Raw genomic sequence first — 57671 nt, 5'->3', positions numbered from 1 at the left:
TCGTAATGCCATTCACCCGGTTTTCTCCCCGGAAGATCACCCCGGCTCCTAAAAACCCGATCCCGGTGACGATATTAGCGGCTATACGATCAGGGTTGGCGCCCCCTAACGTGGAAGAGATAAGGGTGAAGAAACAGGAGCCAATGGAGATCATGATCATTGTCCTGAAACCGGCAGATTTACTCCGGTACTCCCTTTCAATACCCACCAATCCACCCCATACTGCTGCCAGCAGAAAGCGTAAAAAAATCTCTTCGTTCATAACCTATCTGATATCTGTTATTCTGCAGGGTATATCAAAATCTTCTGAAAGGTAGTAGATGGAGCAAACACGGTGGTAACCGTCAGCCACGATCAGTCTTTCATTTCGGACCAGTAGTACTGGCGACAGCTTCTTTCCGGATCTTACCTTTTCGATATTTTCTTTCACATGGACATTATCAGCAGGCAATAAGGGCAGCTGACTGGCACGTAAAATATCTTTTGCCTTCTTTAATACGGTCTTTTCTTTTTTCAGTTCGGACACGATCTTCTGTACCCTGTTTTTGGGCAACAGGAGGTCAAGGTAGTCTGCTGCTGCAGGATAATTACTGTCTCGCGGATTCCTGAGCCAGATTTTAGTATCTAATTTTCTGTCTGCCATGGATATTAGCAATTAAAGCAGGAATTTAAGGAGTTTAACAGACTAAATGCAGGAATAGTTTGGGCAAGGGATAAAAAAGGCGCCACAAATGTGACGCCTCTTCCTAAAAACGGGCATTTTCAAACAAACATGGATTTATTTCGCTACTAATTGATGAATCTTTTCAAGGATCACCGCCTCATATGTTTCTAACCGCTCCTGGCTTTTTCTTCCTCCACCGAAATGTTCACTGATCACATAGTTTTTTATGAACTGGCTTTTTCTTGCACCGATGGCATACCGCCAGCTACCGCTTTCACTACTGGTAAAGATGACAACCTCATCAAGGGGGATAATCTTCTTTCCTTTTTCAAAGCGTGTGTTTTTAAAGACAGCTTTAGCCCGTGCATCGAAGGTATAACTGGTATCCGCCTTTATAAATATTTCGTACAGGCTATACACAACACCATAAGCCATGATAACATACAGTGACGCCCATATTTCCTTCGCTATAAGATCGCGGAAAAAGAACAGGATAATTGCAGCCGGAATAATACCGGCAATAACCAGCCGTGCGGTGCGAACTGCAGGTTTGTATGGATATATCACCAGCGAATCACTGGTTTCTTCTATTTGATATCTTTCCCGGATGTCCATATTTCTTCAATCTCGTTGAGTACATTTTGCATAGCACGGATCGTAAAGCCTTGTGCAATGGTCAGGGTCTTCTCCTTGCCATTTTTTGTGAAACAGATATTTAAGGAAGTGTTGGTGATGATAAAAGAATGCCTCACACTTGCCAGTTCAAAACTTACAAAATCGGCAAACGGGATAGTGGTAGCAGCACTGAGCAAACCGCTTTTTAAAAAGAACGCCTGCTGGTCCAGATCGATCACTACACGTTTCAGAAAAATGGCGGCGATAAAAAGGATGGTAAGGATACCGCAGATCCAGGTCAGCCCCGGGAGGTGAGCATACACACCGCCGACGGCGGCTGCCGCCAGTAATATGATGACGACCAGGCTAAATCCATGCTGTCCCTTCATGATATACTGACTTCCGTTTTTGGTAAAGTATTTCAGTTCTTTCATAAATCCATTTTTAAGCCGTCAATAATCAGTTCTGTGCATCTCATGGTAAGATACATGGTTGAATAGTCGTTGGTGATCTGATCGGTCAATCCATCCATGACAGCGGACTTAAACTCCATTTTCCGGGTGGGCAATTTACCGTAAGTATCGGTGGTAACGATCTGACCATCCAGTCCGTTTTTATTTTTTATAAAAGCGCGGATAATTTGAATTGCAGGTTTATCAAAATTAATCGCCAGGTTAAAGTTCCTTACCGGCAGATCTGAAGAATCAACTGCATAGCTCTGCCTGGAGTAGGCCATAGAAGCAGACGTTAGCGTCGACACGATTGTTTCACTTCCCTGCTTTACGATTAATTCAATCTTCATACGTCTATCATCCTGCTGGGCGCTGGCTACTTGTCCGAACAATACAAAAAGAGGTAACAACCAGAGTAATCGCCTATTTTTCATAAAGATATATTTCCTGCAAGGTTAGCATTTGAAGGCTGAATGCTGCGGGTACAATTGGCAATTGGTCAGATTAAATTTGTGTTTGGCAGCATGTGGCTGGCAGCAGAAAATCTAATATTTTCATTAAAAACTAGTTGTATTTTAGTCTCTATGTTATTAGATCGTATTGTGCTGTTTTTTTGTTGTCTGCTTTTATCGACTCCCGGGGTAATGGCACAGCAAAGATCTATCTCCGAAGAAATGGCCAATGAGGGCTATGACCTGCGTTTTGCTGATACGGCCCGTAGTATCAGGTTGGAGCGGGCTGCACTTGAAAAAGCAGTGAATAAGGCCGATGAAGCTATCTGTCATGCATATATTGCATTGACGTATCGGCGTTTACTGAACCTGGATAGTTTTTCTCTACATGCAAATGTGGCATATTCTTTAGCGGAGCAAGGTAAAAGCAACAGGGCAAAAGCATACACATCGTGGACGATGGGTGTACTGAAGACGTATATAGAAGATAACGAGAGTGCAATCACCTATTTACTGAAAGCATATGACTTATTTTCACAGTCAAAAGATTATGATCAGTGTGCAAAAATTGGAGCTGATATTTCTTACCTGTTTTTCCCGGCGTCTCCTGTCAAAGTAAGGAAGTATGCGAACGAGGCGCTTGATTATGCTATGAAGGCAGGTGATGCGGAAAGCCTTTTGCATGCAAGATTAGCGGTGGGCGGCTATATGAGGGATGAGATGCCGGGGAATGATACGCAGCGTTGGAAATCGGTACTGGATTTTCTCATCTCAACAGTAGTACTGGCAGAAAAAGACTCCGCGAAAATTGTAAGCAAGAGTAATATAGGTGTGGCCTATATCAACCTGGCGGATGTAATTTATGCGGGGCCTCCACCAATAGATGAAAGTGAGTTTCTCTCAAATCTGAACAAGGCAAATACTATTGCAAAGCGATATGGGTTGAAAAATATATACCGGAATTCCATCGGGCTGAAAGGACAGTATTTTATGAGGAAGGGGGATTTTCATACCGCAGAAAAGCTCTTTAAGGAAGGCATCGCCTATCAGGCCACCATACCGTACAAAGATAATTACCTGATGTCCAGCTTTTACAACAGCTTGAAGGAACTGGCGATCAGGCAGGGGGATTACAAAGCTTATTTTGGATATGATACTTTCTATACGAAGTATAACCAGCTGCGCACAGAAGAGTCTACACAGAAGATGCTGCAGTATGCAGATGCCCGGTTTGAATCGGAAAAAAAGCTGACACGGATCCGGCAACTGGAAGACGATTACAAATTGCAGCAGAAGAATAAATTTCTTGGGTATGGCATAGCAGGCATCTTATTTATCGGGCTTGTGTTTATGTATCGATCCTATTATTTCCGGCAGCGGTATTATCAGAACAGGGAAGATTTCCTGCGACAGGAACAATTAAATACCGCGTTGAAGATGGAATTGATGGAAAAAGAAACGATGGAGAATTTAGCAAAGCGATTATCACTGGAAAGGCGGTTGCTGGGATCGCAAATGGATCCGCATTTCATATTCAATGCACTGGGCAATATCCAGAGTATGATCCTGCAAAAAGAAACAGGGCCGGCGGTGAGTTATCTTGGAAAATTTGCGAAATTGACAAGGGAGGTCCTGGAACATTCACGTATGGAAAGTATTTCGCTGGAAGATGAGATCATTACATTACGGCACTATATTGAGTTACAGCAGCTACGCCTGAACAATTCGTTTACATACAGGATAGAATGTAACGAAGAGGTAGACCGGAGTACGTTAATACCTCCCCTATTGATACAGCCTTTTGTAGAAAACGCAGTGGAGCATGGATTAAAACCGGTTATGTATAAGGCGGAAGGTGTATTGATCATTCACTTCAAAGAGGACAGCGAGCAGCAATACCTGATCTGCACCGTTACAGATAATGGCATAGGATTAGCAGCATCCAAACAACGCAAAACAGTGAATGATACACATCGTTCGATGTCTACGATCATCACAGGTGAACGCCTGGCACTGATGCAACAAGGGCATCCGGATGCAGGTTTTGAGATATCTGACCGTACGGATGGTAGCGGTTGTATCGTAAAATTAAGAATACCAATAAACTGATATGTACAAAACCATTATTATTGAAGACGAACATCGCATAAGAGAGGCATTGTCCATTATGCTGGAAATGGTAGCGCCCGAAGAGGTGCAGCTCATTGGTTATGCGGAGAATGTGGACAATGCGAAGAAGTTGATCGACAGGCTGAAGCCTGATCTTGTCTTTATGGATATTATGCTGACTGATGGTACGGCTTTCGATGTATTGCAGGGTTTGACACATCGTTCATTCCATTTGATATTTACGACGGCTTATGAGCAGCATGCCGTTCGTGCCTTTAAGTACAGTGCGATCGATTACCTGTTAAAGCCGATAGACCCTGCGGATCTTAAACTGGCAATAGAGCGCATTGGAGAATTGAAGGAACGGGTCATGGCGGAGAATCAGATCAGTGAATTGCAGCAGAACATGGCAAAGACACCGGATAAGATTGTATTGCCTACCCAGGAGGCAATGTACGTGGTGAAACTGGATCAGATCGTTCGGTGTGAGACGTCGGGATCTTACACCCGGTTCTACATTGCAGATGGCAGGGAGATTATTGTATCGAAGCCGATGAAAAGTTATGAGGAGATACTGGTGGCGCCAGACTTTTTCAGAATCCATCATTCGCACCTGATTAACATTAATTGTATAGAAAGTTATTCCAGAGAAGGGATGGTCAGGATGAATGACAAGACGGAGGTACCGATCGCGAGGGCCAAAAAAGATCCTTTCTTCAAACTGATGAAGGAAGGATTGTAAAGGGAAAGTGACCAAATACCAATCAAAATACACAGGTAGTAAAGTGGAGGTTTTAGTTGGAGATTGCCTGCTTATTTTTGAGCAATCAATATACTAATATGAATCAGAAAACACTTTCTATCTTAAGTTATGTAACGATCATTGGTTGGATTATTGCTTATGTAAAAGGTAAGGAACTGCAACCTAAAAATGATCTTGTCACCTATCACCTGGAGCAGGGTTTAGGATTTTTCATTCTGAGTATCCTTGTAAATGTAATTCTTTCAGTAGTAGTGTTTATGGTACCTGCGCTTGGCATACTCAACTATTTGTCTTTAGTGCTGTTGGTATTGTGGGTATTCGGGATTATTAATGCGGTAAATGAGCAGAAGAAACCTATACCATTAGTAGGTGCGATGTTTGAAAATAAGTTTGGTTTTTTAGCGTAAGTATTATTCAGTTTTTAGTCTGATAGCCGTTAGCCCCAATGAAAAGAGTCTGTATCTTTCAATTGATACAGACTCTTTTTTATTGGGGCTTTATAAAATTCCAGGCGGGCAGTTTCACCTATGATTTATCTGTTTTTTTGTGTACTTTGATTGGCATATAAAATTATAGTAATGAGAGTATTTTTAATAGTATTCCACGTTTTGTTCTGTACAACGTCTTTAGCCCAGGTTGCCAAGTTACCCACTCAATGGACAAAAGCTGCGATGGCAGCTACGGTGCCTTTTCCTGAATACCCGAGACCACAGCTGGAGCGGCGGGAATGGATGTGTTTGAACGGGAAGTGGGATTATATAGGTGGCAGGCAGGTGGCGAGTGCATTGAACCCGGTTAAGCCGATTGATTTTAGTGGTAAAGTAGCGCAGATCCTGGTGCCTTATTGTCCGGAGTCGGTACTTTCAGGCATTCAGCGGGACCAGGAGATGAATATGTGGTACCGGAGGACGTTTGAGATTCCGGCGGCATGGAAAGGGAGGCAGGTAATAGTGAATTTTGAAGCGGTGGACCATGATGCGACGGTATTTGTGAATGGAGAGAGAGCGGGCACGCATGCGGGTGGGTATAGTTCATTTCATTTTAACATTACGAAGTTTTTGAAAGCCGGGGTTAATACGATTGTGGTGGCGGCCCATGATCTGAATGACGGGCGGACGCCTGCGGGAAAGAATGGGCCGCGCGGGGATTATACTTTTACGTCGGGGATATGGCAGAGTGTGTGGTTAGAGCCGGTGAGTGAAAGCTATATCAGGGGAGTGAAGTTATTGCCTGATGTGGCGAATGGTAGATTGGAGGTAGTGGTGGATGCCGGGGGAGATATGAGTAAAGGTGCTGGCGTGGGTGTTGGTGCAGGAAAACTAGCTGGTGGAGCAGCGGTGAAGGTAATGGTATTGGATGGCGGAAAAGAAGTGGTGTCAACTGCTGGCGATGCAGGTATGAAATTATATGTGCCGATAAAGGATGCGAAGTTATGGGCACCGGATCATCCGTTTTTATATGACTTAAAGATAACATTGCGTGATGATAAGGGAAAGGTAGTAGATGAAGCAGGTAGTTACTTTGGGATGAGGGATATTAAATTGGGAAACGTGAATGGGGTGGTAAGGCCCTTGTTGAATAATCAGTTTGTAATGCAGGTGGGGCTATTGGACCAGGGGTATTGGCCGGATGGGATTCTAACCGCCCCGACGGAAGAAGCCTTGAAATATGATATAGCATTTACAAAGAAAGCGGGTTTTAATCTGATCAGGAAGCATATGAAAACAGAACCCAAGCGCTTCTATTACTGGGCAGATAAGATGGGACTGCTGGTTTGGCAGGATATGCCGGCTATCTGGTACCAGGATGAGGATACAGCAAGAACAAGGAGTAATTTCAGAAGGGAGTTGACGGAGATGATAAGTGAGCTGTATAATGCCCCATCGATTGTGACATGGGTACCGTTCAATGAAAACTGGGGAGCGTTTGATGTAAAGGAGATAACGGCGTGGGTGAAAGCGTTGGACCCCTCAAGGTTGGTAAATGGGAATTCTGGTTTCAATAATAACCCGGAGTATCAGAAGGCAGCAGGCGATCCTGGGAATGGAGATTTTGTGGATACCCATATATATGTCGGCCCGTACGGCGCTTCGGTACCGGATGATAAGAGAGCCGCGTCACTGGGTGAATTTGGAGGTGTTGGATTGTTTGTGAGGGGACATATGTGGCCGGTAGAAAATAATGCCTATGCCTATGAGGCAACAAAGGAGCAACTAACGGACAGGTATATTCTTTTGATGGACGAGGTAGAGCAGTTGATGCGGTATAAGGGTTTGAGCGTAGCGATTTACACGCAGACGACAGATGTGGAACACGAGGTGAATGGGATGATGACATATGACAGGGCGGTGGAGAAGATGGATACAAAGAAAGTGAAGGAGGTGAACGAGGCCGTGATCCAGGCGGGACATACGTTGAAATAACCGGTTTCCATTGAAATGGCCCCTGTGAAACCGGGATTATTTTGCAGTTGGATTGGTAACTGGTTCTCCCAGCTTGGCGTTTGGTACATTTGATTTTTTGCCCGCTTTATAATAAAATAATTTCAGTGAAATCTTAAAACGGTATTGGGTAAACACCTACATTTATTCAATACCCTAAACGATTACACTAGTTATGACCAATTCAGAGAAAGCATTACAGGCATTTAAAGATAGCAATTTCAAAGAGGCCGCAAACATATGGATAAATGGTTATTGTTTGCCGGAAGACAATGCCACCCTTCGTTATATTTTCAATATTTGTCAGGGTAAAGCAGATGCAGATATATATGCCCTGTTAGGATTTATTTATCTCGATCACAGTGAGGTTTTTACCATTGACAGGCAGGCTGCACTGCTACAGGTAGTCAGCTGGAGCAAACAGGGGCTGGCGCTAGACCCACAGCATTATCTATGTTCGCGTCATGCGGGTTCTGCATTGTACTGGCTGGAAGATTATGAAGGGGCCAGGAAATATTATGAACAGGCAATAGCCATCTCCCCTGCTCCGACATTGCAGGTCCGCTTGTTTAAAATCTCTGGCAGCGATGATTATAACAAGTTGCAGATTGATATGAATGGCATTATTGCGATGGAATATTATAATGCCGGGGTGGAGATAAATCGCATTACCTGCATGATTGAGAATGCATATCTGAATGAGTTGAAGTTCCAGTTATATGAAAGAGCATATACATTATATGAAGATTGCCTGGTGAAGGGGACCGGCCATCCGTTGAATCATGATGAGCATACATTTGCCATGTGTTGTAATAACCTGGCTATAGAACTAACGGCAAGGGATGAATATGCACGTGCTATCAGCTGTTTGAATACGGGCATGCAATTCAGTTATTTCCAGGCATTGCTTGAAAACAGGTTTTATGCATATGAAGCAAATGGTCAGGTAGAAGAAGCGTTTGGAGATGCGATGAAGCTGTTTGACGACTTTGAAGATGGGATCTATAGTTTGTTGTATTTCCGGCTGGTACAGACGATCTGTAAATATTATAAGCAGACTGGCAATGATGAGGAACTGATTGAATGGGCCAATGCTGCATTAGAAGGCTTTATGGAGCTGCCGGCAGACGAACAGGGTGATCCTTTTATTTTGCGGTATTACAGCAATATTATGATGTATAAGGCCAATGCTGAGGTGGCAGCGGGTACTTATGACGGGGAGCAATATGAGGAAGCCCAGGATCAGACACTGATGAATAATCCAACAGACCCTACATTGATTATCAACAGGGCCATGCTTTTTAATAATGAGGGCAATCCGGAGAAGGCATTGGCCTGTTATGATCAGGCAATACATTATGCTACACAACAAGATAATCCTCATTCATTACGCGTCGCTCATTATAATAAAGGGCACCTGTTATTGACGAAATTCAACGATGCCGCTGCTGCACTGGGACATTTTGTGCAGATAGATGAGATCGGGCTGGCAGATTTCTGGTCATTGTATTGGTGTGCGCATTGTTGTTATGAATTGCAGGAGAATGAGGCATGCCTGATATTTACAGACCGCGCTATTGGATTGTTGGAGGCTACTGAGGGAGTACATGAGGAGGTAGTGTCTCTTTTGTATGGCTATAAGGGTACTTCACTATTTGACCTGGAAGATTATGCGGGCGCGCTGGAGAGTTATAGGAAAAGCCTGGAATACGCCGAAAATCAGATGGTAAGGGAGAATATGAATAGGATATTGGCGATGTGATGACATTTCAGGGGGATGTATCAATAATCAGGCAATGTTCTGCGCATTTGATAAAACGATACATTCCCGGCAGATAGGCTGAATAAAAAGGAGCCTGTGTCTCTTATATCTGAAATGCCCCCAAAGGTGTACAAAACCCTTTGGGGGCATTTTTATGGAAACACCCACTTAGATTAATTGTTCATGCAATATACGTTCCTGTTATAATTACAGGCTCCAGTCTACTGGTTCGATGCCTGCTTTGACCAGTAGTTCGTTGGTTTTGGAAAAGTGGCGACAGCCGAAGAAGCCTTTATCTGCACTGAAAGGCGATGGGTGGGCTGCTTTCAGGATGTGATGTTTGGTGGCATCGATCAGGACTTGCTTGTCCTGTGCAAAACGTCCCCAAAGAATAAAGACAACGTCTTTTTTAAGATCAGACACTTTTCTGATAACAGCATCGGTGAAATTTTCCCAGCCGGCTTTGGAGTGGGAAGCGGGTTCATTGGCACGAACGGTGAGGAATGCGTTGAGGAGGAGAACACCATGTTCAGCCCACTTGGTGAGGTTCCCTCCCTTCGGGATTGGAAGTCCCAGGTCGGCATGTAGCTCTTTAAAGATGTTCACGAGGGATGGAGGCGGTTTTACGCCGTCCTGTACCGAAAAGCATAAACCATGTGCTTGTCCGGGGCCGTGATAAGGGTCTTGTCCTAATAAAACTACTTTCACTTTATCGAACGGCGTTTTTTCGAACGCATTGAAAATCAAGTTACCGGGAGGGTAAATAGTGCGGTTAAGTGCCTTTTCCTGTTTGAGGTGGAGGGCGATTTGCTCAAAGTAAGATTTTTGGAATTCATCCTTTAAAATGTCTTTCCAACTTGCTTCAATTTTAACGTCCATAATTTTTTTTAAATTTTGAATGGCAAAAATTTGTTTTATCAAGGGAATTTTCACTAGATTTGCACTCCCAAATGAAACGGTAAATATACGGGAAATTTGGAAAACGGATCGGTAGCTCAGCTGGATAGAGCAGCTGCCTTCTAAGCAGCAGGTCATTGGTTCGAATCCAATCCGGTTCACGAAAGAAAAAGTTAAAAGCCGCCATAGTGGCGGCTTTTCCTTTTTGGTAGCTATTCTATATACCTTCAATAACACGAGTTAACCTTGTCCAACCCCTTCCATCCCACTCATTACATTTACAATACATTTACAACGCACATTTACAATTTTACAATTATGGCCATAGCCTGGGTTATGCTCAAAACGCATCTAAAGAAAAAAAATGGCACCTACCCGATATGTATCAGACTGGCTGAAAAAACAAAAGCTGGTCAGGTACCGGCTTACTATCCACTAATCTTTACAGCATTGTTCAATCTATCTGCTACGTTATCCCAATTAATAATATTAAAAAGGGTATCCACGAAATCCTGGCGCTTATTTTTGTATTTCAGGTAATAAGCATGCTCCCATACATCAATTACCAGTAGCGGTATCGCTCCCCATTGTAGCAGCTTTTCATGGTTTTCACATTGAATTACTGTTAGCCCGCCTGTATATGGCTGGTAAGCCAACACACCCCATCCATTGCCGTCTATATTTTTGGCGGTGGCAGCGATATAACTTTTTAAGCGGTCATAACTGCCAAAACTTGTTTCGACTTTTTTCAATAACTGCCCGCCCGGTTCGGTCTTCTTGTTCGTAAGGTTTGTCCAGAAGATTGTATGCAACAAATGACTGCTGAAATGATAGGACAGCTTTTTTGTCCAGAAATCTACTGTTTCCAGACTATTGTCAGCAATTGCTTTATTAATCATCTGTATGTCCTTATTAGCTCCCTTAACAGCACCTCCGTGGTGAAAATCATGATGCAGGTGCAGGGTTTCTGCGTCCATATGGGGCTCCAGAAAGTTTTCATTATATGGAAGCGTGTTTAGAATAAACTGGCCATTCGCATCGACCAGCTTATCTGGCACCACGTCTGCCATCGTCGCTGAAGCAAATGCATTTCCTGGCTGTAGCAAACTGGCTCCGCCTGCTATTACAGCACCTGTTAGGAATTGTTTTCTGTTCATCGTAAAAGTTTGTGTTGATTATATAACTGATTTCAATAATAACCCGATTACAGCAGCCACAAGTATCAGTAACGGTTCCGGTATTCTTTTATAACGCCACAGTACCAATAAAGTTAAAATAGCTATACATACCGTCGGAATATCAGTAAGAGATCGTTTGCCAAGTACGATTACAGCGCCGGATATAGCCCCGACAGCGGCGGCAGTAACTCCATCTACAAACGCTTTGATACCGGGATTTTTACCGTATTTCCTGAAATAAGGTGCGGGTAGGACTGTGAAAATGTAGCAGGGGAAAAAGGTCGCAAATGCAGCGACGGCAGCCCCCGGAAAACCAGCTACCAGAAAGCCGATAAAGCCTACCGTAATTACTACAGGGCCGGGGGTTATCATAGCAACCGCTACGGCATCCATAAATTGCTGTTCATTTAACCAGCCGTATTCTTTCACCGCACCACTATATAAAAATGGCACAATAGCAAGGCCGCTCCCAAATACAAAAGCACCCGCTTTGGTAAAATACAGGAATAATTGCCCGAGTGTTTTACTGGAAACAGGAATAGAAATATTCATTAGAACAGGAAAAATGATGGCATTGGACGTAGGAGTATTACCCCGGAAAAAACGCCAGGATTTTGGCGGCGATTTCAAAAACCAGTAAAATATGCCTGCACCCAAAAACAGTAGCACGTTTTCCTGCTCACGCCATACTGTATAGGATACAAGAAGAAGATATATACCCCATAATAGTTTATCAGTACCGATGCTTTTACGGGTGAGCTTATAGGAACTCATTCCAATAATCCCTATTACCGCAGCCCCAACACCATAGAATACTGCCTGCATTTGAGGAATGCCCTGCCATTGGGTATATACAAAACCAAGTATCACCACCATGACAAAAGACGGCAACACAAATGCCAGGCCTGCCAGTGTTGCACCCAGCAACCGGTAATGCACATACCCCATATAAATACCTAATTGCGCTGCTAAGGGGCCGGGAGCCAGTTGTGCCAGTGCCAGCCCTTCCCGGTAATCTTCTTCGCTAATCCAGTTTTTCTTTTCTACAAGATCACGGTGCATATAGCCTGCCAGCGCAACTGGGCCACCAAAGCCACATGCACCCAGTTTCAGGAAGTATACGGCCAGTTCCCTGAGGCTATATGTTGCTTTATTGTTACTTTCCATTGCTTGCATATTTAAAAAGATATACCAAACTGAAACCCTACACCAACAATGGCTGGCTGATTATTACCAAAACGGGCAGGGACAGGAAGCGCAATAAAATAGCTGTAGTCTTTCTTCTTTATGATGACCTTGTTTAGTACAGGAGTAACACCATACCTGCCGGATGTTTCAAAAGCTAACCGGTTGGCAAGCACAAAACCATGTCCGAGCGACACCAGTAAGCCGGGATGAAATAAGAGGTTATTCATTTTACTGGTACCATCAGCTGCACGTATAAAAGGGACGACCTCAAAGGAAAAACCGATTTTCGGACTTTTCCAGATATTGATACCGGTGGGCATGCCGCCAACGTACGCCCCGTCAAAATTGGTATGCGTACCCTCCTTGCTAAAAGAAACTATGGGATGAATTACCCCTATATAACCAGTTATTTTAGGATATACGGCAGCAGGCGCTTGTGCTTTGGCGCTACCGGTAAAGACAATCGCAGATAAAACGGTAAAGAGATAATGGTAATTTCCCATTCTCATATAACATAGCATTAGTAAAAGCTTATAATATGCAATGCTATTAAGATGTAACTACCTGAAATAGAACAGAATTAACTTTTGGTATCCTTTTTACCTTTTTGCAACTTTTTTTTGTATCCGGACGGTGTTTCGCCTGTTTGCTGCTTAAAAATGCGTGTAAAATGGCTCTGGTCAGAAAATCCAGTGAGATAAGCTATTTCAGTAAGAGAGTAAGTGGAATCGGTAAGCAGTTCAATAGCCCGTTCTATTCTAATTTTACGGATATACTCCCCATAAGAAAGGTTATCGAAGTATTTTGAAAACTCCCTTGACAAATAAGAAGGGTTTATATCAAGATCTTTGGATACCTCTTTCAGACTAAGGCTAACATTGGTGTCTATCTGGTCCTGAATCAGGTTTTTCAGCTCCTTTGCCCAACCAGGTACTTTATGGCCGCTTTTGTTGATGTATTTATTAAACACTTCCAATAACATCTGTTCCACAGGCCCGCCCTGTGCATGTTTTAGGTGAAACAAGTGTTTTGCCCAGCTATATAAGCCATCATAGATGGTCATACCCAAGGCCAGCAGTTCCTGATCGTCTTTAATATTATAGGCCAACCCTGAAAATATAGCTTCCAGACCCGCGGATTGTGGCGAAAAATCGTGTCTGTCTGTATCAGCCCCACGAACAATAGCAGCAATACGGTCTAATGCAGGGTCATTTAGCTGGTGTTTTTTCAGAAAGTAGTCAAAGGTACATTGATCGTTATAATGGGTGTATTCAATATCTGGCAAATCAAATGGCGTAGCGTTTAACAGTTCAGCTTGTATTAATACCTCTGAATAGGGTACATAAATGATCTCAGCTTCCGCATCAATAAAGCGTTTGATTAGCCATGGGCAGGCTATCCGGTCTATTTTAGGACGTTCGCGTGTAATCCATTTCATTTAATATCATGTTTACGACACATTCCGTTATCGTACAGAGAGAAATAGAATAATACCCTGCAATTAATTTACTACGTCAATGTGTTGCTACAAGATATGCACAATCAGAGACAGTTTTATTTCTTTTTGACTGCAGAAAAGCAGAAAACAACCGTTCAAAACAACATTTTAATTAATGAACCTGGTGAAGGTAACTTATTAGCCGCTTTAGAAGAAACCCTTGTTTTGCTCCCTATGCTACTATCTCAATCAGCAAAAATCAATAGGGCGACCTTAAAAATGCTATATAAATCAAAAAAAGAGGGTATCTCATTTTACTATGAGACACCCTCCTTTAGCACACCAACCGACAATATGTCCTGGTAGTTCATCTAACTATATTTCTTTGTTAATTTATATGAACAGATCTATATATAACCAGTAAACAATAAATAACCGCTTTTTATTTGCTTATAGCAGTCAACTGGCTGATCTCTCCAATCACAGGAAATAAAGCCAACAGGAAAGATTCTGCCGTCAAAGTCCCATTTACTGTGAGCGGCAATGGAATGTATGGCCAGATAATCTTTAATTCGTTCAAACCCTTCTGCAAACGCTCTTTTTCAACAACAAACCTTACTGGCTCCCAATCCCGGGATGGTGTTAAACCAGCAACAGGCGTTTCCTGATCATTGAGCATCACCTTCACTTCAGAAGATCCTTTTGTGGCAACGGACCTGTAAACAAAATCAAAAGTAAGATCCTGTTCTGCATTGCTTACAAAGTAAAAGCTACTTTCCTTTTGACGAGCCTCAAAGAAGAATGGTTTATTCTTTACAAAGAAATTATGATAGGAACGTTGGCAATAGTAAGAAGCTAAAAGGTCAACTGGCCGATCCTGGATCGCATGCTCTTTCAAACGAAGCACATTTACCTCCTGGTCAATATCTATCCCGCCTGCCCTCAATGTATTGGAAATAGCATCAATTAACGGAATATCCATCAATTTCGTATTCCTGGGGTGACGCAATGTATATCCCCCCATGTATTGCTTCAAATCCTCTTCTACGATCAGTTCTTCAAATGATCTACACAGTAGTGTACTGGCCATTCTGGTTGCAAAGTCAATATATTTTCTCATTATATTGCTGATCTCAGGGGAAAATATATAAGCCCGTTTACAGTGGTATTCAATAATTTCCCTGGACTGCCCATAATGTGCATTATAAATAGCGGCCCCGAAATGTGCATGGGCGATGATCTCATCATCGGGTGCTAATGTCGATACAACGAGTGTTTCCACATCGCATTTTTCACCTGTAAGTATTTCCACTATTGAGGCAGAAGTATACCTTGCAATTAATTTGACCCCATCGATAGTCAGGTGACAATTGTCCAGAAATAATTGCCGCCCGGGTAGCAGACTTCCATATCCGGTCTTAAATATATCTTCCATATCCAGGGTGCGGATCCCATGTTCTACCGCTGCATCAAGGATCGTATCCCTGATTACCTTCAATCTTCGGGGCATGCTCTTGCTGCTACGGTTAAACAGAATAGCATCTCTGGCAATTTCGAGACATCTCCTTGCCTCTTCCAGATTACCTGTGCCGATATAATAATCCGCGAGTAGCTCCAGCCCATATGGATTGGATGGATCTGCGTGAATCATCTTTTGAGCCGCGGCCCCCAGCCCTTCCAGATCTTCCTCCAGAAGGGTCTTCTCTGCCTCTTCTCTGGCACTCAACCATTCCAGGCCCTGATTGCCCGGCAAAGCAGGTAATATGCGCTCAAGCTCATTACTCTTCCAATCTAATAAATTAAATTCTGGAATAATAAAAAGTACTGGTACCTGCCGATCTGTAAATGCCTGCTTTATTTCGCCCAGTGCAGACAACACTATCTTTTTCATTTCCTCTTCCATAAAAGACTTCATACCCTGAAGACCTTTCTCTTTGCAAATATTCAGCAATTGGTGATAATCATATTCCTGCTCATGCAACTGAAATACCCAGTTATTACCTGCAAAGATGATAACGGCATCTGGTTCCAGTGCAACTGATGAATGCATCAGCGGTATGAGATCCCGCAATAACATACTGGTCCGTGCCAGATCAACTATTTCAATTTCTCCTAACTGTACGTTAGCAGACAGCATATGCTCCATTTCCATAGAAAGATTATATCCGGGATCATAAAACACTGTCCTTGCTGCGGATTCTCCAAATAATAGTACCCGCTGTTTATTACTTTTGGGAGGTATCTCATGTACATTAGCCCAAAGCCCCCATTCCAGTTGTTTTTTTACATCCCTGCTATAAAGGGTCTTACCATCCTGCTCCACCTGTTTCCATATCCCTATATTCATCCCGGGAGAAAGTTCAATATCGTGTTCTGTCGGTGCGGCAATAGCTGGAGCTGCAACTTCATCCACTGCCAGTTGTTCCAACACATTTGCAATAGCAATATTGTCTTTGTTTTTGTTACTTAAAAGTCCTGCCAGCGCATTGGCCAGGGGCTTTAACTTTTCTGAAGGTCTGTATGACATACAAATTATAATAGGAGATCAAACAAATGTATATACTTCATGGGTGATACCGCTTTGTCTTACAACGTCGTGTAATAGCAGCAATTTCAACAGATCAAAGTTATTTTCTTCCCTGTCTATGATGTAATCGCCAAGTATAAGACAATCGATATCGGTCGTTATAAAACATCTCAATGCATCTTCGGGAGTACAAACGATAGGCTCACCTTTTATGTTAAAAGAGGTATTCAACAGAATAGGACAACCCGTCAATCTGTCGAACGCCCGCAATAATTCATAGAACCGTTCATTCGTGTCCCGATGCACCGTCTGGACCCGCGCTGATCCATCCACATGTGTAATAGCAGGAAGGTCAAGCTCAGAGATCACCTGACAGGTTTCAAGCATAAATGGCGAAGCATGATCAAGATCAAAATGAGATTCAGCACGTTTGTCAAGTACTGCGGGAGCAAACGGACGAAATCCCTCTCTCTTTTTTACCATGGCATTAATGCGATCCCGCATGACGGGGCTCCTGGGGTCAGCCAGAATCGACCGTGCACCCAGCGAACGGGGCCCAAACTCCATGCGTCCCTGAAACCATCCTATCACTTTTCCTTCATTTATCCTGGCAGCTGTGGCTTCCACTAAAGCACCTGTTTGCGGGAAAGCAGTATAACGGATAGAAGTCGCTTCCAACAACTGCTGCGTTTCTTTGGATGAATAACCAGGCCCCAGGTAAACATGCTGGAGCCTTCCCCCTTTCGGCCGGCTTCCTGTCAGCTCTACGTAAGCCAACGCCGCTGCGCCTATTGCGCCACCCGCATCGTTCGCAGCTGGCTGTACAAACAGATTTTTAAAAGGGGTATGCCTAAGTACCTGTCCATTAGCCACACAGTTCAGTGCTACACCTCCTGCCATACAGAGGTTCTCACTTCCTGTTCTTTCGTACAAGTAGTTGGCTTTCGCTATGAGGATTTCTTCCAACACTTTCTGCATACTACGGGCAATATCTTTATGTACCTGCTCCATCTCCAGATCCTCTTCCCTTGGTGGCAGGCCGAATAACTCACCCAGTGCATCTGAGTACATCCGATTGCCCGCAATGAAATCAAAATATTTCATATTCAGACGAAACTGTCCACCATCTTCTTCCTGTATGAGTTTGCGGATTTCATTTGTGTATAATGGCCGCCCATATGGCGCCAGGCCCATCACCTTATACTCACCATCATTTACCCCAAAACCCAGAAAGCTCGTAATGGTGCTGTATAACAGCCCTATCGAATCAGGGAACTCTACCTGTTCAAAAATTTCCAGCTTATTCCCCGATCCGGTTGCATACGTGGTGGTCGCCCATTCTCCCACACCATCAACCGTTAATACGGCAGCATTCTCAAACCCGGAAAAGTAAAAACTACTCGCACCATGAGACAAGTGATGATCATAATATTTTATAGCGCCGTTAAAGCCCAGCTTTGACCTGATCTGCTCATCTACCATATTGGGATTAATACGCTGTAACCATCCCTCATCATTTTTCAGGATACCGCTCCATAACTGCCTTGCTAATTTCTTCTGCGGGTCTTCATAATAAGCAATACAATCAACATCTGCCAGTGTGATCCCTCCTTGTTCAAGACAAAACTTAAAGGCTTGCTTGGGAAGAGAAGGATCTGCTTTAATACGGGTAAAACGTTCCTCTTCTGCAGCAGCGGTTAATACACCGTCTTTTATCAAACAACAGGCGGCATCATGAAAGAATGCGGAGATACCAATAATATTCATAAGTTAGTTTTAGAAGGTTAACTGTTTTAAATACCTGTTACAATGTTCTTGCTGACGATCATCCGATAGGATAGCATCTTTTTTGCCAACGCTGCCGCATTCGAAAAGATAAAAAAGTGTCCGCCAGGGAATATGGCAGTTTCAAATGCACCACTGGTAAATTGCTGCCAGTTATCCAACTGATCCACATCTTCTTCTTCAGCCCCCATCATCGCCAGTAAGGGTGTGCTTACTTTGGAAAATCGCTCCGCGCTGCAGCCTTCCACGACTTCAAAATCAGCCCGCAGTATGGGTTCGTAATATGCATAGAGTTCCTCATTTGTCAGTACCTCTTCCGGAATCCCACCTAATAGCCTTAATTCTTCTTTGAAAGCTTCATCATCTAATAAATGACGCATCTTTCCATTGTGCACTCCCGGTCCTGCATTGCCGGATACGATCAGCAATTGCGGACGATATCCCCGCCGTTCCAGCATAGATGTTACCTTAAGGGCAAGATAAGCGCCCATACTATGCCCGTAGATGTAAAACTGCATACTAATCAGACTATGCACGATCTGCCTATATATATCTTCAGCAGCAGCATCGAGGTCTCTGATCAGTAGATCATTCGCCCGTTTCCCCCTTCCGGGGAGCTCTAAGGGAGTTAACTCAAATCCGGTCAGCTCTTCTCTGAGGAAATCAAAGGAATACCTGCTTCCACCCGCAAAGTGTAATAAAAATAATTGAGGTCTATTCATGATCCGATTGCTGTAGTTTGAAAATTATGTGTTGGGTTGATAATTGACAATTGGCCTTCTTCCATCTTATATAGCTTATCCGCACAATAGTAATATTGATCGTCGTGGGTAATAGCTATTATTGTAATGCCATTCTCTTTCAGGAAGGGTAATACCTCTGTGTAAAATTTCCGCTTAAAATAAGGGTCCTGGTCAGCTGCAAATTCATCAAGTACCAATATGGGTTTCTTTTCTAATACCGCACAAATAAGCGCCAGGCGTTTTCTCTGCCCTGCAGATAGATGTATGGTCGAAAATTTTCCATCACTAAAAGAAACTTTGTGTTCCAGGTCCATCAACTGCAAAAGTTCCATCACCATCACAGGATCTTTTTCGGCTACCCCATATAACTCTTCAAACAGATGGAAATCATTAAATACAGTAGCGAACAGTGAATGATAATCCTGCAGAGCAGCCGGGTCTATTAGTTGTTCATCTACCAGGATTTCTCCGCCAGAGGGGCTACATAATCCAATCAGGATATTCATGAATGTTGTCTTCCCGCTTCCGTTACCACCAGAAATAAATATCACTTCTCCTGGTAACAAACGAAAGTTAACGGGGCCGATTTCAAATGGCGCCTCATCCGCATTGTTTAGTTCCTGTCCATAATGATAAACAATATTGCTCATCACGATCTCAGAAAACCCCGTATACAGATATTGCTGAGGGGCCTCTGTTTCAAAAGTACGGATGCGGGTTTCAAGATCATTTATACGCTGCATGGAAATCCTTGCCTGAGATAGATTGGGTATCAACAATACCACTGTTTCAATAGGGCTCCAAATGTATAGAATAAGAAATATAAAGCTGACGATAACACTCTTCTCAACTTCCAGCCATGAACCAAGGAACAGGAGTAATGTGCCGATAAAAAAGTAAAATGCCATCTGCCCGATAATACGGTTGGTAAGAAAACGCAGCTGCGCCTGCTGGTTCGTAGCCGAATTCCCATTTATTGCAGGCCTTACATGCCTTTCCATAATTTCTATCCCTTTTCTTCTTTCCATTGATATCTCCTTAAAACCTGCCAGGATCTCATTTATATTTCGCACAAATACATCATAAAATCCCATGGCAGTAACAAAAAGTTTACGTGCTTTTCTCTCACTATAGAAATAAATACCCAGCGTAAAACACAGGATGATCAGCATACCACATAGAAGCTTCCAGGAAAGCAGCCCCATATAAATAAAGCAAATAAGGATCACAATACTATTCGTAAAAATATCCACGATACTGACTGATGCCGCCACCACATTATCAGCGTCCCTTGTAAGAGCACTGAAAATCCTGGCTTTGTCTTTAATAACGGCACCATGAGCGGAGCGGATCACCATTTCAAGCATTTCCTCCCTGGTTTTCCGAAGCACCTGCTGTGTAAAGCGGATAATCCCCCTCGCGGCTACAGTCCTGCATGCAAAGAATAACAGCAATGCCATTATAAATAAGAAGAGATAATCACCAGGTATTTCCAGCGCATTCCTGAAATAACCATCAACTACCCTGTTGATCATATAAACGATGCCCATATTACCGCCCGCGGCTAAAATGCTTAAAAACGAAAATAGCACATACTTTCCGGCATACTCTTTCTTTAAGATCATAGACTTAATATTTTGGATAGTTCAATCAAATTCTTTCCCGGTGATTCAATAAGGGCTGATAACACTTCCTTCATCCTGTCACAATATGCTATATCTTCCGGTTGGGCAACCCTCCATTCCAATACAATGCCATCCTGATATTCCAGGCAACGTAGGTAACGACCATATTTAAACTGCCCCTCCAACCAATGGGGAGTTACATTCTCTGTTTCAGGGCAGGCTGCATCAATGTCCAGGTGGCTAAAAGAAATAAAGTAGCAGTCATCAGGATCTGTTACCTGACGGAGGTACTCCATAGGAATTTGTTCGAAGGTTCTTGCTTCGAGGTAATTGTATTGTATCTGTTCTGCTATCTGACCAATAGTCTGCTCCTGGTTGCATTCGCCTGCCACAGCAATACTGTTCACGTAAACGCCAGCCACACGGGATGCATCAAAACCAGGAACAGGCTCTTCCATGCCGCCAATGGTCACTTTGGCCAGCCTGTACATAGCTGCAGCATGGGAAAGCCAGTCATTTATAAAACAAGCTCCTAACAGCAGGCCGCTCACAAAATAGCCATGCTCTTTGTTGTATACTTTGAGCCCGTTAACGTTAAGCGGTAGCCGATACCGATAGTGTAATCTACGCGAGGTATCGGCAGGCCCCGGCACCGGTAAAATCGCGGGAAGAAGACTGGTCATCCGGCTTTGCCATAGTAATATTTTTTCTTTTGCTGAAGCAGATGCCAGATAGGTTTGCTGCAGGGAAATAAAATCAAGGTAAGTATCAGTTGAAGGTTTAACATGTCCCTGGAGTGATTTCTTCAGCAAACCGTTGGAAAAATGGTCTGTTACAATATGGTGTATCGCAAAGAAAATAAAAGCATCCTGCCGGTCATGCAATACAGCACACCTGATCACCTCTCCCTCCCGCAGCGCGAACGGAGTATTGATCATTTTTTCCCTTACAGCGATAACCTCCTGATCCGTCAGGTCAATTTCATCTCTGCTGATAAACGTGATAGCAGGTGTTGTGGACAGTGGTAATACCGATTGATAAACCTGGCCATCCTTACAACTAAATTTCATCCGTAACATGATGTGGTCCGCCAGCAATTGCCGGTAAGCACTAATGATAGCTGCTCTGTCAGTAAACTGGATTTGAACAAAAAAGGTTCCGACTGCATTAACAAACTCACTGTCATTCCAGTATATCCGCTGGTTGTAGGAGAGTGGGAACTGTATACCGGTATAATCTTTTGGAACAACAGGCGATGAGGTATCGGCTACATCCACTTCTTCTATTTTTAGCGCCAGCATACTAATTACAGGGTATTTCAGTACATCCGTTACGGCCAACCGATATCCCTTTTTCTTCAGCTGGTTAACCAGCCAGATAGCTTTTAAGGAATTTCCACCTGCCATAAAGAAGTTTTCATTGGCACCGATCCCCTTTTTGCCAAATAACTGTTCATATAATTCCACCAGCATGGCTTCCTTTTCTGAGGCAGGTAACTGAAATTCGTCGTCCTCCTGATCATTTGTTTCCCTTAAGGAAGATAATGCGCGGCGATCCACTTTTCCACTTCCGGTCATAGGAAATCCAGAAACGGAAATGAAGTACTGGGGCACCATAAAGCCCGGTAACAATTGTATTAACTTTTCGCGTAAAGTTGCAGGAGTAATATCGCCGGAATAATATGCCTTCAGACATTTGTTGCCTGTATTATCCTCCCCCACCATTACAACAGCTGCACTGATACCCTGTTGTTGTTGAATGGCATACTCCACTTCCGCTACCTCTATCCTATACCCTCTTATCTTTACCTGATTATCTCTTCTCCCTGCATAGATAATGTTGCCATCATCCTGCCACCGGCCGATATCTCCCGTTCTATACAGATAATTTTCAGCTTCCTGATGAAATATATCCGGGAGGAAACTATGTGCTGTCAATTCTCTACGGTTGAGATAACCACGGCCTACCTGTATCCCGCCAATGAAGATCTCTCCATTCACGCCTACAGGCACCGGTTGCAAATGCTCATCCAGTATATATATGCTGGTATTGGCTACAGGCTTGCCAATAGGGATTACATCCGGATCAGGTTGGGTATCGTAATAAGTAACATCCACAGAAGCCTCTGTAGGCCCATAAAGATTGGCTATAGGTACTGACAACTTATCATACCAGGATTTAACAGTAGAAGGACTCAGCGCCTCACCGCTGGTCACCATTATCCTGAGCCCGGAAAGTATCTCCAGATTAACTACATCATCAAATAAAGTAGCCATAAAAGTCTGTAACATCCCTGGCACAAAATGCAAACAGGTTACCTGATGCCGATTGATCAGGCTGACAATTCGCTCCGGCGCATACACATCTTCATCCTCACACAATACCATGCCGGCTCCCCAGCATAACGGCATAAATATTTCCCATACGGATACATCGAAAGTAAAAGTCGTTTTCTGAAGGATCTTGTCTTCATTGCCAAATCTATAATGCCTGTACATCCACTCTATTCTGTTCACTACACCACGGTGTTCCAGCATACAGCCCTTCGGTGTGCCAGTAGAACCAGATGTATAGATCACATAGGCAAGATCCCGCTCTGTAATCTGGCAATCTGGTATAGTGGGTTTAAAATGGTGAGCCTGCGTCCTAAACGTGTCGATCAATTCATTATTTACGATCACTCTTGAACCACAATCTTCCTTTATCCACGCTATTCGTTCAGCCGGATAATCTGCCCCGATCGGAACATATGCGCATCCTGTCCTTATAATAGCTAATATGGATATTACCAGCCATTCACTCCTCTGAAGGTTCAGCGCAATCAGTTCACCCTTTTTAATATCATATTCTTTCAATAAAAAGTTGGCGAGTCGCGCAGACCATTCATCCAGCTCTTTCCAGGTGAATACACTGTCCTTAAAATAAAGCACTTTCTCATCTCCCCTGCGTGCAACCTGATCATAAAAGAGAGAAACCAATGTACGTCCAACAGGATAAAGCGTCGCTGACTGGTTAAATCCGGATAGTATGCATGTCTTCTCCTCTGGCGACAGGTAATCAACTTTATCAGTCCTGGTATCAGGTGTGTTGGACAATGCATGTAAAAGATAGCAGAAATGTTGTAATAAACCGGTCATCCTTTGCTCATCAAAGAGGTCAGTATTGTACCCTAATTTCAGGAAAAGGCCTCCGTCTGTGGATGCGGTGGCGTCCAGTTGCAGATCAAATTTTACAGGCATTTCTCCCATATTCTGCAGAGTAGCGTCTCCTGTAGTGCCATTTATATTTTCCCTTTCATTATGCAGCACAAACATGACATCAAATAATGGGGAACGGCTTACATCCCGCGTTAATTTTATTTCATCCACCAAACGATCGAAAGGATACCACTGATGAGAGAATGCCTGTGAAATGTATGTTTTTGAATGCTCAAGCAGTTGATTAAAGCTATTTTCCCTGCTGAATGGGAGACGCAAAGCGAGCGTATTGACATAAAAACCTATCTGGTTTTCCAGGTCAGCATGATCTCTGCCGGCCACAGGTGTACCGATAATGATATCCTCCTGTCCCGAATACCGGTAAAGCAATACCCTGAAAACGGAAATCAGGCCCATAAAAATAGTGGCCCCTGCGGCCAGACACCTTTCGCGTAAAAGAGATAAAGTATGAGCAGGTACTTGTATGGTCAGGGCTTTTCCATTGAATGTTTTCAAAACAGGGCGCTGATGCGAAAAAGGGAGAGATAATACAGGAATTTCATCCCGGAACTGTTCCAGCCAGAATTGACGGGCGCTATTTGATTCATTACTGTTAAGTCTTTGCTGCAGCCAATAGGTGTAATCTTTATATTGTATCGCCAATGGCGTTTCGTCTATGTTTTCACCTTTTGCCAGTAATACGTAATAATGCAGGATTTCCTTCTTAAATATCTCTACAGACCATCCATCGCTAATAATATGATGTATGCAAAACCATGCAGTGCAGCCGCCATCCGATCTTACTATACCGCCTCTCAACAGCGGCCAGGTACCGGTATCGAAGGGTAATAGTGCAGCTTTTCTTAAATGGACAGCTGCGAATACGGGATCTGCTATGTCATTGATCTCAATAATAAATTTTACAGCCGACGCAGGCAATACAATCTGCGACAGCTGACCTTCACTGGTTTCACGGAATACAGTCCGCAGGATCTCGTGCTTTGCGATCACGGTATTAACAGCTTCTTCCAGCAATGCAGGCAGTATACTATCATCCAGTACGAAATAACTACTCAGGTTATATGCTCCCTTCAGATCTCCCATTTTATCAATTACCCACATCCTCCGTTGCCCGTCTGACACCGGATAATGAGCAGCTTCTGCAACAGGAACGATCTTTGACCAGGGAGATGCGGCCATGCCGGTGATTAGCGCAGCCTGTTCTGCAATAGTAGTATGCCGGAACAATTCCCGCATCGAAACAGTTACACCCAGGTTTCTGCTATAAGCATTACTGATCTGCATCAGGTTCAGACTGTGCCCGCCCAGGCTAAAGAAATCATGATGAACCCCTATAGGTACTTTCTTTTTTAATACCTCCTGCCAGATAGCCGCCATGTCCTTCTCCAATTTGGTAGCAGGCAATACAATTTCCTGATCACCGATATTTTCTGCCGCAACAGGTAATGGCAAGGCTTTTTTGTTGATCTTGCCCGTTACTGTAAGCGGGAATTCCTCCAATTGTACAAAATAAGAAGGAATCATATAATCAGCCAGGAAACCTGACAATTGTTTTCTTATCGAATTAATCTCCAGGCGGCCAACAGTTTTTAAATAAGCGATCAATACAGGATCTGTTCCCTGCTCTTTATGGGCGATTACTACCGCATCCACTACGCCGGCCAACCTGCGTAACGCCTGTTCAATCTCACCGGGCTCAATACGGATACCTCTGATCTTCAGCTGATCATCCATACGACCTGTACACACGAAATTGCCATCGGGCAATAAGCGCCCCTGGTCGCCGGTACGAAATAGCAGTTCTCCGGGGATAAAAGGATGTGGGATAAATTTTTCTTTAGTCAGGTGTTCGTGTGCAAAATAGCCAGCTGCGAGACCGATACCACTTACACAAATTTCACCAGGATAACCAGGTGGAACGAGTTGTAAAGCCGTGTCCAGTATATAAACCCGGAAGTTGTACAAAGGCTTTCCAATAGGGACACTTCTACTAAACTGTGCTGCATTTATACTCGTATCAAAACACGTCACATCTGCAGTGACCTCTGTTGAACCATAAATATTCAGCAAAGTACTCTCCGGCAGTAATGTTTTAAAAGTGGTTACCAGTTCCAATGGTAAAGGCTCTCCACTCGATACCCAAAAATCCGGCAAAGGGATTGTTACCTGCCTGTCCTTTATTGTTTCCAGCAATAACCTTAGCAGGGACGGTACCAATACGATCCGTGTGATCTGCCTGGCGGATAGCCTTTCAATAAACGCAGCATCGATGACTTCCTCTTTTCTGAATAGCACACTACTTATACCCTTTAAAAGGGGGCCAAAAACCTCACAAATATGATCAGCAAAGCTACCTGAGGTTTTCCATGCGTTCCGCTCCCCTTCTCTGTAAGGGAAAGAAGTCCACATCCAGTATAATCTGTTGATGATGCCCGTTTCCTTTAACATCACCCCCTTGGGATTTCCTGTAGAACCGGAGGTATATATTATGCAGGTTAAGTGGTCTTCTTTGGCAGGGATAACCGGAAGTGTATCATATGGGATATTGACGGTGTCAGCAAGCAGCTGAGCCACATCGATAATTTTCCTTTGTGGTTGAGGAGGAAGTGTGTCTTTACCTACGGTAAGAACAATAGCGGCAGCCGTCTCGTCGAGAACAAAACGAATCCTGCCAGGCCCGTTAGCCGGATCAACAGGTACATATACTCCTCCTGCTTTTAATATGCCCAGTGTAGCGATCAACATCTCCGGGCACCTGTCCATTACCACAGGGATTAATTGCTGCATATCAACGCCTTCCTTTAACAGATATGCAGCAATACGATCACTACTGTCATCCAGCTCCTGATAGGTTAAATAATGGTCATCGTAGAACAAAGCAGGAAAAGCGGGACTTTTCTTTGCCTGTTCCCTGAAAAGCATGACAAGCGTCTTGTCGGCAGGATAGGCGACTGTAGTATCATTGATCCTGTTTAAGAAACTGATCTCTGTGGGCGTCAGGAAAGACACGCTATCTAACGGTTGATGGATATTTTCTGCCAGTTGATGCAACAGTACCATAAAATGCTGCATCAAAGACTCCATGGAGGAGCGGGAATAAATATCACTATTATAAGCAAGGCGCATAAACAACGCATCTCCTACTTCCGTAAAGTCGAAGTTCAGGTCAAATTTTACCGCACAATTACCTCCATAACTGATCTCATTTCCTGCTGCAGAAGGCGTAGCATAGTCATTCTCCCTCTCATTATGAAGCACAAACATGATATCAAACAACGGAGACCGGCTCAGATCGCGCTGAATATTGAGATCATCCAGAAGCTGATCAAAAGGATAAGACTGGTGTTCGTAGCTTTCCAAAGTAATCTTTCTGATTTGCTGAAGGACTGCGCTAAAGTGATCACCCTTGTCAATTTTGGTACGAAGCCCTAAAGTATTTACATACAAGCCAATCTGGTCCTGGAGAGTACCATGATCTCTTCCAGCTACTGGTGTGCCAATGATCAGATCTCCCTGCCCTGTATACCTATATAATAGTACCCGTAATACACCAAGCAGTCCCATAAATAAAGTCACCTGCTGCTGGCCACAGATATACCTGAATTTACTTACATCATTTTTGCCGATGAACAACTGTAATATTTCACCACGATGGGTGAACACTGCCGGCCTTTTTCCTGCAACAGGCAGTTCAAATACGGGCAATTCACCACTGAAATGCGATAACCAGTAGTTGCGATGCCGGTCTAATGCCCCTGATAATAACTGTTGTTGTTGCCAGACGGCGAAATCCTTATATTGAATAGCCAGCGGGGGTAATGCAATATCTTTCCCTGCTGCCAGTGCTGCATAGGCAGCGTTAAATTCCCTTGAGAAAACATTTACCGACCAGCCATCACTGATAATATGATGCATATTACAATACAGCAGATAATGTCTTTCAGCTATTTTAAAAACGGCCACCCTGAACAAGGGTCCTTTATCCAGTGCAATGGGCAATTCCCTGTCTGCAGCAATTATTCTATGGGCCTCAGTTATTGCATGATTATAATTTGACAGGTCATGGTAAATGATCCTGAAATCAACATCCTTCTCTGTCAACAGAAACTGCCTCACCCCCTGGGTATTATCTTTTGCAAAAACAGTCCTTAATATTTCATGTCTGCCGATGAGATATAAAAAGGCTTTTTCTGCCAGATCCGGATCAAAATCGGTGTTAATTTCAAGTACCTTGGGGATATTATAGGCTGTAAATCCATTATTGATCTGCTCTAATAACCACAGCCTTAACTGACCGGAGGACAGAGGATAGGAATCTGCAGAAGGCGCCGGAGGAATACGCTCATTCCCGCCTCTTGCCTCCAGCAGATAATCCAGTATCTCCTGCTTGCTGCTCTTAACAAGAGTTAGCATATCATCTGTCATCACACCTTTACGGAATTTTATGTCCAGGTTCCCTTTTTCATTTATGTCTAAGCTGACATCCCTCTCTCGTAAGGTATCCAGCAGATCTTTTACATTCATAATGATAAATTTTATCAGATTTCTACTGCTTCATACTCACTTTCATCACGGGATGTCTGAGTTCCTTCTGCAATCCATCTAAATTGTTGTATTCCCCTGGCCAGGCCCTCAATAGTTGACTCTTTAAAAATGGTCTGTATACTAAGCGTAACGCCAAATTCTTTAGAGATCCGGGATAACAGCTTGATCACTTTGATACTATGACCGCCAAGGTCAAAGAAACTGTCATGAACGCCAATTGGCCCGCTCACACCCAACACTTCCTCCCACAGCGATACCAGACGCGCCTCCATCTCATTGCGTGGCGCTGTATACTTATCCTTCACCCCTTCGGTTGACCATTCGCTCAGCAGCTGCTGACGATCGATCTTCCCATTACCCGTCAGTGGTAATACTGCCAGATGTTCTATATGCGTAGGTATCATATAACCGGGAAGGTGAGAGGACAAATAAGATCGAACAACATCCACTGTAGCTGTACCACTTACAAAACAGCCAAGCTCCATGTCACCGCTGCCGGTTTCCTTCACTAATACCGCACTTTGTAAAACACCTTCACATCCGCTTAATACACTACCTATCTCTTCCAGCTCTACACGATAACCCCGTATCTTCACCTGGTGATCCTGACGACCCTGGAACTGGATACTCCCATCTGCAAGATATCTTGCCTGGTCACCAGTACGGTATAACACAAATGGCCAACGGCTCAGCTCATTCTTTACAAAACGGATCGCTGTCTGTTCTGCATTATTCAGGTAACCGACAGATACCCCATCACCTCCTATATAAAGCTCGCCGGATATGCCGATCCCGCAGGGAAGGCCATTACTATCCAGAATATACACCTGCGTATTCCCAAATGGACGACCTACAGGAACTACTCCGCCAACATCTTCACCTGAAGATGCTTCATGTAATAACTTCCCTACTGTCGTCTCTGTAGGCCCATAGTGGTTGACTACCTTACATCCACTGATCTGAGCAGGAATTGATCCAGGCAGCGCTTCACCCCCAAATATCAACAACCCCTTCGGCAGCACTAACTCACGACCAGCTGATAAGGCCTTCCAGTGGGAAGGGGTGATCTTTACACAATCAATCTCTTTTATTGCTTGCCCCAGAAGATCACCGCTACTTAGTATTTCCCTGGAAAAAAGGTGAAGACTACCGCCAAAGGCTAGCGAACCGTATACCACCGTATTCCCAAGATCCGTAAACAGACCTGATACAAGGGCATGACTTCGACAGGACGATATCCCGATACGGCTTTCAAGACCATACAGATAGTCAGCCATATTACCATGTGTAATCTGGACACCTTTCGGACGACCCGTAGAACCGGAGGTATAAATCACATACAACAGATCTGATGCAGAGACAGAGACTGACGGTGACCCGCCATCGCCTTCCAATACATCCGCTACGATTATCCTGCCTACATCAGCTGGTAAACTTTTAGCTACATCACTATCTGTAATAAGAATATCAGCGCTGCAATCTGCCAGAATATGACGGATACGAGATACAGGATAGGTAGGATCTATAGGCACATAACATCCTCCCGCTTTCAGAATACCCAGCAGGCTGGCAATAGCGTACCCTGATGGGTCCATACATAATAACACCTTGCTACCTTTCACTACTCCCTGCGATATCAGGTATTGTGCAATCTGGTTAGCCTTTTCATCTAACTGTTGATAGCTCCATGTTTCACCTCCATAATGAACTGCTGCTGCTTCAGGATGCGCCTTTACCATTCCTTCAAAAAGACCAGTAAAAGTCGTTCCGGCGGGTACATCCACATTCGAACGTCCGAAAGCAATCAATTCGGCAAGTTCTGCCTCGGATAAATAACTCACTTTACTAATCTCCAAAGTAGTATCTGTTGCAAATCCAGTAATCACATTTTTAAAATGACTGGCAATCTTCTGAACAGCTTCCCGCTCATAGACTTCACTTCGGTACATAAAAGTGACACGCATATCTTCCCGTACAGGTACGACCTGCACAGTAAAGTCAAAACTTGACTCTACAGATGCCTCAGAAGCAGTCAGACTCAATTCATCCAATCCACCGCTGCCGGTAGTTGCATTTCCGGCAATCATTTCCTGTACAGGGAAATTCTCATACACAAATACATGATCAAACAGCTCACTACGCAGCTGGCATTCAGATTGTACATCCGGCAGCCGCAGGTAATGATGTGGCAAGCTCTGAATAGCGCCGTCCTGAATTAATCTGAGGAATGCTTCAACAGTAAAATCTTTCTGACAGGATATACGGACGGGAATGGTGTTTATGAACAATCCCACCATCTTATCCACCCCTTCCACTTCGTGAGGTCTGCCAGACACCACAGCACCAAAAACAACATCCTCCGAATTATTATAACGACCTAATAACCAGGCCCAGCAAGCCTGCATAAAAGTATTCTCTGTAACTCCGATTGTACGGCAAATATTCCTGATAGTATGTACAATGGTACTATCTAACTCAAATCTAACCTTGCTCATTACGCCGGAGCCATTCTTCAGATCTTTATTTCTAAATGGTACCCTGGCTGTTTGCGCATACCCTTCCAGGTAATTGTTCCAGTATTGTTTGCTTACAGCTGTATCCAGCCTGGTTAACCAACTGATATAATCTGCATATGGATACACTTTTTCAAGAGAAGGCTGGCGGCCTTCCAGGTAAGCCTGATAAATAGCATAGAATTCCCGTATCAATACTCCACTACACCAGCCATCCATCAGTATATGATGATAGCTCCATATAAAAACATATTCATTATTACTACAATCCAGTACTGTCAACCGTACCTGTGATCCACTGCCCAGGTCAAACCCTTCCCGGGTATCAGCTTCTTTCCTGGATGCAATTACTTCGGCAAGCCCGGTTGTTTCGGAAAGCACCTCATAACGAAATCCTTCTGTAACAGACTTTTGAACTATTTGCAGGTTCACGCCACTGTACAGATGGGTAAATGCAGTGCGGGTAACGGCGTGGCGCGCAATCAGATACTCAAAGCTTTGCTTTAATATTTCTACCGATAATTTTCCTTTTACATGGTAAGACACCTGATTAACGTAGGAAGTAGTAGTAGGATCAGATAACCAGTGATAATAAATCCCTTCCTGCAAAGGGGATAGTTCGTATATATCTTCTATATTACCTGCCTGATTCAACCGCTGCACCTCATCGATCGACAGACCTCTGAAAGTAAGGTCACTGGGTGTTACATACTGATATGTTTCTTCCGATAGCAAACGGATCAGCTGTACCAACTTATGCTTATAGTTTTCAAGCCAGGCAGCAATCGTCTCTTCACTGAAACTGGCAGCGATATATCTCACCGCTATGCTCAGGCAACCATCTGCAATCATGCCAGTGATAGTAAGACCTGTTTCGGGAGTATAGGTTTCAGACACCTCCATGCCTTTATACTCCTGTGCATAACTGAACAACGAAGATTTATTATTATCCGCCAACTCACTAAATTCCCCCATGTAATTGAACGTGATATCAGCAGGAAGTATAGGATGTGGGAATACAGGTGCTTCGTCACGGAGATACCTTAGTAACCCATATCCTATCCCTTTGCGTGGAATAGCCCTTAAAGCTTCTTTTACCCGGATAAGATACTGCTTTGGATCCTGGATATCCGTAGTATCCAAAAGGAACGGATAAATCGCAGTAAACCATCCAATAGTACGGGATACATTCAGAGAAGATAAAACATCTTCTCTGCCATGACCTTCCTGTAATATCATTACATTACTACTGCCAAAGCATTCATGTATAGACATCCCCAGCGCAGCCAGCAGCAAATCTTTTATATCTGTATTATAGACTTTATTTACCTCTGTCAATAGTGCCCCGGTCAGCGTATTGTCCAGCAGGAATCCATCTGCCTGGGTGATGGTAGCCGTAACCCTGCCGTCGGGGAAATCTACAGACAATGGTGCCCTATCAGCATATACAATCTGTTTCCAGTATGGAATTTCTTCTTCTAACAGTTCTGTATGCACCAACTGCTGCAAACCGGCTGCCCACTGCATGAAACTATCCGTTTTTGATGGCAGGTCTGCCTTCTGCCCACTTATCAGCTGGCCATACGATAAGGCAAGGTCTTCCAACAGGATACGCCAGCTTATACCATCGACCACCAGGTGATGCACAACCAATAGCAACCTGTCTCCATCCTGCATATGGAAAAGCCCTACATGCAGTAAAGGCCCGTCAGCCAAATCGATAGTTGCCTGTAAACGATCGGCAATGCCAGCCAACTGCACTATGGCATCCGGGCTATCATTCAGATCATGTACTTCCAACTTGTAGGATTTGGCAGTACGGCTGCGATTAAACTGACGCCAGGTACCATCTTCTTCCCAACAGATCATCCGAAGGGCATCGTGATGTGTACAAATAGTTTGAAGACATTCTTCCAATACCGCCTTATCAATTAGGTCCTGAGATCTTAAAAGAAGGGACTGATTATAATGATGTTTATTCTTGTAATTTCTTTCAAAGAACGCACGTTGAACAGGAGTCAGCACTACATTCCCTTCTACAGCTACCTCCTGGACAACCTGTTTTTGTATCACCGCCGTCACATACTGACTTAACTCCTTTAATACAGGGTATTTTAATATATCTCCCACCTTTACACTATATCCACGCTGCTTAAGCTTTGTAGCCAGCAAGATAGCCTTGATGGAATCTCCTCCGGATTCAAAAAAGCTATCGGTGATACCTCCTTGAAGCGTTCTCTTCAAAACTTCCTGGCAGGATTCCAACACAGCGGCTTCTAGCGGTGATTCAGGAGCGGTATATACTTTTGCCTGTACTTCCGGCACACTTTCAGCAGCTGGAAGGCGGCTACGGTCAATCTTGCCGTTAGGTAACAGCGGCAGGCTTTCCAGATGAATAAAACGACCAGGTATCATATATTCCGGCAACTGTTTACCAGCCTGCTCCCTTAACCACACGTCCCCGTATACTTTACCTGTATAATACGCTACTAACAACCTGTCTCCATTGGAATCTTCCTGAAGGGTTACCAACGCAACACCTATACCTTCCTCAGCCAAAAGGACCTTTTCTATTTCCCCTGGTTCTATTCTGTATCCTCTTACTTTAATCTGATCATCGGTTCTTCCCAGATAAATGATATCCCCCGATGTTGACCATTTGACCAGATCTCCGGTACGATACACCCTGCCCTCACCAGTAAAAGGATCAATCAGGAAACGCCCGGCTGTAAGTGCAGGTTGATTCAGATATCCCCTGGCCACACCATCCCCTCCTATCAAAAGCTCACCGGCAACGCCAACAGGACATAGCTGCATTCCACTATTTACAATATATATCCTGGCATTTCCATACGGCTTGCCTACAGGTACTTCCTGATATGCATGTTGCAGATCTACTTCATGCAACAGGGCGCCTATTGTAGATTCTGTAGGTCCATAGTGATTGAACACCTTTCCTCCGTACTTCGCTGCAGTCAGATGTTGAATCACGCTTCCGGGAAATTTCTCCCCTCCAAAAATCAGCACCTTTGAAGGAAGAATCCGGTATCCCATACTGGCATAAGAGGTCCACAATGAAGGGAAGATCTTCATTGCTTCTATGAGGTGCTCTTCAAAGTATTGCTGCAATAACTGTCCATTATGCAATACTTCATCTGATAACAGATGAAGTGTTCCACCTGTGCATAAGGAAGCAAAATGAATTGTATGGTAAGCATCTGCAGCCAGTGACGCCAATATGCCAAAAGACTTACACTTATCAAGCCCTGTTCTGGGTATAATATCCAACAAATGTGCAGTTAATGAGTAATGAGCAATCATCACACCTTTAGGACGACCGGTGGAACCTGATGTATAGATGATATATGCAAGTTGTTCAGGCTGGATTGATACAACAGGGGCGGCATCACTATACTCTCTCAGTACTTCTTCAGGTGGCAGGAAGGTAAGTCCGTTGACTTGTCCTATTGCCTGCTGCATAGCATCTTCCGCTATCATGATCTTTGCACCGGTATCTTCAATGATATACCGGATCCTTTCCGGCGGGAATGAAGGGTCGACCGGTACAAATACTCCTCCGGCTTTTAAGATTCCCAAAATACCAGTCACCAGCTCGATTGATTTTTTCGCAGAAATTATCACCCGTCCCTCCTGGCCGATACCTGCACGCAGAAGATAGTGGGCAATAAGATTACTTTTGCTATCCAGCTCACCAAAAGTAATAGCGGTATCACCGCAAACTACCGCTATATGCCCAGGTGCGCGTTTAACCTGCTCGTTGAACATACATAAGACAGTCCTTTTTCTGTCGAATGCCAGATGATGTACGTTCCATTCCTGTGATAATTGCCGAACCTCTTCCGGATACAATATATCAACCGTATCGACGGTCTGTTCCGGATGATTACTATACTGGTCCAGTAAGCGTATATAATGGCGCAACAGCTGTTCCATCTGTTCTTCGCCATATATATCCGCATTGTATTTAAGATCTATTCTCAGCGATCCACCATATTGCTCCACATTAAACAGCATATCGTATTTCACACTTGTATTACCACGTGCAATAATGGAAGCGTGGCTATCGCCATACTCCAGTTCTTCATTGTGTTGCTGGTTCTGCATGGTCAACATGATATCAAACAAGGGAGATCTGCTTGTATCTCTGCTTAACTGCAATTCTTCTACCAGCCTGTCAAATGGATAAGATTGGTGCTCATATGCAGCCAGGGCAGTTTCTCTCACTTTACCCAGCAAAGACAGAAAATCCATTTCCGGCTGCAATTGGGTACGCATCACGAGTGTATTAATATAAAAACCAATCTGGTTCTCCAGGTCCACATGATCACGACCTGCTACCGGACTACCAATCAATATATCATTCTGCCCGGAATACCGGTATAATAAAACGTTGAGTGCACCCAGCATGCCCATGTACAAGGTACTGTTATGCTGCTTACACAAATGCTGCAAGCGATCGGCTATTTCGGAAGAGACCATAGCGGCTACATAACGGCCATTTTGAGTCGCGACTTTAGGACGTGGATACTTTGCTGGTAGCTGCAAAGGAGTTATCTCTCCTGCAAATTGTCTGATCCAGTAATTACGATGTATCTGAGCAGCTGTACTCTTTAGTTGTTCCTGCTGCCAGGAAGCATATTCCTTATACTGGATGCGCAAGGGAGGCAGCGCTAAAGAAGTACCTTTTAAGACCGCCTCGCAGGTCTGCAGCACTTCCCTATACAACACCTCCAGTGACCAGCCATCGCTGATAATATGATGGAGATTGAACCATAATATCTGTTGATCACCCGCCGTCTTGACCAGTCCCCAACGGAACAATGGTCCATTTTCCAGATCAAATGGCTGGTCAGATAATCCGTCAATATAGGCATTCACCGCTTCGTTTCCGGCTACAGCCATTATGGCAATATCCGGCGTATATAAGGATTGCTCTGCCGGCAATACCACCTGTCTTAACTCCCCTTCTGCATTATGCCGGAATACCGTCCGTAATACCTCATGCCGGGCAATCAGCAAAGCAATAGCCTTTTCAATCGTACTGATCTCATACCTGTCAGCAAGCAATATTCTGCCAGGATTATAATAAGACCTTGCCGTATCCTCCTGCTGACAGGTGATCCAGATCCTTCTTTGGCCATCGCTTACCGGATAATCCGGCCGCTCCTCCAATGTCGGAATCGCACTGTATAAAAAGATATTATTCGCCCCGATTAAAGCGGCATGTGCTGCTATAGTAGTATGCCGGAACAATTCATGCAGCGTCAGCTTTACTTCAAAATGACGATAGTAATGATTCAGAAGTTGCATTAACCGAAGGCTGTGCCCTCCTATATTAAAGAAATCAGTATGTACACTGATATTTTTCTTTATGTGTAATACCTGTTGCCAGATACTCTCGATGATGAGTTCCAGCTCTCCTGTTGCTGCTACAAAGCCATCAGACTCCTGCAGATAGGAAGAAATATCTAACTGAGATATTTTCTTTCTGTCTATTTTTCCATTGGGTGTCAAAGGGAACGACTCCTGCTCAACGATATGCGCAGGTATCATATATTCAGGCAATCTGCTTTTAAGGAATTCTTTGAGCTGCTCTTTATCAAAGCCTTTATCTGGAATAATGAAGGACACCAGTAACCGGCTTCCATCTTCCTGTTCTCTTGCCTGTACGACTGCCTGTGATACATATCCGCTTTGCTGAAAGATATTCTCTATCTCTCCCGGCTCTATCCGATACCCGCGTATCTTCACCTGATGATCGCTTCTTCCTGCTATTTCAAGCTGGGCATTCATATTCCACCGGCCAATATCGCCGGTTGTATAAATCCGCCCCCCAGGTGCAAAAGGATGCTTAATAAAAGCCTGTGCTGTCAGCTCTTCATTATGATAATATCCTCGCGCCAAACCTTCTCCTCCAATATAGACATCCCCGTAAACGCCTGGCGGACAAAGCTGCAAATGCTTATCCAGGATATATATAGCAGTATTCCTTATCGGCTGTCCTGCATGTACGTGTTCAGAAGGCTTGAGCAATGCCCCAGTTGACCAGATAGTAGTTTCAGTAGGACCATATACATTATAAATAGCTGCATTAGTATATTGCTGTACCTGCCGGAATAATTTTTCGGGAAACTTTTCACCTCCTACAATGAGGTGCCGAAGTGACTTGATGAATAACTGAGAATCGCTGTCTTCCAGTAATGAGCTAAGGAAAGAAGGTGTTATCTGCATAGCGGTGATCCCCTGTTGATCTTTAACCGCTTTAGGGGCATATTGCTGTTTCAGCTCGTTCAGTAAGGGCAGACTCTCCATGATGTCCCGGGTATTTATCCCAAAATCCACCAGGCAGGCAATTTCTGTTACCCCCATCGTATATAATCTGGCTATCAGCTCATGGCAGGTTTCAGGGGTCCCTAATAAAGCAGCACTCTGCCAGTATCTTTCAAAAGCAGCTTCCAACAGGCTCTCCATATCGGCTTCTGTCAATTGCTCTCCATTACCTGCAAGGTTTTTCAATAAGCTGACATTGGAACGCAAATAGTCTTTAAACGGTTGCTTTACGGTTACTTTTACTTTGTCATAATCACGACCTATAAAAGTATGCAGCATGACGGCCACTTTCCTGGTAGCAGGGTCATACCCATGTTCAATTAATGCCTGTTTATATACGTGTATATTCTTTGTCAGAACATTGATGTCCTGTCCCAGCATATGTGTAAGCAAATGCGCGCCAATGCTGCCGGCCGTACGGAATGTATCGGTATTACCGGCAGAAGTAATCCATATTGGCAGCTCCTGCTGAATAGGACGTGGAAATACTTTAAGGGATATTTCCCGGTCAGTTCCATTCTTTCTTGCGATACTACCTCCTGCCCATAAAGTTTTCAGTGTTTGTATCTGCCTGTACATGATCTCCTGCCGGTTGCTGTAATGCTGCGGGTTCAATACAAAGTCATCGGCATGCCAGCCGGATGCAAAAGAAAGCGCCACTCTTCCACCAGAAAGATTATCTACTACAGCCCAGTCCTCAGCCACCCTGATCTCATCGTGAAGAGGTAGCACCACACTTCCCGAACGAAGCTGAACATGAGAAGTAATGGTAGACAATGCGCCTGCCAGCACAGAAGGGTTAGGGAATATACCGCCAAATTCGTGAAAATGCCGCTCAGGCAACCAAACACCCGAAAACTTATGCTCATCTGCAAACCTTACGGAGTCTAACAGGAACTGATATTTATCCTGCTTTTCTTCTTCCTGCTGGTTCGCAAAATAAAAAAGGCTAAAATCCATTTCTACCTGACTGTTGCCGCCGTAGGTATTGAAATTATTGATCCATTTACTGTTATCATGTAATGTAACCCGCACACCATTGCATAGGGTCCATATCAGTTCCAGGATAGAAATATCAAAAGATACAGATGTAATAGCCAGCAAATGATCCTTTTCATTTAAGGACAATAACTGGTTCATGCCATAAATGAAATTGAGCAAATTGCTGTGTGCTATCATCACCCCTTTGGGCCTGCCGGTAGACCCGGAAGTATAAATAATATAAGCCAGCTGTGCGGACTGAGGTGAATAGCGGGATTGTACCTGATTACTATAAGTGAGCCTGTCCACACTAATCACATTTATCTCCTGCACATCAAACAACCGGTCCCTGACCTGTTCAGTGCTCAGCACAATCTTAGCTCCGGTATCTGATAACATATAAGCAATCCTGTCCCTCGGATATTCCGGATCCAGCGGAACATATACTCCCCCGGCTTTCATAATTCCCAGTATGGCAATGATCAGTTCAGCACAGCGGTTCATGAAAACAGGAATAGCGGTTTCCGGGGTAATCCCTTCTTTTATCAGATATTGGGCAAGATGATCGCTATATTCATCCAGTTCTCCATAGGTCCAGGATCTTTCTGCAGCTGTAAATATCTTTTTATTCCTATCCTTTAAAACCTGCTCCCGGAAAAGGTCTATTACTGTTTTATCTGCCGGATTATCAGCAGCTGTCTGATTAAAAAGTTGCAGTAACCGTTCCTGGTCATCTACAGGCAGATAATCTAATTTACATATAGCGGTAGCAGGGTTACTGATGGCAGTCTGTAACAGATTGACAAAATGCAATATTAATTGCCTGATAAATGCTGGTTCATAGATGTCTGTATTAAACTCCACCCGCAGGTAAAGACCAGCTGCTGTTTCTGCGAAATCAAAATTGAGGTCCAGCTTGGTCATACAGTTACCTTCCTCGGTTACTACCCCTGGCACGCGATTGCCCACCGTCAGTTTATCATCATAGCTACGTTGATTCTGCAATATTGCCATGACATCAAATAATACTGACCGGCTTAAGTCCCTCTTCATTTCCAGCACTTCCACCAGTTTATCAAAGGGATAAGACTGGTGCTTGTAGCTCTCCAGTGTCGCCTGTCGAACCTGTTCCAAAAGCCTGAGAAAGCTTTGTTCTCCGCTAAACCTGGTCCTCAATGCGAGGGTATTTAAATAATATCCTATCTGATCTTCAAGATCCGGATGCTCCCGCCCTGCCAAAGGCGTACCTATGATAATGTCTTCCTGCCCGGTATACCTATACAATAAAGCATTTAAAGCGGCAATCAATCCCATAAACAAGGTAGCTCCTTCTTCCCTGCAGAGGTTCTTAAGTGCATCTGTAACAGGGTTATTGATCAGGATACTCATGGCGGTTCCACGATGTGTCAGCACAGGCGGCCTTATTCCCGATACCGGCAGCTCAAGTACAGGTAATTCGCCTGAGAACTGCTCCAACCAGTATTTTCTGGAAGTCAAATATGCTTCCGTAGCCAGCTGTTCCTGCTGCCAGTTGGCATAATCTTTATATTGTATTTTTAGCGGCAGGGTATTATAAGGGATTCCGGAAGTAAAAGCATTGTAATGCGCCAGGATATCTTTTTGCAATACCTCCATAGACCAGCCATCACTAATAATGTGATGCATATTGTAATGGAACAGGAAACTACCATCTTTCAGCTTTAACAAACCAGCCCTGAGCAATGGACCTGACCACAGATCAAAGGGCAGTGCCGCTTCTTCTTCAAGGAATTTTTTTATCGCCCCCTCATCCCATCCAGAGGCATCATGTTCCTGAAAAGTAAAAGGAAATTCCAACGCGGATAAAACTACCTGTCTGATTTCGCCTTCTTCATTCTCCCTGAAAACAGTACGTAATATCTCATGCCGGTCAATAACAGACAGTATCGCTTTTTCCAGGTTACCAGGTATATAGTGGCTGTCTAAGGCAATACGAACCGGCATCGTATAGGCACCGGCTGCTTCCGGAAACTGACTGAGTATCCAAAGGCGGCGCTGCCCTTCTGACAAAGGATAATCTTTGGACAAAGGCACCGGACGAATAGGCGCAAACTGGCCTTTAGTAGAATACTTATTCAGATAATGGATTAGTTCCTGCTTATTTGCCCTTATTGTCTGTAACAAGTCTTCCGGCAATGTTCCGGATTCATTTTCAAAGACCAGTCTCAGATCTCCCCCGTCTACTGAAAGGGATATTTTTTCTTCAGATAAGCGGTTGATTAATTCGATCATAGAACAGCTTTTATATAATTAGTTCTTTAATATTTTCATTTTTATTACCTGTTGCCTGTATCTGTTGCATACCAATTATCACTGTTAGCTCACGGGATAATTCCCGAATGGTCGAATGTTTGAAGAAAACATCCACAGGCAATTGCATATTGAATAGCCGATTGAGTTTTCCTGCCAGCGTCATGGCTTTCAAGGAATCTCCACCCAGTTCAAAAAAACTATCATCTATCCTGATATCATCTGTTCCGAAAAATGTACACCATGCATCCAGCAACTGTTGCTCAACAGGAGTTAAAGATGTAGCGTCTGCTTTTTCGCGACGTCTTCCCTTCACTGGTATCGCAGATTGGCTGTTGTCTATCTTCTTTTCCTCCAGGTTAGCTAATCGGGTTTCCAGGTCAATTACAGAAACAACGATTCCCGGATAATCAGTTAAGCCCAACGTTGCCTCGAACACCTGTATCATCTCTGCTTTGGTGATCCCCGTTTGCCCCTCTTCAAATGATAATCCATCTAGATTAACCGTTATCCAGTTTTTCAGTTCCTGTTTTCTGACAGTTACAAAATGATCCATAAAACTATTAGCTGCAGCATAGCCGCCATAAGTAAGTCCACCCAGTATAGCAGCAAGGCTGGAAGCGATCCATACAAAATCTGGCTGCAGCTTGCTGAATACGCTATGTATATTTTGTAATCCTTTTACTTTGGCCACAAAATGTTGATGTACCTGTTGGCTATCCAGATTTATAATAGGATTAAATCCTGAGGGCGACATCTCTCCGGCTAGATGGATGACGCCATCAATCCGGTCAGTGTATTGGGTTGCAAATTGAGACAGTGCATCCAGCCTGCTAATATCCAGCTGATGATAACTTACCGAACCTCCTGAAATACAGAGCGGTTCCAGTAGCCGGATTTTTTCCATAATTTCATCAGGAGCACGTCTACCAGTCAATAATACTGTTGCCTTATAATTTGAAAGCAGATGGGCTGCCAGTACCATACCGATCTTTCCCGTGCCTCCCACAATGAGGTAATGCCCACCCATCTTTAACAAGGGCACAGGTGCCAGGCCCTTTACATCTATCCGTTCATAATCAGGTACCCAGCGGAACCCTTTTCTTAAAGCGACCACCGGCTGATGATAATTTTGCAACAGCTCTCTACGGATCAATGATCCACCATATTCCTCTACATCCAGATGAGCACAACCTAAAGATGGATGTTCCTGGGTCAGCACTTTCAATAACCCCGTTATTGGGGCAAGGGATAAATCATTAGTATTCATCTCTCCAAATACAGACAACAATCCTTCTGTTATAAGGGTCAACTTTTTGAATCCCCGATCTGTCGATATCCCACTCTGAATTAAGTGTAACAAACGAAGAAACGCTACTTCGGGCCCATCAATGATTCCAGCGCTATCCGCCATAACTATCAATTGTTCCGGATAGCTGTCAAGCAGGGTCAATTCAACTGTCAACTGCTCAAAACCGCCCGCCAGATCTTTAGCTGGAATTGTTGTAACCAGATGCCCATCGCTGGTCAACTGATCTGCTATACAATCTGCCAACTCACTTGTGCCTGTCAGCAATAGAAAATGAGTCTTGTTTTTAGTTACCTGACTGGATAAGAAGGCGGCCTTTTTCCATCCCCGGCAATAAAAGGAGTTATTAATATCCTGCTTTCTCCATTTATCCGCATGCATATAACGTGTAAACAACGTTTCCAGATCCGCTTCCACCGGGAAAGGCTTCTTTTCGAAAACATAACCTGGCAATGAAATTCGGGAACCTCCGGCAGACAGCTGGTTCCAATCAAGGTCTACGCCGCCTTCCCAGATTTTTCCAATGCCTTTTAAAAATGCTTTATAGTCATCCGTTTTTTCCTGTGGATGTCTGATCAGTTGAATGACGTCATTTCGTACACCACTTTCATGTAATATTTGCCGGCAAAATCCACCTAATACATTACCAGGTCCTACTTCAATCCATAAAGTATCCCGGTTTGCCGTACCAATGGTTTGCACACCATCCATGAACAGCACCGTTCCTGTAATATGTTTTTCCCAGTAACCAGGAGAACAATGGATCTCTCCTGCCACTTCGCCTGTCAGGTTAGCATAAATGGGTATCTGTGGGGCTGAGAAAGGAATGTGGCTGATTCCTTTCTCAAATTCAATAGCCGCCGCGCTCATCATATCTGAGTGAAATGCATGTGAGGTTTTGAGCCGGGCGACACCGATACCTTTCTCTTTCAGGAGCAGTGCGACGACCTCAATGTCTTCTTCCTGCCCACTTATTACGCAATTTGCAGGAGCATTGATCGCCGCGATACTCACCTTTTTATCTCTGATCAATGGCAATACCTCCTGTACAGGGGCATGAACGCCAATCATGGCTCCTTCCGGCTGTTCATTCATTCTTCTTGCCCTTTCCAATACTATCCGCACCCCATCCCTGAAGGTAAACACCCCACTTATACAGGCCGCAACCAGCTCGCCGATGCTATGTCCTATCATAGCAGTAGGCCGGACCCCATAATGTGCTAACAATTGCGACAATGCATATTCAAACACGAAAAGCAAAGGCTGCGTATAAAGGGTATTATTGATACGGCTATCTGTCATGGCCGGGGGAAACAGCACTTCTATATAACGTTCGCCAGTAAGCGTTTCCAACAACGCACACCCTTCATCAATCCATTTGCGGAAGACGGACGATTGCTGATAGAGGTCCAACCCCATATTTGCATATTGCGCTCCCTGACCGGGAAACATAAAGATGATCTCAGGATGATGAACGGCTGCCTTTACGTCTCTATTGATCACAGATAATTGTTCCGATAGATCAGTTGCCGAACGAGCGGCCACCGATGTCCTGTAACGAAAATGTGTCCTTCCCTGCTGTGTAGTGAATGCAATATTCCTGATAGCTGGGCTTTCAGCAGTCAGCAAAGATTGCAGACCTGTAACCTGATTTCCCAGACCTTCAGCGGTCCTGGCCGAAAATAAAACCAACTCAGTAGCAGACTCCGTTTCTACCTTTTCTGTAAGCTGCATTTCTTCCAGCACAACGTGTACATTAGTACCTCCTATTCCGAAAGCGCTGACACCTGCCCTTAGTGGATGTTCAGCTGCCCCTTCCCACTTTTTAAGCGTATCGTTTACATAAAACGGCCCGCCATTGAAATCAATAGCAGGATTTGGCGCATTGAAATGTAAACTGGGAGGCAGCTCTTTATGATAAAGGGACAAAACAGTCTTTATAAAGCCAGCCACACCGGCAGCAGTATCAAGATGCCCCATATTGGATTTCACTGCCCCTATTGCACAATATTTCTCTTTATTAAAATTAAAGGCTTCATTGAGTGCTGCAATTTCAACCGGATCACCCAGTTGTGTGGCAGTGCCATGTGCTTCAATATATGAAATGGACTCAGGGGCTATTCCCGCAAAACGATGCGCCTGGCGGATACACTCCGCCTGTCCCTCCGGACTTGGAGCGGTATAGCCTACCTTCCTGTTGCCATCATTGTTTACTGCAGAAGCCTTTATAATGGCATAGATATGATCCTTATCCATTATAGCATCTTCCATTCTTTTTAGCACCACCACTCCCGCGCCTTCTCCACTGATCGTACCGGATGCAGCAACATCAAACGTCCGGCAATGCCCATCTGCGGAATAGATCATTCCGGGCTGGTATACATACCCTGGTGTACGGGCAACATCAATCCTTACCGCACCAGCTACGGCCATGGAACACTCTTTTGTCAAAAGGCTCCGGCATGCCATATGAATTGCAGCCAGCGAGGTGGAACAGGCGGTGTTGACAAAATAGGCAGGACCTTTGAAATTCAGCTTGTATGCAATTAGCGTGGGGAGAAAGCTCTTCGTGGTAATTATGTTCGCAAAAAAAGGATCTACATTACTCTCCATTCTCCTGATCATAGATTCGGCTATCCAGTTCAAATGCTCTGAAGCTCCTGCAAAGATGCCTGTTTGCCCCTTGTACCGATTGACATCATAGCCCGCGTCTTCCAGCGCATGCCACACCTCTTCATGGAATATTCTGATCTGGGGATCCATAAGTTGCGCTTCCTCACGTGTATATCCGAAAAAACTATAATCAAAGGAAGTCTTATCCGTAACCACAGACCTGGCACGAATGAACTCCGGCCGGCCGATCTGCTCCTGGCTGATGCCCATGTTCTCTAGTTCTTCCTCACTATAAAAATGTATGAGCTCACCGCCGTTCCGGATCAGCGACCAGAATTCACGGATATTGTCAGCGCCTGCAAACCGGCAGGACATACCTATTACGGCGATATCTTTTTTACTGTAATTACTCATATACTAGGATTCTTCAAATAAGCTAAATACATCGTCTCCCTGATCCGCATTTTCAACTATTAATTCCTCCGGACCTCTATTATTTCCTATAGGCTGTTGATATACGGCTGCCAGCAAACGAATATTGGGATACCGGAACAGGGTGACTACGTTCAGGGGCTTGTTGAAGCGAGCAGTGAATGCATTAACAAGTTTCACCATTGTAAGAGAAGTAGCGCCCAGATCGAAGAAATTGTCATCAATGCTGATCGTGGCCGGATCCCGGCCTAATAATTCAGCAATGATGCTGACCATGGTGGATTCTACCTCATCCCTGGCCGACAGGACCACGGAAGCCCTTTCCGGTTGACTGTCCGGGACAGGTAATGCCTGTCTGTCAATTTTCCCGTTAGGGGTCAGCGGCAGCTTGTGTTGATGTATGAATAATGAAGGAATCATATATTCAGGTAACCCTTTCGATAATATTTCCCTCAATCCGGATATTGGTAACAAACTTTCATAATAAGCTACCAGTTTTAACTGTCCATCCGTACCTGTGAACGGAGTGACCAACACGCCTGTTATTTCGGGGACTTGTGATAACCGGTGCATGATCTCTCCCGGCTCTATCCGGTATCCGCGAATCTTTACCTGTTCGTCTGTACGGCCCTGGTATTCAATACTACCGTCGGGCAACCACCTACCCGCATCTCCTGTTTTATAGATACGCTCTCCGATTATTTCGTGCCGGATGAACTTCTCTTCAGTCAATTGTTTATTATTCCAGTACCCTTTGGCAAGTGGGATGCCTCCAATATGTATTTGCCCTGTTACACCTTCAGGAACGGGATTCCCTTTTTCATCAAGTATGTAAATCCTGGTATTGGCCAATGGCTTTCCTATAGGTGGTGCGTTGAGCCCATCCCTACCTACAATATGGTCTGTGACCATGACAGTACCTTCTGTAGGGCCATACTGATTTACTAACCTGTAAGGTAACTGACTTACATTAAGGCGCGGTAATCTATCACCTCCAATCAGGATATACTTCAACCGCAGATGGGCAGGGGCAGGTATGCGGATCAATTCTCCAACCAACGCCGGTGGCACGAAGGCATGCGTGATGCCATTGTCGGAATAATACCGCATCAGGCCATAACTATCCATCTTCAGCTGATCAGGTATAATATGAAGTACAGTACCTGTTAGCAAAGCAGACCATAGCTCAAGCGCACTGGCATCAAATCCTGGACCGGCCATCATTGTCGAAGCATTTCCCGGCGCTACCCCGTATCTTTCCTGGTGCCAGTGTATAAGGTTCACCATAGAGGTATGTGCAATCATCACCCCTTTAGGCGTACCCGTTGAACCGGAAGTATAAATGACATATAACAGATCATCCGGCCTTACAGTTACCGGCACATCTGTTGCCGGATAACTTTTCTCAGCATCCAGACTAAAGACTTCAATCCCTTCAAACTTGTTTAACAGCGGCGATAATGCATTATTCGTAAGAACGATCCTGGCATCCGTATCAGATAATATAAATGCAATCCGCTCTTCAGGATAAGCTGGGTCAATAGGCACATAGGCGGCTCCTGTTTTAATGATAGCCAAAATAGCAACTACCTGCATGGCAGATCGGTGCAGAAATACGGGTACAATGCTACCCTTACCGATTCCTGCCTGGTACAGATAAGCTGCCAGCTTATTGCTAAGATGATCCAGCTCACCGTAAGTGAGCACAACCGCTCCTTCTACCAGGGCAGGCAGCTGATAAGTAGAAACCATCCGTTGCTTAAATAGAGTAAGCACACTCTCCTGATCAGGATACCTGGAAGTAGTTGCATTATTTTCACGTACTAAATGATGTACCTCCTGTTGAGACAGATAATTTATTTCTTGTACCGGTGTAGCCGGATGCTCCAGCAGGCCGGCAAGCATCGCATCAAAATGCCGGATCAGCTGAGTGGCAAATGCAGCATCATAAATAGCCGTATTATATTCAAGACGCAGATAAATACCATCTGCACTTTCAGAAAAGTCAAAAACAAGATCAAATTTTATCCCACAGGGACCTTCATCAGATATAATACCATGTGTGCCTTCAACCTTTTCTGCGCCCTGGAAATTCTGTAACATGATCATCACATCAAATATTACGGAACGGCTCAGATCACGTCTTACCCCCAGCTCCTCCACTAAACGGTCAAAAGGATAGATCTGATGCCCGAAAGCGGCAATTATCTGCTTTCTGGCCTCTCCAATTAAATGCAAAAAATGATCATCCCCGTTGATCCTGTTACGCAACGCCAGGGTATTTACATAAAACCCGATCTGGTCTTCCAGCTCTGCATGTTCACGACCTGCCACAGGCGTTCCTAAGATGATATCGTCCTGCCCTGTATAGCGATACAACAGCGTATTGAGCACAGCAACAAGTCCCATAAAAAGGGTAGCCTGACTGTCCTGACACAATGCACGCAGCTCATCTCTCTTCTTCCCATCAATCAGGAATCCTATAGCATGGCCTTCATAAGTCATCACAGATGGACGTCTTTTGTAGGAAGGCATTTGCAGTACCGGCAGCTCGCCGGCTAATTGAGTAAGCCAGAAATCGCGGTGAAGCTTCACATTAGCGGATTGCAACATCTTTTGCTGCCAGGCAGCAAATTCCTTATACTGAATGCGTAAAGGTGAAACAGCAGGCTGCACACCTTTCACCAGCGATGCATAATAAGCGGCTATCTCCCGTTGAAGGATATTTAAAGACCAACCGTCACTGATAATATGATGTAATGTATAATATAACAGGTATTGCTCACTGCCAAACCTGATGAGGCCAATGCGGAACAAGGGGCCCTGTGAAAGATCAAAAGGCGTTTCAACAGCGTCGGATATGATCTGACTGGCTATATCGCTGTCCCATTGTTCATATACCCTGTATTCGGGCACGACACTGAACGACGCTGCTGGTATAACTACCTGTCTGATCTCTCCGGCAAGGTTTTCCCTGAACACGGTACGTAATATTTCATGACGGGCAACTACCAGCCGGATGGCTTCTTCAAAATAAGTAAGCTGGTAATGCCCTTGCAATAATAAATGTCCTCCCAGGTTGTACGACCTCGCAGCATGTTCCATCTGGCTCAATACCCAGATGCGGCGTTGCCCATCAGATACAGGATAATCATTTTCCGCTTCCAGTAATGTAATCTCCTCATAAATACCTCCGGGATTGGAAGCTATTAATTGAGCATGGCCGGACAGTGTACTGTTGCCAAACAGATCGGCCAGGGTTACCTTCACCCCAAATACGCGATAATACCGGTTAAATAGCTGCATCAGGCGTATACTGTTCCCGCCCAGTGCCAGGAAATCGTCCGTCACACTAATGTCTGTAGTCAGCTTTAATACCTCCTGCCATATTTTTTGCACCTTCAGCTCAGTAGCGTTGCGGGGTGCCACGTACCGGCTCTTTTGATCCTCCTTCCTGTAAAGGCTGGCAAGTGCAGCTCTATCTACTTTCCCATTCGGTGTCAATGGAATTGTCGCTACCTGGATGATACGATCCGGGATCATATGCGCGGGTAAGGCGCCAGCCAGCTTTCCGGATAATTGTACCGTATCTGCAGCTTGTTCAGATACTATCCATGCTACCAGCTGCTGCTCGCTACCACTACCCACCGGCATCACTATCGCCTGCTGAATATTTTCTTCCTTCAGTAAGGAAGATTCAATTTCACCCGGCTCTACCCGGTAACCATGTATCTTCACCTGGTTATCTGCTCTTCCCAGATAATCAAGAGATCCTCCCGGAAGTAGTCTTACGCTGTCTCCTGTTTTATAAATGATGCGTCCGGGGCGGAAGGGATCTGAGATAAATTTTGACCTGGTCAGCGCTTCGTTATGCAGATATCCGTTTCCTACACCGTCTCCCCCTATACATAATTCTCCGGCAACGCCTTCCGGCAAAAGGTGGCCCCTCTCATCCAGCACGTAAGCGTATGTATTGATGATCGGATGTCCTATCCCTACTTTTTCTTTCGCATAGGTTCCGTGTATGATCTCAACCGTACAACCCACAGTAGTTTCTGTAGGACCATATTCATTATAGATCAGGATATCTTCTCTAATGCGCTGCAACAAGGCAATATGATGCGGCAATAATTCTTCTCCTCCTACAACAACCTGTCGTACTGATGATGTACTATGCTTATTTTCTTCCAATAAAAGAATATGCGCAGGTGTACATTTAACGAAATTGATTTCGCTCTTAAAGAAAATCTCTTCGAGGCTATTTATTACCGGTTGTTCCTCCGGATAAATAATTAGCTCGCCACCACTGAGAATCGCTCCGAAAAAGCTGGTCACTGTAAGGTCGAATGATAAAGTGGTGAACCAGGGTATTTTGAAAATGACTGCTGAGTCATTGAAATAACATTCAATACAATGTACCAGATAATGATATAAATTTCCGTGAGTGATAGCTACACCTTTTGGTATACCTGTCGAACCGGAGGTGTAAATCACATACGCAAGATCGGCAGGTGTTACAGCTATACCAGGTGATACCTGGATATGCTCACTTTCAATATCTGCAATGATAGCTGCCAATATCTCCTGTTCAACGATCAGCTTACACTTACTATCCTGCGCAATCATCGTGCGTCTGGCCGCCGGGTATCTCACATCAATTGGAACATATGCTGCTCCACATTTCAGAATACCCCATACCAGCAGTACCTGCCATTCACTTCTTTCCAGTTGAATACCTACAAAATCCTTAACACCTATCTGATAATGGAGCGATAACCACCAGGCAATTTTACCTGATAGTTCATCCAGCTCGGCGTAGCTGAAAGAGCGGCTTATTCCACGTACAGCAATACGCTCTGCCTTTTGCCGGCAAATAGATGCCAGCCTGTCCAGAACAGTCTCACTGGCATATTCCCGTCGCGGTCCTTCCAGCACAGCTATCAATTGCGCTTTTTCTTCCTGACGGATATATTCTACCTGATCAATTCTCATCGCTGGACTTGCCACCACCTGCTCCATTAAACCAATAAAATGGTGCATTAGCTGTTGTACGCCCCTGCCATCATAAATGTCTGTATTGAACTCCACACTCATATCCAGCCCCCCCTCTCTTTCCGTGAAATAGATCAGATGATCAAACTTGGCGGCCACCTGCCCTTCATCATAAATCCGGCCAGGCGTCATATAAGAGGACTCGTTGTTGTTCCGCTCATTGTGCAGTATCAACATTATATCAAATAATGGAGAATGGCTCATGTCCCGTTTTACTTCCAGCTCATCCACGAGCCTGTCAAATGGATAGGACTGATGATCAAAAGCATCCAGGATGACCAGCTTTATCTTCTCCAGTAAACTGGAGAATGTATCTTCCGGCAAAAATTTCATTCTGAGCGGAAGAGCATTGATATAGAAACCAATCTGGTCTTCCAGTTCAGGCTGATGCCTACCTGCTACAGACGTACCAATGATATTATCTGCCGCACCTGTATACCGGTAGATCAATGTATTTAATACGCCCATTAATCCCATAAACAGGGAGCTTCCATTATCCTGACACAGCCTCGCAAAAGCGGCTGCAAGGCTTTCACTGATACGAGTAGAAAATACCTGCCCATTGAAAGACTTAATAGGGGGTCTTTGAAGAATGGCGGGAAATACAGTAACAGGGAGAGGTCCTGTCAATTGTCCCAGCCAGTAATCGCGATCAGCGTTTAATTTACCGGCATTTAACTGTGTTTGTTGCCATACTGCATAATCCCGGTACTGAATCTTTAATGGCGGCAGATCAGGCACTTTCCCATTATTATATTCCTTATAGGCACCATAAATTTCCCGCTTCAATATCTCTAAAGACCAACCATCACTAATAATATGATGCATATGATAATACAGGGTATACTTACCTGCTGAGGTAATCAGGAGGCCTATTCGCAATAGAGGTCCCTTATCCAGTTCAAAAGGCTTTTTTCCTGCGGCTGTAATGACGGTTTCGCCCTCCTCATCCTGTGAAATATTTTTCAGCTCAATTGATATATCTGATTGATCAGCTGGTATTACTATCTGACGTAGTTCGCCTTCTTTTTCAATAAAAATAGTTCTTAGTATCTCATGTCTTTGCACGACGGTGTTAACAGCTTTGTGCAAGGCGTCTACATGAACCACTCCATCCATTTCAAATGATCCGGATAAAACATAAGCACTGGCTGCGGCTGGCTGCTGACTTAAAATCCAGATCCTCCGTTGTCCATCCGACACCGGATAATCATTGGCCTCTGCAACCGGCAACAACTGTGATCTTGAAGAATATGCCTTTTCTCCAACCAAGCTGGCATGTGCGCTGACGGTAGTATGCCTGAACAATTCCTTTACAGAAACATTTACACCAAAGCAGACCTTATACTGGTTGGCCAGTTGCATGATATGCAAACTATGTCCGCCGATATGGAAAAAGTCAACCGTAGTACCTGGCATAGTATCCAGCTCCAGTAAGGATTGCCATATATTACAGATCCTGCTTTCCGTTTCATTAACAGGGGCTACATAATCGTTACCACCTGCCTGGAGATAATCATCAGGAACAACCAGTGCTTTCCTGTTGATCTTTCCACTTGCGGTCATTGGCCACTCTTCAACCTGGACAAAAACAGCAGGAATCATATAATCAGGCAAATAAAACAATAACCGCTGTCTGATTATATCTACAGGATAAGCTTTCTTTCCCCTGTAAAAAGCACAGATCTGCCATCCACTGGTACGATCTTTTTGTGCCAGCACTACACTTTCATAGATACCGTCCAGCTGTTGCATAGCATATTCAATCTCTCCTGGTTCTATCCTGTTTCCCCTTATCTTTATCTGGTGGTCAGTACGACCAATATATTCTATATTACCGTCGGGCAGCCAATAGCCGATATCGCCCGTACGATACATAATATCTTTTTTCCCAAAGGGTGCTGATACAAATTTTTCAGCAGTAGCTGCAGGCAGCTCAAAATATCCTGCCGCCAGCCCGTCTCCTGCAATGCATATCTCACCCGGTACCCCTATAGGTAAAAGCTGCGCATGTTTGTCGAGTATATATATGCTTACATTGGCAATGGGCTTTCCGATAGGCACAGTCTTATTTCTCTTGTCAATAAACCTCCCGGTAGTTTCCTGTAATAATAAGCCCGGAAGTCTAAAATTACCGCCATTTTCAAGCTGGGAGGCAATGGCCGCCTGCTCGTCCAGCATTGCATCAAAATCGTCTGCGGTAGTATAAGGGTTCATGATCACTGCTCTTAGTACCACTACCCTTTCTCTCTCCAACTCTATTGCCGGATGATCAAACTCAATTTCAGTAAAAGAAACAAAATATTTACCCTGTGTAAATTCTGCCTTTTGCAGTTTCCTGTTCAGCTCATTGATAAATTGCAACTCTTCTGCTGATAACGTCCTGATCCTGGATTTTTTGAGTAATGCTGCCGGAATATAACGATAGGTAAGAATATTCATCTCCGGCGCCGTCATTATCTCAAAGTTATCCCGCTGAGAGATCTTTTCTTCCAGCGACAGGGTCCTGTTGTAGTTCATTTCCATCAATTCACTGAACCCTTTTGCGCCTAACATCTTCAACGCTCCATGAAACAAAAGAGAAACAAATGAACGGGATCCTTCTATACTAAAACGCCCCAGGTCGTAACTACCTTTTCTGGCCTGATAAAATGTATTATTCTCGGAGAAAGAAGCAAAATCAGGAGAGCGGAACAAACATACACTGGCTCCCATTGGCAGATACATTTGCTTATGACCACAAATAGTAACTGTATCTGCTCTTTGTATTCCCTTCAGTTTTTTGGCTAACTGGGCGGAAAAGAGTAACATTCCCCCGAATGCAGCATCGGCATGGAAATGGATCCCATATTGTTCTGCAATGTCAGCAAGCGCATCCAGGGGATCAATACGCCCTGTCTCAGTAGCTCCTGCTACCCCAATGATAGCAAGTACCAGCATGCCTTCTTTTCTGAATCGCTCAATATAACCGATCAGCGTTTTCCTACCCTCTTCCAGATTCTCTTTATCAATATCAAATTTATATACCTGCGAAGTGCCCAGTCCCAGTGTCCTCATTGCCTTATTGATAGAATAGTGGGCCAACCTGGAGCTCAGGACTACCACTCCCTTATACTTGAAGTGGTCAAGTGCTTTTACAATCCCTTCCTCCACAATTCCCCTGAAGCCCTCTCTTGCAGGAAAAGCTTTATTCAATGCATAGCTTAACGCAGTAATATTTGACAAAGTTCCCCCATTGGTGACTACACCGAGACAGTATTGTGCATCCTGTAAATGTTTTTTATAAAAAGTATAGCGCATCCGGTACACCACCTTATGCATCATACCAATCACCTGGCGTTCTATAGTACTACCGGCAAAAGATGTATCAATCTTTACCAGGTTCTGGTTCAGCTCAATCAGTAACGCACTCAGATCTTTGATAAAAGGAGGGATCGTACTGGTCATATGCCCCAGATAATTAGGGCTCGAAACATTCACTACACCTGGTAACAAGTCATTCCTGAGGAACTCAACATACTCTTCAGGAGTCCAGGCCTTGTCTATTGAAACATCGTAAAATTTCTCCAAAGCCTCCCTGGAAGGCAATGGTTTGATAATTTCTTCCCTGCTGTTAAATTCCTCTATAAGACCACTCACATCTTCTTTTATGGAAAGATTAAACTGAGGGACCGCTTCATCTATTAAACTACCATTACCAAACTTATAAGAAGTATCATAACAAGTGGCATCGCCCATGACTTCTGTCGAGCCATAGATATTGAGCAGGATATGATCGGGGAATAAAGAATAAAAGTCATAAGCAAGATCAGCGCTCAGTTGTTCGCCACTACATGTCCAGTAGCGTAGCTGCTCCAACAGGGAAATATCTGTAGATTCCAGCTTTTGCAGGATTGCTTTTAACAAAGATGGTACCAGTACAATACGGGTGACCTGATAATTGGATAATAAACGGATAAATTCAGCAATATCCAATATTTCATCTTTTGTAAAGATGACACTCTTCACACCGGCTAACAGTGGGCCGAACAACTCCCAGATATGATCCACAAATCCAGTAGAAGTTTTCATGGCACTACATTCATCCTTCCCGAAGGAATAATTTTCCCACATCCAGTGCAGGCGATTGATCACAGCACTTTCCCTGATAACAACCCCCTTGGGCCTGCCTGTAGATCCTGAGGTGTACAATATACAGAAGACTTTGTTCTTATGAACAGGTAGTAATTCAAATGCAACATCCTGTATTACATCAATTTCAGTAGCAGCTGTCCGGAGGTGGATCAAAGGAGCACTATCAGCAGCCAATGGCAGCTCTCCATCGGTAATAATCAAAACAGGATCCGCTTCTTCCAGGATCAACGATATCCGTGAAGGCGCATTATGAATATCAACGGGCACATAGATCGCACCAGTCTTTATAACAGCCAGGATGGCAATGACCTGTTCAATGGAGGGTGCGCAACAGATAGCTACCCGTTGGCCTTCCCGGGCTCCCTTCTCCCGGATAAATGCTGCCAGCTGATTACTTCTTTTATCCAATGCTGTATAAGAAATAGTCTCCGCTCCTTTCTGAAAAGCGGTAGCTTCCGGAGAGGTATTTACCTGCCTGGCAAATAGTGCAGCCACTCCTTCCTGAACCGGATAAGCTGTTACAGTATCATTAAATGTATGCAACAGGAGATCCTGCTCAGTTGCATCCAGATAAGCTACTGCAGATAATGCTACATCTGGTTGCTCATTAAGCGCATGTAGTAATGAAGCATAATGATGGGCCAACCTGACAATCGTGTCCTTTTCATAAATATCAGTATTGAAACCCACCTTCATCAGTAAGGCCTCATCTGCTTCATAAAAATCAATGTCCACGTCATATTTTACAGGCTGCTCCCCATGGAAAACAAGGTCCCCTTCCACCACAGGCATGGTCTGTTCTTTTTCATTATGTAAGATGACCATCACATCAAACAACGGCGAACGGCTTGGATCTCTTTTGATGCCAAGGTCTTCCACCATCTTTTCAAAAGGATAATCCTGGTGCTGCAGGTATGCTAATACATCATTTCTCACAGTTCCCAGCAGTTGCCGGAATGTATCGTGTCCTGCAAACTTGAAACGAAGTGGTAATGTATTGATATAAAAACCGATTTGTTGTTGTAAGAAAGACTGTTCACGTCCTGCAGTAGATGTACCGATCACCAGGTCTTCCTGACCTGTATAACGATACATGAGCACATTCAGAACGGCCAGCAATCCCATAAAAGGGGTAGCCTGTTGTTGTCTGCATATATCCTTTAATGCAGCTATATCGGCGATATCAATCTTAAGTGTAAATGAATAGCCATTATGTGAGAGCTTTGCCGGCCTTGGAGACTGTATCGGCAATTCAAATAAAGGCAGCTCTCCCGACAATCTGGATATCCAAAATTCCCGGTGGAGGGTATATTGGGCAGAAAGAAGCTGCTCCTGTTGCCAGTATGCATAATCTTTGTACTGAATTTCCAAAGGTGGCAACGTTGCATGCTTTTTATTAATAAACGCATCATAATAATGCATGACATCTCTTTCCAGCACATTCATAGACCATCCATCACTGATGATATGATGCATATTGAAATACAGTAATTGCTTTAAGGGGCTGAGGCGAAACAATATCACCCTGAATAACGGCCCCGTCGAAAGATCATATAGCTGCTTACTATCTTCGGCGATGAGTGCGCTGGCTTTTCGATCTGCAGCCGGTTCCTTTGAGAGGTCCCTGACCTGTAATCTGAACAGCGCTTTTGATGATGCCTGTACAAACTGCCGTACATGACCCTGTCCGTCTTCTCTGAATGTAGTCCTTAATATTTCATGCCGCTCTACAACCGCATTGATGGCCGCTTCAAACACAATGGGATCCAGCTCCGCCGGCACTTCCATGACTGTACTGATATTATAGGCATTACTCTCTTCTTCAATTTGTTCAGTAAGCCATACGCGCATTTGTGCGGAAGATAAGGGATAAGTGTCCTGTACCGGGGCAGCAGGAATGACCCCTCCGCCTTGCTGTTGCTGGCGCACTTCCCTGAGGTATTCAGTCAACATGGGTTTGTTGGCTCTTATCTTTTCGATCAACTCATCATTGAGCACACCTTGCGGAATCTCTACATCAAGGTTACCATCATCATCCAGGTCAAGGACTACCTCCAAATTTCTTAGGTATACCAAAAGCTCTTGCTTGTTCATATTATTTTCTTAAGGGGTGTAATTACACTGTTACGCAATATTCCCGGTATCATATACCGCTTCAATAATAGCAGTAGCAATCGTTCTGTCGCCTTTATAAGGATTTCTGCCATGTGCCGCCAGCATATTATCCAGGAAGATAATGTCTCCCTGCTGATAGGGGAAAGCAATCATATTTTTCTGATAAGCGGCTTTTATTTCATTGTATTCTGCAGAAGTGATCTCAGTACCATCTCCGAAGAACGTTTCAGAAGTCAGATACTCACTGGGGAAGAAATCATCATGAGACAGCTCCAGCTCTTCATAACGGGAGAAACGATGAAAAAAGAATGCGTGATTGAACCATGTTTCCTCCTGTGTCACCGGATGTTTTACTATTGCCGCCTTCACCCATTCTATCACCATATGATTTTCTCCCAGTAATTCATATCTGATATTGTTCTTCCTGCAGGTTTCATCCACCACCTTCATATCATCCGTCTGGAACACCTCCTGCCAGGGCATTCCAAGGTCGGGCAACAGATTACGGCGATACATCACTCCTTTTTGCCTGAACTTATCTGCCAGCTCGGGGCTTATATCCTGCAATACGCGCCGGGAATCAGCGATAGGCGTTTCTCCTCCTTCTTTAGCAGGTACAATACAACAGAATACGATCTTCTGACCCCAGACGCGGCTATATGAAGATTCATTGTGCATGTTAATAGTCCGCTCATTTGGATATATGGTAGAAGTATAGATATTCCTGATCTTATTATCCAGCTCATGCCTGGGAGATGACCTGAACATATAGGGTAGCGGCGCTGTATCAAAGCTGCACATAAAATCATTAAAATCAGCGACTGTATTTATTTTAAAACCACGGAATAAAATACCACCATGTTTGAGCAGATCCTGCTCAAATTCCTCTTTATGGGCTTGTATCCACTCTTTAAGACTCACTTCCGGAGAAGTGGGCGAGATTAATAAAGGCAATACCTGATCGCTGTTTTGCAGAAAAGGGTGCTTGGTCACTTCGTAACCTTCAGTTGTTTGGATGATGCTTTCCATATAATAGGACTTTTAAATTTTGATTCTTTCTTTTGGGATAACAGTCTGTGGAGACTGCTGTGAATTGATCCATTTTATATTCTGGATCTCATTTGCCATATATTCAATAGTTGACCCTTTAAAAATGGTCTGTATACTAAGCGTAACGCCAAATTCTTTAGAGATCCGGGATAACAGCTTGATCACTTTGATACTATGACCGCCAAGGTCAAAGAAACTGTCATGAACGCCAATTGGCCCGCTCACACCCAACACTTCCTCCCACAGCGATACCAGACGCGCCTCCATCTCATTGCGCGGCGCTGTATACTTATCCTTCATCCCTTCGGTTGACCATTCGCTCAGCAGCTGCTGACGATCGATCTTCCCATTACCCGTCAGTGGTAATACTGCCAGATGTTCTATATGCGTAGGTATCATATAACCGGGAAGATGAGAGGGAAAAATCAGC

26 protein-coding genes and 1 tRNA gene (1 of these 27 running past the window's edge) are annotated in these 57671 nt (G+C 44.2%); 7 read left to right on the top strand and 20 right to left on the bottom strand.

Translation table 11 applies throughout. The features are described 5' to 3' along the window. The 5 genes from ABDW33_RS16435 to ABDW33_RS16415 all read right to left on the bottom strand — a co-directional run. On the bottom strand, positions 1–262 hold the 5' end (the start) of the coding sequence (locus tag ABDW33_RS16435) for an MgtC/SapB family protein (protein ID WP_343691165.1). 365 nt of this gene lie to the left of the window's left edge; only the first 262 of its 627 coding nucleotides appear in the window; the start codon lies at positions 260–262; its stop codon lies off the left edge, out of view. Between the two features lie 3 nt (positions 263–265). Then, positions 266–643: a hypothetical protein gene (locus tag ABDW33_RS16430; RefSeq protein ID WP_343691164.1), complete on the bottom strand. Its 378-nt coding sequence runs from the start codon at positions 641–643 to the stop codon at positions 266–268. Positions 644–778: 135 nt separating this feature from the next. After that, a complete protein-coding gene (locus ABDW33_RS16425; protein ID WP_343691163.1) occupies positions 779–1279 on the bottom strand; it encodes a hypothetical protein in 501 nt (166 codons plus the stop codon). Further along, positions 1252–1713: a hypothetical protein gene (locus tag ABDW33_RS16420; protein ID WP_343691162.1), complete on the bottom strand. Its 462-nt coding sequence runs from the start codon at positions 1711–1713 to the stop codon at positions 1252–1254. The genes ABDW33_RS16425 and ABDW33_RS16420 overlap by 28 nt, the downstream gene beginning before the upstream one ends. Next, the gene (locus tag ABDW33_RS16415) at positions 1710–2165 is read right to left on the bottom strand and encodes a hypothetical protein (RefSeq protein ID WP_343691161.1); all 456 of its coding nucleotides are present in this window, start codon (positions 2163–2165) and stop codon (positions 1710–1712) included. Before ABDW33_RS16415 ends, ABDW33_RS16420 begins: the two co-directional genes overlap by 4 nt. Before the next feature lie 210 nt (positions 2166–2375). Between ABDW33_RS16415 and ABDW33_RS16410 the strand changes: the two genes are divergently transcribed. The 5 genes from ABDW33_RS16410 (at position 2376) to ABDW33_RS16390 (ending at position 9258) form a co-directional block, all read left to right on the top strand. Continuing rightward, a complete protein-coding gene (locus tag ABDW33_RS16410; protein ID WP_343691160.1) occupies positions 2376–4292 on the top strand; it encodes a histidine kinase in 1917 nt (638 codons plus the stop codon). A gap of 1 nt (position 4293) precedes the next feature. Next, the gene (locus ABDW33_RS16405) at positions 4294–5034 is read left to right on the top strand and encodes a LytTR family DNA-binding domain-containing protein (protein WP_343691159.1); all 741 of its coding nucleotides are present in this window, start codon (positions 4294–4296) and stop codon (positions 5032–5034) included. 98 nt (positions 5035–5132) lie between these two features. Then, positions 5133–5462 (top strand): hypothetical protein, encoded by a 330-nt coding sequence (locus tag ABDW33_RS16400; protein WP_343691158.1) that lies wholly within the window; start codon positions 5133–5135, stop codon positions 5460–5462. A gap of 171 nt (positions 5463–5633) precedes the next feature. Further along, the gene (locus tag ABDW33_RS16395) at positions 5634–7478 is read left to right on the top strand and encodes a sugar-binding domain-containing protein (protein WP_343691157.1); all 1845 of its coding nucleotides are present in this window, start codon (positions 5634–5636) and stop codon (positions 7476–7478) included. Between the two features lie 193 nt (positions 7479–7671). Continuing rightward, the gene (locus ABDW33_RS16390) at positions 7672–9258 is read left to right on the top strand and encodes a tetratricopeptide repeat protein (protein ID WP_343691156.1); all 1587 of its coding nucleotides are present in this window, start codon (positions 7672–7674) and stop codon (positions 9256–9258) included. A gap of 207 nt (positions 9259–9465) precedes the next feature. Here ABDW33_RS16390 and ung read toward each other — a convergent pair whose 3' ends face one another. Continuing rightward, positions 9466–10137, bottom strand: a complete 672-nt coding sequence (ung, locus tag ABDW33_RS16385) for a uracil-DNA glycosylase (protein WP_343691267.1) — start codon at positions 10135–10137, stop codon at positions 9466–9468. A 105-nt stretch (positions 10138–10242) separates the two neighbouring features. Here ung and ABDW33_RS16380 point away from each other — a divergent pair. After that, a tRNA-Arg gene (locus ABDW33_RS16380) sits at positions 10243–10316 on the top strand. A 267-nt stretch (positions 10317–10583) separates the two neighbouring features. Here the strand turns inward: ABDW33_RS16380 and ABDW33_RS16375 are convergent. The 4 genes from ABDW33_RS16375 to ABDW33_RS16360 form a co-directional block, all read right to left on the bottom strand. Then, a complete protein-coding gene (locus ABDW33_RS16375; RefSeq protein ID WP_343691155.1) occupies positions 10584–11312 on the bottom strand; it encodes a superoxide dismutase in 729 nt (242 codons plus the stop codon). Positions 11313–11330: 18 nt separating this feature from the next. After that, a complete protein-coding gene (locus tag ABDW33_RS16370; RefSeq protein WP_343691154.1) occupies positions 11331–12500 on the bottom strand; it encodes a chromate transporter in 1170 nt (389 codons plus the stop codon). Between the two features lie 11 nt (positions 12501–12511). After that, on the bottom strand, positions 12512–13030 hold the full coding sequence (locus ABDW33_RS16365; protein ID WP_343691153.1) for a hypothetical protein: 519 nt from the start codon (positions 13028–13030) through the stop codon (positions 12512–12514). 71 nt (positions 13031–13101) lie between these two features. Further along, complete coding sequence (locus tag ABDW33_RS16360) at positions 13102–13959, bottom strand: chromate resistance protein ChrB domain-containing protein (protein WP_343691152.1); 858 nt, start codon at positions 13957–13959, stop codon at positions 13102–13104. A 96-nt stretch (positions 13960–14055) separates the two neighbouring features. Between ABDW33_RS16360 and ABDW33_RS16355 the strand changes: the two genes are divergently transcribed. Then, a complete protein-coding gene (locus ABDW33_RS16355) occupies positions 14056–14325 on the top strand; it encodes a hypothetical protein (protein ID WP_343691151.1) in 270 nt (89 codons plus the stop codon). Between the two features lie 76 nt (positions 14326–14401). On the opposite strand, the gene ABDW33_RS16350 is transcribed toward ABDW33_RS16355, so the two are convergent. The 10 genes from ABDW33_RS16350 to ABDW33_RS16305 form a co-directional block, all read right to left on the bottom strand. Beyond that, positions 14402–16486 (bottom strand): hypothetical protein, encoded by a 2085-nt coding sequence (locus ABDW33_RS16350; protein ID WP_343691150.1) that lies wholly within the window; start codon positions 16484–16486, stop codon positions 14402–14404. 18 nt (positions 16487–16504) lie between these two features. Further along, positions 16505–18253 carry a carbamoyltransferase gene (locus ABDW33_RS16345; RefSeq protein WP_343691149.1) on the bottom strand — a complete coding sequence of 583 codons (1749 nt, stop codon included), beginning with the start codon at positions 18251–18253 and terminating at the stop codon, positions 16505–16507. Between the two features lie 26 nt (positions 18254–18279). Next, positions 18280–18993 carry an alpha/beta fold hydrolase gene (locus ABDW33_RS16340; RefSeq protein WP_343691148.1) on the bottom strand — a complete coding sequence of 238 codons (714 nt, stop codon included), beginning with the start codon at positions 18991–18993 and terminating at the stop codon, positions 18280–18282. Beyond that, positions 18990–20639: a cyclic peptide export ABC transporter gene (locus ABDW33_RS16335; protein WP_343691147.1), complete on the bottom strand. Its 1650-nt coding sequence runs from the start codon at positions 20637–20639 to the stop codon at positions 18990–18992. The genes ABDW33_RS16340 and ABDW33_RS16335 overlap by 4 nt, the downstream gene beginning before the upstream one ends. Continuing rightward, positions 20636–28381, bottom strand: a complete 7746-nt coding sequence (locus tag ABDW33_RS16330; protein ID WP_343691146.1) for an amino acid adenylation domain-containing protein — start codon at positions 28379–28381, stop codon at positions 20636–20638. Before ABDW33_RS16330 ends, ABDW33_RS16335 begins: the two co-directional genes overlap by 4 nt. Positions 28382–28395: 14 nt before the next feature. Continuing rightward, the gene (locus ABDW33_RS16325) at positions 28396–40518 is read right to left on the bottom strand and encodes an amino acid adenylation domain-containing protein (RefSeq protein ID WP_343691145.1); all 12123 of its coding nucleotides are present in this window, start codon (positions 40516–40518) and stop codon (positions 28396–28398) included. A 10-nt stretch (positions 40519–40528) separates the two neighbouring features. Continuing rightward, positions 40529–44872 carry a beta-ketoacyl synthase N-terminal-like domain-containing protein gene (locus tag ABDW33_RS16320; RefSeq protein WP_343691144.1) on the bottom strand — a complete coding sequence of 1448 codons (4344 nt, stop codon included), beginning with the start codon at positions 44870–44872 and terminating at the stop codon, positions 40529–40531. Positions 44873–44875: 3 nt separating this feature from the next. After that, positions 44876–56170 (bottom strand): amino acid adenylation domain-containing protein, encoded by an 11295-nt coding sequence (locus tag ABDW33_RS16315; protein ID WP_343691143.1) that lies wholly within the window; start codon positions 56168–56170, stop codon positions 44876–44878. Between the two features lie 30 nt (positions 56171–56200). Then, positions 56201–57220, bottom strand: coding sequence for a TauD/TfdA family dioxygenase (locus tag ABDW33_RS16310; RefSeq protein WP_343691142.1), 1020 nt, complete (start codon positions 57218–57220; stop codon positions 56201–56203). Positions 57221–57232: 12 nt separating this feature from the next. Beyond that, positions 57233–57671 (bottom strand): phosphopantetheine-binding protein (locus ABDW33_RS16305; RefSeq protein WP_343691141.1); only part of this gene is annotated, 439 nt, incomplete at its 5' end.

Source organism: Chitinophaga sp. (assembly GCF_039596155.1).
In the GTDB taxonomy this organism is placed as follows: domain Bacteria; phylum Bacteroidota; class Bacteroidia; order Chitinophagales; family Chitinophagaceae; genus Chitinophaga.
This window is presented reverse-complemented; position numbering and strand designations above follow the sequence as displayed.

Bases quoted from the DNA above. Each gene is read 5' to 3' on its own strand.
- ABDW33_RS16430 (WP_343691164.1), bottom strand. From the start codon at position 643: ATGGCAGACAGAAAATTAGATACTAAAATCTGGCTCAGGAATCCGCGA.
- ABDW33_RS16425 (WP_343691163.1), bottom strand. From the start codon at position 1,279: ATGGACATCCGGGAAAGATATCAAATAGAAGAAACCAGTGATTCGCTG.
- ABDW33_RS16420 (WP_343691162.1), bottom strand. From the start codon at position 1,713: ATGAAAGAACTGAAATACTTTACCAAAAACGGAAGTCAGTATATCATG.
- ABDW33_RS16415 (WP_343691161.1), bottom strand. From the start codon at position 2,165: ATGAAAAATAGGCGATTACTCTGGTTGTTACCTCTTTTTGTATTGTTC.
- ABDW33_RS16410 (WP_343691160.1), top strand. From the start codon at position 2,376: ATGGCACAGCAAAGATCTATCTCCGAAGAAATGGCCAATGAGGGCTAT.
- ABDW33_RS16405 (WP_343691159.1), top strand. From the start codon at position 4,294: ATGTACAAAACCATTATTATTGAAGACGAACATCGCATAAGAGAGGCA.
- ABDW33_RS16400 (WP_343691158.1), top strand. From the start codon at position 5,133: ATGAATCAGAAAACACTTTCTATCTTAAGTTATGTAACGATCATTGGT.
- ABDW33_RS16395 (WP_343691157.1), top strand. From the start codon at position 5,634: ATGAGAGTATTTTTAATAGTATTCCACGTTTTGTTCTGTACAACGTCT.
- ABDW33_RS16390 (WP_343691156.1), top strand. From the start codon at position 7,672: ATGACCAATTCAGAGAAAGCATTACAGGCATTTAAAGATAGCAATTTC.
- ung (WP_343691267.1), bottom strand. From the start codon at position 10,137: ATGGACGTTAAAATTGAAGCAAGTTGGAAAGACATTTTAAAGGATGAA.
- ABDW33_RS16375 (WP_343691155.1), bottom strand. From the start codon at position 11,312: ATGAACAGAAAACAATTCCTAACAGGTGCTGTAATAGCAGGCGGAGCC.
- ABDW33_RS16370 (WP_343691154.1), bottom strand. From the start codon at position 12,500: ATGGAAAGTAACAATAAAGCAACATATAGCCTCAGGGAACTGGCCGTA.
- ABDW33_RS16365 (WP_343691153.1), bottom strand. From the start codon at position 13,030: ATGAGAATGGGAAATTACCATTATCTCTTTACCGTTTTATCTGCGATT.
- ABDW33_RS16360 (WP_343691152.1), bottom strand. From the start codon at position 13,959: ATGAAATGGATTACACGCGAACGTCCTAAAATAGACCGGATAGCCTGC.
- ABDW33_RS16355 (WP_343691151.1), top strand. From the start codon at position 14,056: ATGCACAATCAGAGACAGTTTTATTTCTTTTTGACTGCAGAAAAGCAG.
- ABDW33_RS16350 (WP_343691150.1), bottom strand. From the start codon at position 16,486: ATGTCATACAGACCTTCAGAAAAGTTAAAGCCCCTGGCCAATGCGCTG.
- ABDW33_RS16345 (WP_343691149.1), bottom strand. From the start codon at position 18,253: ATGAATATTATTGGTATCTCCGCATTCTTTCATGATGCCGCCTGTTGT.
- ABDW33_RS16340 (WP_343691148.1), bottom strand. From the start codon at position 18,993: ATGAATAGACCTCAATTATTTTTATTACACTTTGCGGGTGGAAGCAGG.
- ABDW33_RS16335 (WP_343691147.1), bottom strand. From the start codon at position 20,639: ATGATCTTAAAGAAAGAGTATGCCGGAAAGTATGTGCTATTTTCGTTT.
- ABDW33_RS16330 (WP_343691146.1), bottom strand. From the start codon at position 28,381: ATGAATGTAAAAGATCTGCTGGATACCTTACGAGAGAGGGATGTCAGC.
- ABDW33_RS16325 (WP_343691145.1), bottom strand. From the start codon at position 40,518: ATGATCGAATTAATCAACCGCTTATCTGAAGAAAAAATATCCCTTTCA.
- ABDW33_RS16320 (WP_343691144.1), bottom strand. From the start codon at position 44,872: ATGAGTAATTACAGTAAAAAAGATATCGCCGTAATAGGTATGTCCTGC.
- ABDW33_RS16315 (WP_343691143.1), bottom strand. From the start codon at position 56,170: ATGAACAAGCAAGAGCTTTTGGTATACCTAAGAAATTTGGAGGTAGTC.
- ABDW33_RS16310 (WP_343691142.1), bottom strand. From the start codon at position 57,220: ATGGAAAGCATCATCCAAACAACTGAAGGTTACGAAGTGACCAAGCAC.